Here is a 57,671-nt window from a genome sequence, read left to right on the forward strand (position 1 = left end):
GGTTCGCGGGGGTGTCGAGCGCCATGGATGGCGCGAAACAAGGCACGCAGGACGCAGTTTTTGCCGTCCCCCGCGAACCCACACCGGCCCGCCCCCCTCGACGAACCCACACAGCCTTCACACCTGCAGTTGCAGTTGCTGTCGCTGTTGCTGTCAGGAGCAGGGGCGCGGGGGCGCAGCCCCCGCAACACCCCACCCCAAGCTCAGCGCTGCGACCGCCCCCAGTACCCCAGATCCCTGCGGATCTGCAGATCCCGCACCCAGCTCCCCATCGGCTTGCGCCGCAGCCTGCCCAGCTCCCCCGCAACAAACACCTCGGTCGCCGCGATCACCCGCTCACTCGACCGGCCATCCCGCCACGGATGAATCTCATCGGCATACCGCGCAATCTCCGCCCGCAGCGCCGGCTCGGGCGCCAACGCCCGCGCCAGCATCGCCGGCAACTGCGCCGGGTCATCGAAATCGAGCATGTGCGGCTGCGGCACCCGGTTGCGAAAGGTCACCACCGGCTTGTGCTGCACGATGAACTCGGACACGATCGACGAGGTGTCCGACACCAGCACGTCCGCCGCCCGCTGCGCGGCCATCACCTGCTCCGGCTCCACGAACGCCGCATTCGGTCCGGCCAGCGCGCGGTACGCCTCGAACAGCGCCGGCGCGCATTTGGGGTGCAGGGTCAGCAGCCAGTAATGCCGGCCCCGGGCGATGTCCGCCGTGATCTCCTCCAGCAGGTGCGGAGCCGCACTCAGACGCTCGGTGAAGGTGGAACCAAACAGCAGCACCGGTCGTCCCTGTGCGGGTGCGCGCAGGGCCGCGCTTTCGCCACCGTCATCGCGGAACAGCGGGTCCAGCTTCGGCCAGCCGGTCTCGACCACGGCAAAATGCCCCTGCTCGGCCGCCAGGGCGGCAAACGGTGCGGTGGTGGCCGGTCCCTGCGTGCAGTACAGGTCGAACATGCCACGCACGCGGAAATGACCGCGGGCGCTGTCGCGCTTCTGCACGTTGAAACCATGGAACAGCTGCACCTTGGCGCCGGAGAGGAACGTCGGCACCCAGTTGGCAGCGCTGAACACCGCCTGCGGGCGCATCGCCAGCGCCTCGCGCAGGCCTGCCGATGGCACGCCCGGCAGCGCGCTGCCGACCGCGCCGTCGGTGAACCACGCCGCCACCTCGTGCCCGGAAGCGTGCAAGGCCTGCGCCAACGGGGCGAGAATAGGCAGCGCGTAGCGCTCCGTCGCAAACAACAGGTATCCAGCCATCATGTCCTCCACGACCGCTCCCATCGAACGGCCTCGCATTTCCGCCTGCATTATTGCGTTCAACGAGGCCGGCCGCATCGGCGAGTGTCTGGCCTCGTTGTCGTTCTGCGATGAGATCGTCGTGGTGGACTCGCACTCCACCGACGCCACCGTGGCCATGGCCGAGGCAGCCGGGGCGCGGGTGCTGCAGCGCGCGTTCGACGGCTTCCGCAGCCAGAAGGCCTTCTGCGTCGCCCAAGCGCGCCACGATTGGGTGCTGTGCCTGGATGCCGACGAGCGGGTCAGCCCGGAACTGCGCGCGGCGATCGAGCAAGCCCGCGACGCCGGTTTTGCCGGCCACGCCGGCTACCGCTTCGCCCGGCTCTCGGAGTATTTCGGCAGGTTCCTGCGCCATGGCAACGCCTACCCGGACCGCGTGCTGCGCCTGTTCGACCGTCGCTGCGGTGGCTGGCGCGGCAAGCGCGAGATTCACGAGGCCGCCAGCGTCGACGGCGCGGTCGGCCGTCTGCATGGCGACCTGGTCCATTACCCGTACCGTTCGCTGCAGCAACAGCTGGCCAAGACCGAGAAGTACGCTCGAATGATGGCCGAACACGAGTTCGCGCGCGGAAAGCGGGCCACTCTGGCCAAACTGATCCTGGCGCCGGCCTGGCGGTTCTGGCGGGGCCTGGTCCTGCGTGGCGGCTTCCGCGATGGCTGGCATGGGCTGGTCTACGCCTATGTCCGGGCCAACTACGTGCGGCAGAAGACCATCATGTTGTGGATGCTGGGCAACGGCCAGGCCGTGGCCGACCCGCCCCGCGACGCCTGACCGTGCGCCCGCCGGGATGACCGTACGGCACCGGCAGGTATTCATTGTCCAGTGCTGGAGGTCCGGGTAGGATGGCCGCGCTTGTCCTGCCGGCGCCTGGCGCCGCTCATTCAACGGTTTGTTGGCGGATGGCTGGCGGCCACTTGCTGGCTGCAACAGGTAACGCGCTTCGATGACCCCGTCCGTGATTCCTCCCGCCTCCGCATTGCATCGCCTGCGCTGCCGTCTTGTGCCGGTGGGCCAATGGTGCGTGACGCTGGCGCTGTTCAGCGTACCGATCAACAAGCCGCTGACCAGTAGTTTCGTCGTATTGGCCATGATCACCTCGCTGCTTGGTGCCGCACCGCTGCAGCGCTGGAAGCAGGCGTTCCACGACCCGGTGGCGCGCGGCATGCTGGTCTGGGCCGGCGTGCTGCTGCTCAGCGCGCTGCATGCACTGGCGCTGGGCGATGGCGGCCGCGGATTGATGCGCTCGGATATCTGGAACTTCATCATTCCCCTGATGGTGGCCTCGCTGCTGCAGACCCCACAGCTGCGCTGGCGGGCGCTGTACGCGTTCGCCGCCGGCATCGGCGTGGTCCTGCTGGTGTCCTGGCTGATGGCCATCGGGCTGGTGCCGCAGCGGGAGATCGCCGAGCTGGTGGTGTCGATGCGCAACACGGTCATCAAGGAGTACACACAGCAGGGCCTGGCCACGCTGATGCTGTTCTCGCTCATGCTGGCGATCTGGCCGACGCTGCGCCAGCGCCGCTGGCGCATCGCCGCACTGGTGGTGGCCGGTCTGGCGCTGGTCAATGTGGCCGTGCTGCTGGGCAGCCGCACCAGCTATCTCACCTTGGTGCCACTGGTGCTGTACTGGGTCTGGGTGGTGTTCAGCCGGCCCACCGCCAAGCTGCGCGTGCTGCTGGTGGCCGGGGTGTTTGCGCTCGGTCTGGGGGTGAGCCTGTGGAACTCGCCCAGCATGGAAACCCGTCTCAACGCGGTCACCGACGAGGTCTCCAGCTACGTCGAAGACGGCAGCGCGACCTCCACCGGCATCCGCCTGTGGCTGTGGCAGCACACCGGCGAGATGATCGCCGAAGCGCCGCTGACCGGTCATGGGCTGGGCCAGTGGCATCCGCAGTACCTGCAGCGCATGCAGCAGATTCCCGATTCGCGCCCCTACCTGACCAGCCACCCGCACCAGGAAATGCTGCTGGTGCTCGCCGAGGAAGGCGCGCTGGGCCTGGCGGTGATGCTGGTGCTGCTGTTCCTGCTGCTGCGCCTGCTGCTGCGCCTGCCGGCACCGGAAAAGCATTTCTTTGTCAGCGTGCTCATCATCTACCTCACCGCCGGGCTGGCCAACGGCCTGGTGTCCGACTACACGCACCGCAACACCTTCCTGCTGCTGCTGTCGTGCATTCCCACTGTTTCCCTGCTCGCTGCAGGACGCACCGTCGAGCCCTCCCGCCGTGAACTCCGTTGATCTGTCCGCGCTGACCGTCGTCTGCGTCACCTACAACAGCCGCGAGGTCCTGCCCGACCTGGCGCGCACCCTGGCGGATTACCCGGCGGTGGTCATCGTCGACAACGCCAGCGGCGATGACACGGTGGCCCGTGCCCGGGAACTGCTGCCCCAGGCGCAGGTGATCGCCCGTACCGACAACGCCGGTTTCGGCGCGGCCAACAACATCGGCGTGGCGCAGGTGCGCACGCCATTTGCACTGCTGCTCAACCCGGACTGTGCGATCACGCCTGCCAACGTGGCCACGCTGCTGGCCTGCATGCAGGCACACCCGCAGGCGGCCATCGTGGCGCCGCAGGGCTGGCGTACCGAAACGCTGCCGCAGAAATCCTGCCGCCCGGCCTTCAACCAGCCGCAGCCGCGCGGTCCCTACCAGGTGCCGACCTCGGTGGTGGAAGCCGGCTGGGTGCATGGCAGCTGCCTGCTGGTCCGGCGCAGTGCGTTCGAGCAGGTGGGCGGCTTCGACACCACCTTCTTCCTCTACTATGAGGACGATGACCTGTGCCTGCGCATGCAGCAGGCTGGTTTCAGCTGTCTGCTGGAGCCGGCGGCGCGCTCACGGCACTGGGGCGGCGGCTCGTCGACGCCCAGCGCGCGCACGACCTTCATCAAACAGTTCCACTACGCGCGCTCGCGACAGATCGCCATGCGCCGCTACGTTGGCCCGGGCCCGGCACGCGCGCATCGGCTCAAGCTGATGCTGGCCAGCGTGCCGGCCATGCTGGCCTACACGCTGCTGCTGCGCCGCTACGACGTGAGCAAGTGGGCCGGCTGGGGCCTGGCCGGCTTCTGCGCCACCCTGCACCTGGACAGCCTGGCCCAGCGCATCCGCTGAGCCAGGCGCGCCGCAACTGCTACTCGCCGGCCTGCTGCGCCTGTTCGGCGCGCTCGCGGATGCGCGCGGCCTCGTCCAGCTGACAGGGGCCGACCACCGCATCGGCCTGCACCAGCCACCAGCGCCGGCGATTGGCGATGCCGGCCAGTTCGGCGCGACTGCGATCCACGCAGGGCAGCAGGGCCACCTCCTGCACCAGCAGCCAGCGGCGCTGCGGCGCCTGTGCCTGCCATGCCACGCCCTGCAGCAACTGGTCTTCCCAGTCCTTGTTGAACCCGAAGGTGGTGGCGGGTCGGTCAGCCATCAGAAGGTTCTGTTCCTTCCACGCCACCAGCCCAAGCTCGGCATCGGCACCAATGCGCTGACCTACCGCCTGCATCAGCCCACGGGCCGAGCTTGAGTCGTTGAGCAGCGGGTAAGCCACCAGCCCATACAGGACCCAGACCATCGTCATCGCCGACAGCGTCGCCACGTGCGCGCGGCGCAGTCGCCACACCGCCAGGCTCAGTCCCGCCCAGCAGCCCATGGCGATGGCGGCCCACGCCAGCGCCGAGGTCACCGTGTTGTCCAGCCCGCGCGAAGCCATCAGGCGTTGCTCAAAACCGGGGTCACCCCACAGCATCGCCACGCCGGCGCCCAGCGTGCCCACCGCCAGCAGCGCGACGAAACCCGCCAGCAGCCACTGGAACGCGCGCTTGCGCAGCAGCCCCGGCAGCAGCGGCGCCAGCGCCAGGCAGAACATCGGCAGCGCCGGCAGGATGTAGACATCGCGCTTGCCGTGGGGGATGGAGAAGAACACGACGATCAGCAGCCACCAGCCCAGCAGCAGCAGGTAACGCGGGTCGCGCCGCGCCAGCCGCCGGCGCCAGGCGGGGATCGCCCAGGGCACGGCAAGGAAGGCCGGCAGCCACATCGAGGGCATGGTTGCCAGGAAGTACCACCACGGCTGGTGGTGGTCCCAGGACTGCGCGTAGCGCTTGGCAGTCTGCCGGAACAGGATGTCGTCCATGTAGGCGCGGTACTCGGCAGAGCCGCTGGACAGGGCGGTGGCCACCATCGGCACCAGCCACAGCGCGATGGCCAGCAGGAACAGCAGCGGCGCCACCCAGAACTGCCACGCCCGCGCATGCATCGCCACGCCGCGCCAGCGCAGCGCCACCGCCAGCCCGGCGGGCACCAGCATCAACAGCGCCACCACGCCCACGCCCTTGGTGATCACCCCCAGCCCGGCGGCAAACCAGCCCAGCCACCACCAGCGCCATGCAGGGCCGAGCAGCAGATGCCGGAGCAGACCGTAGTTGGCCAGGGTGATGAAGAACACGATCAGCGGGTCGATCTGCGCCTTCTTGGCCTGGAAGGTGAAATGCAGCGCGAACAGCAGCGCCCACGCGGCGTACAGGCCGACACGGCGGGTCCACAGCCGGCGGCCGAGGTCGTAGACGCAGGCCAGGGTGCCCAGCGCTGCCAGCAGCGAGGGCAGCAGGAACGCCACACGCCAGTTGCCGAGCAGGCTGTACAGGGTGGCCTGCCACCACATCAGCATGGGCGGCTTGTCCGAATAGAGTTCGATGCCGCGATGCGGGAACAGCCAGTCCCCACTCTCGACCATCTGCTTGGCCACCAGCGCGAAGCGCGGCTCGTCCGAGGGCCACGGATCGCGCAGCCCAAGGCCGATGCCAAGCACCAGCAGTGCCATCAGGATGAGCAGCCAGGTGTCGCGGGAAGCACGTGTCTGCAGCATTGGCAATGAGAAGAATTGGAAAGGGCTAGACGCTTTTTAGCAGACGCGCGTAGAAAAAACCGTCCCCCCCGTCCATTCCCGGCAAGCGTTGGCGTCCAACGCCGTCGCAATCGAGACCGAAAGCGTCATCCAGCGCATCGGCACGTGCGTCGGCATGCCATTTCAGGAAGCCACGTACCTGCTCGACGTTCTCGGCTTTGAGAATCGAGCAGGTGGCATACAGCAGCACACCGCCGGGACGCAGCATGCCCCAGCAGGCCTCCAGCAGGCGCGCCTGCGCACCGACCAGCGCATCAATGTCGTCGGCCCGACGGTGGAACATGATGTCCGGCTGGCGCCGGATCACCCCGGTCGCCGAGCACGGCGCGTCGAGCAGGATGGCGTCGAACGGCACCCCGTCCCACCACGCGCCGGGGTCGCTGGCATCGGCCGCCAGCGTCTGCGCCTGCGCGCCGACCCCGGTGCGCAGGAACGTGTCCTTGACCCGGGCCAGACGCCGCGCATCGATGTCCAGCGCCAGCAGCCGCAGGCTGGGGTCGCGCTCAAGCAGGTGCGCGGCCTTGCCGCCGGGAGCGGCGCAGGCATCGAGCACGCGTGCGCCCTGTGGCGGCGCGAACGCGTCGGCCGCCTGCTGCGCAGAGAGGTCCTGCACCGACAGCGCGCCATCGGCAAAGCCGGGCAGCTGATTGACCGCCACCGGGGTTTCCAGCGCGATGGCATCGCTGCATAGTGCAGATGGCACCACGTTGATACCCGCGTGCTGCAGCGCCGCCAGCGCCGCATCGCGGCCGCCCTGCTGGCGATTGGCGCGCAGCCACAGCGGCGCCGGTTGCAGGCTGGCTTCGAACACGGCGTCGGCCTGCTGCGGCCAGTCGCGTTCGATGCTATCGGCCAGCCAGGCCGGAAACGCTTCGCGTGGCGGCTGGGCCGGGAACCCCTCGCGTTGCGCACGGCGCAGCACGGCGTTGACCAGACCCGCCTGGCGATCGCGGCCGAGCGCACGGGCGGCATCCACGGTGGCCGAGAGCGCGGCGTGGGCCGGCAGCTCAAGCACTTCCAGCTGGGCAAAGCCCACCATCAGCAGGGTACGCAGGTCGGCATCACGCTCGGAAAGCGGCTTCTGCATCCAGCCGGCCAGCGCGGCGTCGTAGGTGCTGCGTCGGCGCAGAACGGCAAAGCACATGGCTTCGAGCAGGGCCCGGTCACGGGTGTCGTCAAGCTTGGGCAGGGCCCAGGCCAGCTCTGCCTTCAGCGAGCGGCCGCGGGTGAACACCTGCGCCAGCACGCGGGCGGCCAGCATGCGGGTGGTCGCGCCGGGTGCCGGCTTGCCTGCACCACGCAGAGAAACGGTTGCCATCGGTCAGGCCCCGGTCTGCAGGTCGCGGCGCGCATTGAGGTAGTCGGCGGCGGTGATCGCCTTGCCTCCCTCGCGCTGCAGCACGCGCAGGCGCAGCGCGCCCTGCCCGCAGGCCACATCGATGCCATCGCGGCTGGCTGCGATGACCGTACCCGGCGCGGCGCCACCGTTGTCGGCCAGCGCGACAGCGCCGTGGATGCGCACGCGCTCGCCCCCCAGCTGGGCCTCGGCCACCGGCCAGGGGTTGAAGGCACGCACGGTGCGGGCCAGCACCTCGGCCTCACCGCGCCAGTCCAGCCGTGCTTCGGCCTTGTCCAGCTTGTGCGCATAGGTCACGCCCTCGGCCGGCTGCGGTTGGGCGATCGGCTTCAGGCCGGCGCGCAGCAACCCAAGTCCATCAGACAGCACCTGTGCACCCAGCTCGGCCAGCTTGTCGTGCAGCTGGCCGCCGGTGTCGCTGCCCGCGATCGGCAGGCTCTGCTGCAACAGCACCGGGCCGGTATCCAGCCCCGCCTCCATCTGCATCAGGCACACGCCACTGGTGGCATCGCCGGCCTGGATCGCGCGCTGGATCGGCGCCGCTCCGCGCCAGCGCGGCAGCAGTGACGCATGCACGTTCCAGCAGCCATGGGTCGGAATCGCCAGCACGGCCTTGGGCAGGATCAGGCCATAGGCCACCACCACCATCAGGTCGGGCTGCAGTGCGCGCAACTGCTGCTGCGCTGCCTCATCCTTGAGCGACTCGGGCTGGTACACGGAAATGCCCCGTGCCACCGCCTCCAGCTTGACCGGCGAGGCGGCCAGGCCACGGCCACGGCCGGCCGGGCGGTCAGGCTGGGTGTAGACGGCCACCACTTCATGGTGACGCGCGGCAGCGCGCAACGACGACACCGCGAACTCCGGCGTACCGGCAAAAACAATCCTCATGCTTACCCCGCTTGCAGATGGAAACGGCGCCGTCCACCGGCGCCGCTGGGCCCGCGCAGGCTGCGCGGAAGCCGGCCCCGCGCATGGCGGGCCGCCGGCAGGATGACTCAGGCCGCGTCGTGGCGGCGCTGCTTGGCCAGCTTCTTGCGCACCATTTCGCGCTTGAGCGGCGAGAGGTAATCAATGAACAGCTTGCCGTCCAGATGGTCCATTTCGTGCTGCACGCACACCGCCAGCAGGCCGTCGGTGGTCAGCTCCTGCGGCTGGCCCTGGCGGTCCAGGAAGCGCACGGTGATCTGGTTGGCGCGGGTGACGTCGGCAAAGATGCCCGGCACCGACAGGCACCCTTCCTGGTACACCTGGCCACCGTCGTGGGCGACGATTTCCGGGTTGATGAACACCTGCGGCTGGTTCTTCTCTTCGCTCACGTCGATGACCATGAAGCGCTTGTGCACATCCACCTGGCTGGCGGCCAGACCGATGCCGGGCGCGTCGTACATGGTCTGGAACATGTCATCGAGCAGCGTCTGGAACGCGGGGGTGGTGACCTCGGCGGCATCCATCACCACCGCCTTGGTGCGCAGGCGCGGGTCGGGAAACTCGAGAATTGGGAGCAGGGCCATGGTTGTAACCGTATTCGGGGGGGCGCCGGACAGCTCCGGCCTACGCCGCAGATTCTATCGCCAACGCTTGCCTTGCGCCCCGGTTTCTGGACTATAGTGCGCCAACCTGTTGGGGAATCAGGGCTGGACTACTTCATGTTGCTACGAATCCGCACGGTCGTCGCTGCGGCGATGCTGACCGTTGCCGCCTATGCTACCGCCGTTGAAATGAATGGCGGGCACCCGGCCACCTATGTCGTGCAGAAGGGCGACACCCTGTGGGACATCTCGTCCCGCTTCCTGGGCAAGCCTTGGCTATGGCCGGAAATCTGGCAGGCCAACCCGCAGGTCAGCAATCCGCACCTGATCTACCCGGGCGACGTGTTGAGCCTGGCCTACACCGACCGTGTCGCCACCGCCGCCCGCGTGCAGCCCGGTCCGCGCCGCGAAGCGCCGATCAATGCGATTCCGCTGTCGGAAGTCGAGCCCTTTCTGAAGGACCTCAGCGTGGTCGATGCCATCGACCACCTGCCGCACGTGGCCGGCCTGGAAGACAACCGCCTGCGCGCCACCACCGGCCAGACCGCCTACGTGCGCGGGCTGGAACAGGCCGCGGTTGGCCAGCGCTATGCGGTGGTCCGCCCGACGGTGCGCTACGCCCTGCCCAAGCACACTGAAGATCTGGACACCCGCGGCCGCAGCACGCCTGGCAGTGGCAACCTGTGGAAGAACTACAGCGTGCCGACCAAACGCCAGCAGACGCTGGGCTACGAACTGGTACGGGTCAATGTGGGCACCATCACCGCCGTGCAGCGGCCCGGTGTGGACGTGGCCACGCTGGCCCTGCAGGACCCCGACGACAGCCGCGAGGTGCGCGTGGGTGACCGTCTGGTGCCGGTGCAGGTGACCCGCTATGACCTGCAGTTCATTCCGCACGTGCCGGCCTTCGCGCTGGAGACGGCTGATGTGCGCGTACTGGCGGTGACCGACATGCTGCTTTCCGGTGGCCCGCGCGACGTCGTCGCGCTGTCGGCCGGCAGCGCCCAGGGCATGGACAACGGCACGGTGGTGTCGCTGTGGAATCACGGCAGCCACGTGCGCAACCGCATGCAGTACCCGAACATCTCGCAGATGGACGATTCGCCCAAGGGCGGTGTCGGTCGCGTTGCGCTGCCGGATGAGTACGCCGCCCATGCCATGGTGTTCCGCACCTTCGAGAACGTCAGCTATGCGCTGGTGATGAAGGGCGTCAAGCCGGTGCAGGTCGACTACGCAGCCCGCCACCCCGACGCGCAGTAACCTCCGCCCCACCTAACGCTGCGTGTAACTCCGATGGTGGGCACGCAGCGCGGCGCCCACGCTGGCGGCATGGACGAAAACCTTGCCGCCCTGATAACCCTGGTGCTGGCGGGTGGGCCACCGGCTCCCCGTCATTCGCTGGTCCGCCACCCTCGCGGGGCAGCAGCAGCGTTGGCCGCCGGCCTTCCGCTGTGGACGCAGGCTGGCTGTACGCCCGCCCAGCTCACTGCACTGACGCAGCCTGAGCCCACTGCCTTCACCCGCGCCTGGCACTGGCTGCAGCAGCCCGGGCATGCGCTGCTGCACCTGGACGACCCCCGCCTTCCGCAGACCCTGCGCGAACTGCCCGACCCGCCGTTTGCCCTGTTCGTCGACGGTGACCCGGGCGCGCTGTGGAAGCCCTCCATCGCCGTGGTCGGCAGCCGCTCGCCCACGCCCAGCGGACGCGCGCTGGCATCGGAGTTCAGTCTTGCCTTCGCCCGCCACGGGCTGGCGGTGGTCAGCGGTCTGGCGGCAGGCATTGATGCAGCCGCGCACCGGGCGATGCTCGGCTGCGGCGGCGACACGCTGGCGGTGATCGGCACCGGCCCGGACCGCGCGTATCCGGATCACCACGTCGCTCTGCAGGCGGAGGTCGCCGCCTGCGGCGCGGTGGTCAGCGAGTATCCCCCCGGCACCCCTGCCCGCGCCGGGCAGTTTCCGGCGCGCAACCGGCTGGTAGCGGGTCTGGCACTGTTGACCCTGGTTGTCGAGGCCGCCTGGCGCTCCGGCGCGCTGATCACCGCCCGGCTGGCAGCCGAAGCCGGTCGTGAGGTGTGCGCCATCCCCGGCTCGGTGCGCAATCCACGGGCGCGCGGCTGCCATCGGCTGATCCGCGAGGGGGCCGCGCTGGTGGAAACGCCCGAGGAGGTGCTGTCGCTGGTGGCCCCCAGCCTGTCGCGCGCCCTGCCCGGCTTGAAATCCGCACTGGAGGTCCCCATTCAAGAACTCCCGGCCGCGACCCTGCCGCCGGCGATGGCGACCGATGCCGACTACCAGCGCTTGTGGAACGCGCTGGACCACGACCCAATCCCTATGGATTCATTGATCATGCGATGTGGATTGACGGCTTCGGGGCTGTCCTCCATGCTGCTGGCCATGGAACTGGCGGGTATCGTGGTGTGCGAACACGGCCGCTACTGTCGAAACCCTGGTTTCCCAACCTCCACAGCGTCCTGAACGCAGGCCGAGGGGCAATGAAAGAGAGCATTCTCGATGTGCTGTTGTACCTGTTCGAACATTATTTCAGCGAAGACGCCGACCTCGTCCGTGACCGCGACTCGCTGCAGAACGGCCTGATACAGGCAGGCTTCAGCCCCACCGAAATCAACAAGGCGTTTGATTGGCTGGATGCGCTCGCCGCCCAGCGTCCCACCGTGGCGCAGGCCCGTGTCGACGGTCCGGTGCGCATTTTCCATGGTCCCGAGCTGGACAAGCTCGACATTGAGTGCCGTGGTTTCCTGCTGTATCTGGAACAGCACGGCATTCTCGACGCCGGCCAGCGCGAGCTGGTGCTCGACCGCGCCATGGCGCTTGACCAGGACGAACTGGACCTGGACGACCTGAAGTGGGTCGTGCTGATGGTGCTGTTCAACCAGCCCGGTTCCGAAGCGGCCTATGCCTGGATGGAAACCCAGATGTTCATGGACGAGCCAGAACCGCTTCACTGAACGTACACTGGCTGTCTTGCGCAGCCAGGGGGGCATTACGTGAGTGAGTGGTTCCATGCCGACGGCGACCGTCAGGTCGGTCCGTTGACCGTCGAAGCGATGGGCGCGCGTTTCCGCGCCCAGCAGATTGATCTGGACACCCTGGTATGGCGCGATGGCCTGCCGGGGTGGCAGCCGTTGCGCACCGTGGCCGATGAGCTGGGTCTGGCCATCGCCGCGCCTGTCGCACCGCCACCGCCCATTCCCCCGTCGGCCGGGCCCGTTGAGCCGGTCGCAGCCGACCCGCCGGTCGTCTCCCTGCCTGAGCCGCCGCGCGAGCCCACGCCCGAACCGTTCCCCGGTGCAGCAGCACCGCCTGCGCCACCGGCTGGCGCGGTCTCACCGGGCCCGGCAATGCCGCCGCTGCCGGCGCCGCGCCAGGGCATGTCCAAAGGCATGATCGCGGCCATCGTCATCGGCGGTTCGCTCGCATTGTTGGTACCGGTGGGCGTGATGCTGGCAGCCATCGCCATTCCCGCCTATCAGGAATACACCGCACGTTCGCAACTGGCCCGCGCGGTGACCGCGCTGCAGCCGTTGCAGACGCAGGTGCTTGAGTTCGCCAACAGCCAGGGGCGCTGCCCGACCAACGCCGACCCGGGCTTCCCCGACAGCGGCGATTACCACGCAGATGGCTTTTCCAAGGTACAGCTGGGCCGTTTCAACACCGGCAACTGCGGCATCGAAGCCACGCTGTCGATCGGCCAGCCTGAGCTGGAGGGTGACTTGTTGTGGCTGGAATACGAAACTGACACGCGCACGTGGACCTGCAGTGGCCAGAGCGACGACACCAGACTGCCCGCGCATTGCCGCGGCTGACCAGAAATCCAAGGACGACCCAAAGGGGATTGAAGATGAGTGAGTGGTATTACGCCGAAGGCCAGCAACGTCAGGGCCCGGTTGCCGCGCAGGACCTGCGCCTGTTGTTCCAGCGCGGCCAGATCACCCTGGACACGCTGGTCTGGCGTGAGGGCATGGGCCAGTGGGCGCAGCTGCGCACGGTGACCCAGGAACTGCAGCTGGAGACGCTGGCGGCGGCCGCCGCGCCCAGTGAAGGCTTCGACCTGCGCGGGGACTACGCCGCCATCGACAACGGTACCGCGCCATTGCCGGGCACCGGGCCGGTCAGCAGCTCGCCCTACAGCGCACCGGCCGCCGCGGTTGGCGGCTATGCCAGTGCGAGCCCGGTGCAGGGCGCAGAGGTGGTCTATGCCGGCTTCTGGAAGCGCTTTGCCGCCTACCTGATCGATTATGTAATCCTGACCGTGGCCGGCGCCGTGATCGGCGGTGTGCTGGGGCTGGGCTTCGGTGCCGCTGCCGTATTCAGCGATGCCATGCAGACGGCTACCGTGCTCTCGCAGGTGTCCGGCGGCCTGGTCGGCATGGCGCTCAGTCTGGCCTATTACGGCTGGTTCCACGCCTCCACCGGTGGCGCCACGCCGGGCAAGATGGCCATTGGCATCAAGGTAGTGCGCAGCAACGGCGAGCGCCTCACCGGCGCACGCTCGGTGGGCCGTTACTTCGCCACCATCCTGAGCAGCATCACCCTGCTGATCGGCTACATCATGGCCGCCTTCACCGAGCGCAAGCAGGCCCTGCATGACCTGATCTGCGACACCGTGGTGGTGGACAAGTGGGCTTTCAGCGATGAGCCCCACCGCCAGCGCCATGAGCTGGGGGCGGTGACCATCGTGATCCTGGTGATCGGCGGCATTGCCATGCTGGGCCTGCTGGTGGCGATGATCGCTGCCATCGGCTACATCGCCAAAATGGCCGGCTGAGCGCTCTTCTGCCGTGGCCGGGTGCTTGACAGCACGGTCACGGCATGATTCCTCTAATAAGGTAAAAGCTGAACGCCCGGCCCATCCCCGGGCGTTCGGCTTATGTAATTTGCCCGCGCAGCTTCACTAATGCGGCCATTTGCTCCACCCTAGCGGCCCCGCGAACGGCCCACCAGACAAAAGCGCCCCCTCATGCCCAAGCACCTGCTCATCGTCGAATCGCCCGCCAAGGCCAAGACGATCAACAAATACCTCGGCAAGGACTTCACCGTCCTGGCCTCGTATGGGCATGTGCGCGACCTGATTCCGAAGGAAGGCGCGGTGGATCCGGACAACGGCTTCGCCATGTATTACGACGTGATCGACAAGAACGAAAAGCATGTCGATGCGATCGCCAAGGCCGCAAAGGGCGCCGATGACATCCTGCTGGCGACCGACCCGGACCGCGAGGGTGAGGCGATCAGCTGGCACATCGCCGAGATCCTGAAGGAGCGCGGCCTGGTCAAGGACAAGCCGATGCAGCGCGTGGTGTTCACCGAGATCACTCCGCGTGCCATCAAGGAAGCCATCAACCAGCCTCGTGCCATCGCCAGTGACCTGGTCGACGCCCAGCAGGCGCGCCGTGCGCTGGATTACCTGGTCGGTTTCAACCTTTCCCCGGTGCTGTGGCGCAAGGTGCAGCGTGGCCTGTCCGCTGGCCGCGTGCAGAGCCCGGCGCTGCGCATGATCGTCGAGCGCGAGGAAGAGATCGAAGCCTTCATCGCGCGCGAGTACTGGTCCATCGGCGCGGCCTGCGCGCACCCCTCGCAGCCTTTCAACGCCAAGCTGATCAAGCTGGACGGGCAGAAGTTCGAGCAGTTCACCGTCACCGACGGCGATACCGCCGAGGCCGCACGTCTGCGCATCCAGCAGGCCGCCCAGGGCGCGCTGCATGTCACCGACGTGGCCAGCAAGGAGCGCAAGCGTCGCCCCGCGCCGCCGTTCACCACCTCCACGCTGCAGCAGGAGGCCTCGCGCAAGCTCGGCTTCACCACGCGCAAGACCATGCAGGTCGCGCAGAAGCTGTATGAAGGCGTGAACATCGGCGAGGAAGGCACTGTCGGTCTGATCTCGTACATGCGTACCGACTCGGTCAACCTGTCGCAGGACGCGCTCGCCGAAATCCGCGATGTCATCGCCCGCGATTACGGCATCGCTTCGCTGCCGGACCAGCCCAACACGTACCAGACCAAGTCCAAGAACGCCCAGGAAGCGCACGAAGCGGTGCGCCCGACCTCGGCCCTGCGCACGCCTGCCCAGGTGGCCCGCTTCCTCAGCGATGACGAGCGCCGCCTGTACGAGCTGATCTGGAAGCGTGCGGTGGCCTGCCAGATGATTCCGGCCACGCTCAACACGGTCAGCGTCGATCTTTCCGCCGGCAGCGAGCACGTATTCCGTGCCAGCGGCACCACGGTGGTGGTGCCGGGCTTCCTGGCGGTCTACGAGGAAGGCAAGGACAACAAGAGCGCCGACGATGAAGACGAAGGCCGCAAGCTGCCGGCGATGAAGCCGGGCGACCGCGTACCGCTCGATCGCATCCTGGCCGAACAGCACTTCACCCAGCCGCCGCCGCGCTTCACCGAAGCGGCGCTGGTCAAGGCGCTGGAAGAGTACGGCATCGGCCGACCCTCGACCTACGCTTCGATCATCCAGACCCTGCTGTTCCGCAAGTACGTGGAAATGGAAGGCCGCAGCTTCCGTCCCTCTGACGTGGGCCGCGCGGTGTCCAAGTTCCTTTCCAGCCATTTCACCCAGTACGTGGATTACGACTTCACCGCCAAGCTCGAAGATGAGCTCGACGCGGTATCGCGTGGCGAGGAAGAGTGGATTCCGTTGATGGCCCGCTTCTGGGCGCCGTTCAAGGAACTGGTGGAAGACAAGAAGGAGTCGGTGGACCGCGCCGAGGCCAGCGGTGCCCGCGAGCTGGGCACCGACCCCAAGACCGGCAAGCCGGTAAGCGTGCGGCTGGGGCGGTTCGGGCCGTATGCCGCCATCGGCAGCACCGCCGAGGACGCCGAAGAGAAGCCGAAGTTCGCCTCGCTGCGCCCCGGCCAGTCGATGCACACCATCTCGCTGGAAGACGCGCTGGAACTGTTCCTGATGCCGCGCGCGCTTGGCGAGGACAAGGGCGAACCGGTCAGCGTGGGTATTGGCCGCTTCGGCCCGTTCGCCAAGCGCGGCAGCACCTACGCCTCGCTGAAGAAGGAAGATGATCCCTACACCATCGACCTGGCGCGCGCCGTCTTCCTGATCGAAGAGAAGGAAGAAATCGCACGCAACCGCATCATCAAGGAATTTGAAGGCAGCGAGATCCAGGTGCTCAACGGTCGTTTCGGCCCGTACCTGAGCGATGGCAAGTTCAACGGCAAGATCCCCAAGGACCGTGAGCCGGCCTCGCTGACCCTGGCCGAAGCGCAGCAGTTCATGGAAGAAACCGGCAAGCCGGTACGCAAGGGTTTTGGTGCCAAGAAGGCCGCTGCAAAGAAAGCACCGGCCAAGAAGGCGGCAGCGAAGAAGGAACCCGCACCGAAAAAACCTGCTGCCAAGAAGATCGCGAAGAAGGCCACCAAGAAGACCGCGAAGAAAGCGGTGAAGAAGGCGGTCAAGAAAGTGGCCAGCAAGGCCTGAGCATCGCGCCGTGCCGGGCAGCGCCCGGCACTACCCGGTGCCGCTGCGTCGGGGGGATAATGCGGGCACTTCCCGCCTGCGGCTGCCGCCATGAACGAACTCACCCTGGATACCGCCGTGGCCGCGCTGCGCGCCGGCGGTGTCATCGCCTACCCCACCGAGGCGGTATGGGGCCTGGGCTGCGACCCCGGCAACCAGGAGGCCGTCGAGGCGCTGCTGCGGTTGAAGCAGCGGCCCGTGGAGAAAGGCATGATCCTGGTCGCGGCCAACCTGCCGCAGCTGGAAGGCTGGGTCCACCTCGACCACCTGCCCAGCGCCCGCCAGCAGGAAGTGCTGGCCAGCTGGCCCGGCGCCAACACCTGGATCCTGCCCGCCGGTGCGCGGGCCCCCGGCTGGATCACCGGCGAGCACACCGGGCTTGCCGTGCGCATCAGCGCGCACCCGCTGGTCAAAGCGCTGTGCGAGGCATGGGGTGGCCCGGTGGTGTCCACCAGCGCCAACCTCGCCGGCGAGCCCCCGGCCCGCCAGCGCGGCGACCTCGACCCGCGCCTGCTGGCCCTGCTCGACGGTGTACTCGACGGCAGCACCGGCGGCCTGGCCCAGCCCACCCCGATCCGCGACGCGCTCAGCGGCAGCACGCTGCGCTCATGAACCGACTGCACCGGCCCCTGTTGGCCACGTCGCTCGCCTGCATGCTTGCAGGCTGCAGCGGCCCTGAGGCACCAGCAGAGCCCGCGCATACTGCGGCGGCATCGCCTGGCACCACGACGCGTCCGTCGGCCACCCCACGCTCCACATCCAGCGATGACGCCGTCCTCCATCGCGAGGCGGCGATGCTGACCTATGTGTGTGATGCCGGGGCCCCGGCATGCCCTGAGGCGCTGGTGGCGCGGAGCCCGCAGGAAGCGGCCTGGCTGCTCGACCACGGTTATCCGTCTTCCGTCCTTCTGGCGCGCTATGCGCAGCTGTCGCGTACCGAGCTCAACGCCATGGCAGATGCGGGTTCCCTCGCTGCGATGGTGGTGTACGGCGTGCGTGCCGCCGCCGACGGCGATACACGCGAAGGCATCGAGTATGTGGTGGCCGCAACCCAGCGCGGGAGCATCTACGGCTATTACGGTCTTTCCGCCATCTTTCAGAACTCGCCTGAGCTGATGAACATCGTGGAAGCGGGCGCCTATCTCCGCGTCGCCTACATTCTGGGCGACGCGAAAGCGGCGACCGAACTGCAACGCCGCCTCCCCGGCCTGACGCCGGGTGAGCAGGCCATGATCGATGAGCGAGCGGCGTCGCTGTACCAGACCATGGCCGGTGCCAGGGCGCCAGCACCGCGGCCGCTCCAGGAAGAGCATTGATACGACGTCGTGTTCACACGTATCCGCCCTATCCCGCACTACGCTGCACTCAGCTGTGTGAACCGCCAATTCTTCGAGGGAGCTCGTCAGTGGGGGCCAGGATCATCGCCATCGCGTTACCGATGCTGCTGGCACCCGTCGCGGCTGCAGCGCCGGACGACAGCGTGCGCATCTACCGGTGCGTGAGCAGCAATGGCGCGGTGACTCTGGCCGATACCCCGTGCGGACAGGGCCGTGAAGAGATCCGTGAGATGCAGCGGCCGCGCGATCCACCGACACGCGCGGTGAGCACGCAGGTACCCGTGCCCGCCGAGCCGCCCACGCCCGCCCCGGCACGTGAGGTGCGCTACGTGCACGTGCAGCCGCCCCAACCCATGTACGCGTGCACCGCCGCCGATGGCACGCGCTACGTGAGCGACAGCAACGAGGGCAACCCGCGCTGGGAACCGCTGTGGGTCAATGCCTGGCTCGCGCCGCCGGTGTGGCGCGGGGGCGGCACCGGCCCACGGCTCGGTCATGGCGGCGGGCCGCGCCCACCGCGACCGCCGGCCGGCAGCGGGCATGGCCCCCGTCCGCCGCTGGCGGGCATCGGCGTGCCGGGTGGCAGCGTGCTGGTGCGCGATACCTGCAGTCCGCTGCCGCAGCAGGAAGTGTGTTCGCGCCTGCAGGACCGCCGCTGGGAACTGGACCGCCGCTACAACAGTGCGCTGCAGAGCGAGCGCGAGGCGATCATCCGCGAGCAGCGCGGCATCGACGCGCGCCTGCAGCAGGACTGCGGTTCGCGCTGAACGCAGGCGTGCCTACAATATCGCCATGAAGATCCTGGCCTTGCTGCTGCTCGCCGCTGTCGCCGCTCCTGCCGTCGCGCAGAGCGATGTGGAGTTTCGTTGCACCGATGACCGGGGCCAGGTCAGCGTGCAGGACCGGCCCTGTCCTTCGGGAATGGCACAGGTCATCCAGCGCCGGGGCGCGGCCGCAGTGCCGACCGTGGTGACCTCGGTGGCCGACGAAGCTGTCCCGCAGGTGCTGGACAGTGCACGCCCGCCAGCGGCGGGTTTCAACGCTGATGACCCGCAGCTGCTGGACAGCAATGCGCTGCGCCAGCAACACGGCCCGGGCGATGCGCAGGCGGCGGACGCCCCGGCCATGCCGCCGGTGTTCCGCTGCGTGGCCGCCAACGGCAGCCAGTACCTGCATGCCTACGAGCCGGCGCCACCGACCTGCGCGCTGCTGACCGTCACCGGGCTCGGCGGTGCCACGCCGGTGAATGCGGCCAGCTGTGAGATCGTGCGCGACAGCTGTGAGGAGATCGCCGAGGCGCAGCGCTGTGGCGCCTGGCAGCAGCTGCTGCGCACCGCGCGCGGGCGTGAGCGCTTCGCCGGCGCGGAAACCCAGGCGGCTGCGCGCGCCGGGCGCGAGCAGCTGCAGGCCGTGCTGGAGGCTGGACGATGCCCGGTGCCGAATTGAGCGACGTCGGCCTGGGCGTGGCTCGCGGCCTGCCCGGCGAACATGGGACGCGGTGATACCTAGAAGCCGTTGCGCAGGAAACCGCCATCCACGGCGATGCATTCGCCGGTGACATAGCTGGACGCCGGCAGGCACAGGAAGGCGACGGCCGAGGCCACTTCCTGTGGTTCGCCGATGCGCCGCATCGGCGTGCGCTCGATGACCTGCTCGTAGTACTCCGGGTCGGACAACGGGCCGGAAGTCCGCCGGGTACGGATGTACCACGGTGCCACGGCGTTGACCCGGATGCCGTCCTCAGCCCATTCGGCGGCCAGGTTGCGGGTCATCTGGTGCATGCCTGCCTTGGTCATGCCGTAGACCACGCCGCTGCGCACATGGGTCAGGCCGGACACGCTGCCGACGTTGACGATGGCCGACGCGGCATGCTGCGACAACAGCGGATACGCGTAGCGGGAAAGCTCGAACGCCGAGAACAGGTTGGTCTCGAAAATACCCCGCCACTGGTCCTCGGTGTAATCCACCGCAGGGCGGCTGACGTTGCCGCCGGCGTTGTTGACCAGCAGGTGCAGCCCTTCGCCGTGGTCTTCGACCCAGTCGAGAATCTGTCGGCGGTCCTCGTCGTCGCTCACATCGGCAGCGAGCGCTTTCACCTGCTGCTGCGGGTAGGTATCGAGCAGCTCATCGCGCGCGCTTTCCAGCGCATTGATGTCGCGACCGACGATCATCAGGTCGGCGCCCAGTGATGCCAGCTCGTGGGCAATGGCCAGGCCGATGCCGGCGCTGGCACCGGTGATCAAGGCGGTCTGTCCGTCCAACCGCCAACGCTGCAGGCTCATGGGTCCTCCGGGCACGCGCGGCCCTGTCATTCCAATCACCAAGGATACGCGTTCACGCCGTGCGACAGGACGGTGGCAGACTGCAGGTCCGGTCCACTCCATGGAGATTGCCCATGCGTGCCCTGTTGCTCACTGCCTCGATCCTGCTGCTTGCCGCGTGCCAACGCCCGGCCGAACCGCCGACCGAGCATCCGCCCGCCCCACAGGCAGCGGAAACACCGTAGAGCGGGGCTCTGCCCCGCTGCACGCAGGCGCTGCCCCGCTCCCGATCAGACCGTCAAAGCCCGCAGAAGCAATACACCAGGCTCTTTACCGGGGCGCCGTTGCCCTGGTCGCGGGCAGCGTTTTCGACAAAGCGCAGCTGGGTATCCACTTCAGGCATGGTCCGCGCCAGCATCAGGCGCGCCATGCCCGATTCGCCCAGCATCCACGCACCGGCATGGCTGCCGGCAAAACCGCTGACGAACTGTGCGAACGGCGTGGTCGGCTTTTCGATGTAGCGGACGCGGTAGGCATCCTGCTTGCCGAGCTTGGCGCGGTCGGCGGCATCGGCCACGGCGTCCTTGAGGCCACCGAAGGCGTCAACCAGACCGCGCTCCTTGGCCTGGGCTCCGCTCCACACGCGGCCCTGCGCCACTTCGTCTACGGCTTCGATCGACTTGTTGCGTGCTTCGGCCACGCGGCCGGTGAAGTCAGCGTAGCCCTTGTTGATGACCGCCTGGATCACCTGACCCACGGCCGGGTCCATCGGCTTGGTGATGTCGAAGGCGCCGGCAAACCGCGTGGTGCCCACGCCGTCGGTATGCACGCCGATCTTGTCCAGGCTGCGGGCTACGTTGGGAACCATGCCGAAGATGCCGATCGAGCCAGTGATGGTCGAGGGATCGGCGTAGATGCGGTCGGCATTCATGCTGATCCAGTAACCACCGGAGGCCGCCAGGTCACCCATGGAGACCACGACCGGCTTGCCGGCGGCCTGCAGGGCCACCACTTCGCGGCGGATCTGCTCGGAGGCGAATACTTCACCGCCCGGCGAGTCCACGCGCAGCACCACGGCTTTGACCTTGTCGTCGTCGCGCGCTTCGCGCAGCAGGGCCGAGGTCGACTCGCCGCCGATGCGACCGGCCGGCAGGTCGCCGCCGCTGATCTCGCCCGATGCCACCACCACCGCCACCTGCGGACGGGCGTCCACCGGGTTGCGGCGCGCGTCGATGTGGGCCAGGTAGTCGCTCATGCCAATGTTGCGGAAGCCGCCATCGGCATCGTCATCGGCCACGCCACGCTCGGTCATGAGCGTGTCGAATTCCTCGCGCGTCTTCAGCGCGGTGACCAGCTTCTGCTGCAGCGCGAACTTGGCCATGTCGCCGCCCGCAGCAGCGATGCCTTCGGGCAGGGTGTCGATGCCGGCCGCGAGCTGCGCCGCGTCGAGGCTGCGCGCCTTGGCCACGTCGTCGAGGTAGCGCTGCCAGACATCGTTCATCCAGAACAGGTCCGCTTCCTTGGCCTGCGGCGAGGCAGCGTCCAGCACGTACGGCTCGGCGGCCGACTTGTACTGGCCCACCTTGAACAGGTGCACGTCCACGCCAAGCTTGTCCTGCAGACCGGTGCGGAAGTACTGGCGGTAGCGGCCCAGGCCCTCCAGCAGCACCGAGCCCATCGGGTCCAGATAGATCTCATCGGCCTGCGCCGCAAGCAGGTACTGTGACTGGCTCATGCTCTGGCTGAAGGCCACCACCTGCTTGCCCTGCGCGCGCAGGTCCTGCAGCGCGGCAGCCACTTCGCGCAGCGAGGCGAAGCCCGACGGCTGCAGCTTGTCCAGCTCCAGCACCACGCGCTCGACTTTCTTGTCATCGCGCGCTGCTTCGATCACGCGGATGAAATCACGCAGCTGCACTTCCGTGCTGCCGGTGTCGCCCATCGCCTTGGACAGCGCGCGGCTGACCGGGTCGGCGCTGAACTGTTCCACCAGCCGCCCTTCCGGCGCCAGCACCAGGGTGGTGCGGTCCTGCAGCGTCTTGCTGCCGCCCGCGCTCATGCCGGCCACGGCCACCAGACCGGCCAGCAACAGGAACAGCAGCCCGAAGAACAGCAGATTGAGAATCAGCCGCCGGGTGAAGTTCATCACGTCCCACAGGCCGATGAAGAAGGCAGCCACCGCATTGCGACGCGGTAGCGGCGGCGGCAAGGGGGGCACGGTTTGGTTCATGGACTGCTCCGGTTGGCGGCGTTGCTGTGGAGTTGCCTGGTCAGCATAGCCGCTGCGGTGTGCAGCGGCATCAGACACAAGTCAGGGGGTGTCGCGCGCCGCCAGCAGCTGCTGGGCGGCACTGTGCGAACTGCGGTGCAGGCGCCAGCCCATCAGGATGGCGGCAGCGGTGAGGCCGACGATCAGGCCGATCCACATGCCCTGCGGGCCCATGCCCATGCCCAGACCCAGCCCCGCGCCCAGCGGCATGCCCAGCCCCCAGTACGCGAACATGGCGATGAACATCGGTACGCGCGTGTCCTTCAGTCCACGCAGCGAGCCGGCCGACACCACCTGGATGCCATCGGGGAACTGGAATGCTGCGGCATACAGCAGCAGGATCGAGGCCAGCCCGGCGACCACCGCATCGTTGGTGTACACCCCGACGATGGCATCGTGGCCGAACAGCAGCACCAGCGCCGACATCGCCTGGGTGGCCAGGATGATCGCGTAGCCCGCCCAGACGGCGCGGCGGATGCCCAGGCTGTCACGTCGGCCTACGGCGTGGCCCACGCGCACCGTGGTGGCCTCGGCCACACCCATCGGAATCATGAAGCACAGCTGGGCGACGTTGATGGCGATCTGGTGCGCGGCCGCTTCATTGGCGCCGAGGCGGCCGATCAGCAGCGCGGTGACGATGAACAGCCCGCCCTCCATCAGCACGGTGATGCCGATCGGCAGACCGGTGCGCAGCAGGTCCCAGACCGCAGGCCAGCGCGGGCCATCGAAGCGCTCGAACAGATTCAGGTGGGCAAAGCGCCGGGTCTTCCACAGGTAGCCGGCAAAGCACAGCGTCTGCAACCACATCATGGTGGCCGAAGCGATGCCCAGCCCTTCGGCGCCCAGTTCGGGCATGCCGAAGCGCCCGTAAGCCAGCGCGTAGCCCAGCGGCGCCAGCACGAACAGGCCACCGAAGCCGATCAGCATCGTCGGCAGCGTCCAGTGCATGCCTTCGCTGAGGTAGCGCATGCAGAAGTACATCGTCAGCGCTGGCGCGCCCCAGCGTACGGCATGCAGGAAGCCGGTGGCGCCGGGCACGATTTCCGGCGCGATGCCGAACGCAGGCAGGCCGGCGGGCACCAGGCTGAGGAAGGTGAACATGATCAAGCCAAGGCCCAGTGCCAGCCAGAGTGCCTGGCGGAACAGGGGGCCGATCTCGCGCTCGCGGCCGGCGCCGTGCAGCTGCGAGACCGAGGCGGTAAGCGAGATCAGGGTGCCGATCGGGATCAGCAGCGGCATCCACAGCAGCGCGGTGCCGATGGTGACGGCAGCCAGCGTCTGGGTGCTGTGGTGGCCAGCGATGACGTTGTCGATGAAGGAGATCAGGCCGGTGGAGACATGCCCGAGCACGAGCGGCAGGGCAAGCAGACCGGTGGCGCCCACTTCCTTGCTGAAGGCGGGCGTGGAGGGTGCAGTAGACATGATGAAACGCAGAACGCGAACTTCGGTTGCGCGCGGAGGGCACAGGCACCGGGTTGCGGTGCGCCATCTTACCGGAGCACCGCGGCCATGGTCATGCTTCGCCGATACGGCGGCCAGCCCGGGTTTACTCGCCGACCTGCTGCTTCAGCCAGGCATCGCGCTGTGCCGCTGGCACGGCCAGAAACGCAGTGCGTACCGCGTCGCGCTGGGTGGGCGGTGTGCGCTGGGCGACCAGGGCCAACTGCGCCACCTGGGTCCGGCTGAGCTGCCGCAGCAGAGCCAAGGTGGGCTCACGCTGCTCGACAGGAAGGAATCCGAACAGCCCCTGCAGGCGGCTGTAGTACTCGCCCAGCAGTGGCCCAAGACGCCAGCCATCGCGGAACGACTGGTCCTGCGCAGCGAACTGCTCACGCAGGCTCTGCTGTTGTGCTGGCGGCAATGCAGCGAAACGGGCGGCAGCCTGGCGTACGCGGTCGCGCTCGGCTTCGCTCAGCGCGCGCCACGCGGCATGGTCGGCACGACGCTGGCGCCGCTGCGCCTCGCTGAGCTGGCTCCACGCCGGCGCGGCCGCCGGCGCTGGTGCACCCACCGTGGCCGGCTTGGCGGCCGGCAGCGGAATGACGTTGCGGTCGGGACTGGCCTGGGCGGTCACGGCCACGGACAGGCCGAGTATCAGCAGCAGAGGCTTATTCATCGGCGGCGGAGGTTTCCAGTGCGGCGGTGGCAGGTTCGGGACGGCTGGGCTTGGGCTGCGACTCGTCCACCGGCAGGGGCCCGCCGGCGGCAAACCATGCGTGCAGATCGGCGTCGGCCACCTGCGGGAAATCGGGGTCGGCCAGCATGGCTGCGTCGTCGGCGGCCATCGGATCGACCCCGGCCGGCGCAACGTCCGGCGCGTCCTGCGACAACGGTTCGACGGCGATCTCCATCGACTCGCTGCTGCCGCCAGCGGCGCCGGGGGCGCGTCCCTGCCAGTGGCGCCAACCGAGCGCGGCCACCAGCAGCACCGCCACCGTGGCCAGCAGGATCACCGGGCCGCGCCAGCGTCGCGGACCGGGCCGCCGACGCCTGCCCCTGCTGGCCGGGGCGGGCTCGCGTTCCGGCGTACGCCAGGAGCCGGGGGCACTTTCCTGGATCTGGGGCGCTACCGGCTGCTGCAGTTCCTTCAGGCGCTGGGCCGGCAGCTCGCGGATGCGTTGCTGGACCTGCTCGGCCAGGTGGCGCCAGCCCTGGGCGTCGGGCATCCCCGCCGCATCACGCGGACAGGCAACTGCCAACGCGTGCTGGTAGTCCTCGGCGCTGGCGTCGAGGATGCGTGCGGCGGCGTCCTCGTCCAGCCCGGCGCCGATGCGCAGCAGCAGGGCCAACCGTACTGGCGGGGTGAGCGTGCCCAGGTGCTGCAGCGCACCTGCCCACTGCCCGTCAGGGGTCTCGCGCAGCGCCTGGCGCGCGGCGAGCAGCGCCCAGAAGCGCGGCGGCCACTGTGCCATCGGCAGGTCGCTGGCAACGGCGGCGAAGGCGCGCATCACGGCCACCAGTGCCTGTTCGGCACGCGCCGGGTTGCCGGTCTGCAGCTCGGCCACGACCAGGGCGCGTCGCTCGACGCCTCGCAGGAACGCCGACAATGCACCGGCCGCGGTTGAAGAACTTGGGGCGGACGCAGCCGTCATCGGGTACTCCTGGAATTCACGCCAGATGATAACGGCTGTCACCAAGGCGCGCGGAAGACTTGCGCTTGAACGCACTTCGTGCTGCAGGTTGTGCACAGCACCACGCAGCACCGCCTGGCGCGCTCTGCCGGAACCAGCGCGCGCCGCTTTTCAGCGCGCCGTCATCCGTATCCTGTTGATTTACATACACTTTACTGGATGGTCATTTTTTAGCCATGAAAAGGTAGACCATGACGCAATCGGCCATCCGGCATTCCAGCACGCGCTAACACACAGACTTATCCACAAAAATTGTGGATAACCCTGAATATTCAAGCCCCACGGATATTTAGCTCGGGTTCAAGCGGATCACGACCCGTCATCGCATCGGTGAACAGGCGGACGAAGCTGTCATGGTGCCCGGTACACTGGCCCCATGGCTCCCCCTGTTCAGACGCTGCGCGTGGCCCTGCCGGTTCCCCTGCCGCAGGTATTCGACTATCTCCCCCCTGCCACCGGCCTGCGACCGGTCGAGGCCGTGGGCTCCCGGGTGCAGGTGCCGTTCGGCCCACGCGAGCTGGTTGGCGTGGTGGTCGACACCGGGCATGCGGACACTGCTGACGGCCTGCGCCAGGCACTGGCCTGGCTGGACAGCGCCCCCCTGCTGAAGGGCGAGCTCTGGAGCAACCTGCAGTGGCTGGCGCGCTACACCCATGCGCCGCTCGGCGAAGTGCTCTCCACCGCCCTGCCCGGCCCGTTGCGCAAGGGTGAGCCGCTGCCGGACACCCATCACTGGGGCTGGCAGCTGACAGAGGCCGGCCACAGCCAGCGCGACAGCCTGCGCGCCGGCAGCCGCCCGCGCCGGCTGGCCGAGCTGTTGGGGCAGGCGGTGGTGGACGAAACCGTGATTGCCGCGCGCATGGACGAATGGCGCAGCGCGGCGCGCAGCCTGGAAAAGCGCGGGCTGGTGGAACGGGTGGCGCTGAACGTGGCGCCGCAGCAGGCCCAGCCCCTGCCCGGCCCGATGCTCAACCCCGAGCAGGCGGCGGCCGTTGCGGCCATCACCGCGCGCAGCGGCTTCCAGCCCTTCCTGCTCGATGGCGTGACCGGCAGCGGCAAGACCGAGGTGTACCTGCAGGCGATCATCGCCTGCCTGGCCCAGGGCCGTCAGGCGCTGGTGCTGGTGCCGGAAATCGGGCTGACGCCGCAGACGCTTGCACGCTTCCGCGGTCGGCTGGGCATCCCGGTGCACGCGCTGCACTCGGGGCTTAACGACAACGAGCGCGCACGCGTGTGGGCCGCCGCCGCGCGCGGCGAAGCGCGGGTGATCGTCGGCACCCGCTCGGCGGTGTTCACGCCGCTGCCTGAAGCGGGGCTGCTGATCGTCGATGAGGAACACGACACCAGCTACAAACAGCAGGATGGCATCCGCTACCACGCACGCGACTTCGCCCTGGTGCGAGCCAAGGCACTGGGCATTGCGGTGCTGCTGGGCAGTGCCACCCCCTCGCTGGAGACGCTGCACAATGCCCACGCAGGCCGCTACACCCACCTGCGTCTGACGCAGCGCGCCGGCGAGGCGCGACCGCCACGCGTGCGCATTCTCGACGTGCGCAAGCGCCCGCTGCGCGACGGACTCTCGCCTGAAGTGCTCGACGGCATCGGCCAGCACATCGCCGCCGGCCAGCAGGTACTGGTGTTCAAGAACCGGCGCGGCTATGCGCCGGTGCTGCTGTGCCACGACTGTGGCTGGACCGCGCCCTGCCAGCGCTGTGATGCACCAATGACCGTGCACGGCGGCGGGCGTCGTCTGCAGTGCCATCACTGCGGCGCACGCCAGCCGGCGCCGCTGGCCTGTCCGGCCTGCGGCAGCCTGGCGCTGCAGCCGCAGGGCATCGGCACCGAACGGCTGGAAGAGCATCTGGTCCAGGCGTTCCCGCAGGTGCCGGTGGTGCGCATCGACCGCGGGACCACCGCGCGGCGCGATGCATTGGAACAGCAGCTGGCCCGGCTCGGCGAACAGCCTGGCATCCTGGTCGGCACGCAGATTCTCGCCAAGGGGCACGACCTGCCCAAACTGACCCTGGTGGTGGTGGTCGGCATCGACGAAGGCCTGTTCTCGGCCGACTTCCGCGCAGGCGAGAAACTGGCCCAGCAGCTGATCCAGGTTGCCGGTCGCGCCGGCCGCGCCCGTGACCCCGGCGAGGTCTGGCTGCAGACCCATCACCCCGGCCACCCACTGCTGGAAACGCTGGTCAGCGGTGGCTACCACCCCTTCGCGCAGGTCGAGCTCAACCAGCGGCAGGCTGCCGGCTTTCCGCCGTTCGCGCATCTGGCGCTGCTGCGGGCCGAGGCCCAGCAGGTCGAGCAGGCCAATGCCTTTCTGCTTGCGGCGCGCCGGCTGGTCGGTCAGCCGGAGCAGCTGGACGTGTTTGGCCCGATGCCGGCACCGATGCCGCGCCGTGCCGGCTACCAGCGCACCCAGCTGCTGCTGTCGAGCGCGCAGCGCCCTGCCCTGCATGGTGTGCTCGGCCAGCTGGTGCCGCAGCTGTACGCGCTGCCGGAGGCTCGTCGCGTACGCTGGTCGCTGGACGTGGACCCGGTCGATCTGTACTGAACCCGGGAGCGGGTGGAAGGTGCCGGGCAGAGCCCGGCACTACGGAGCCCGGTAGGTGACGACCGTTGGTCGTCACGCACCTGGTACGGCGCCCGCTTCAGCTCATCGGCGTCATCACACCGCGCTGGTAGGCCGGCCGCTCGCGCAGGCGTGCATACCAGGCCGCCAGGTGTGGCAGGTCCGGGCGCTGGATCGGCATTTCGAACCACGCGTAGACCAGCGAACCGAGCGGGATATCGCCCATCGCGAAGTGCTCGCCGGACAGCCACGGCTGCTGGGCCAACGCGGCATCGGCCATCTTCAGCAGATCACCGGCCTTGACCAGCGCCGCGTTGATCCGCACTTCGTCGCGGTCAGCCGGTGCCGTGCGCATCACACCCCAGATCAGCTCGCTGTACAGCGGCGCCATCCGCGAGGTGCTCCAGTCCATCCACTTCTCGCCCTGCACGCGCGCCACCGGATCTTCCAGATACAGTGTGCCCAGCGCATAGCGCGCCGAGAGGTAGCGCACGATCGCATTGGACTCCCACACCGTAAGCCCATGGTCCTCGATGACAGGGACCAACCCGTTGGGGTTCATCGCCTGGTATTCCGGCGACTGGGTGCCGCCAAAACTGCCACCGACTTCAATGGATTCATAAGGCAGGCCGATCTCCTCGGCGCACCACATGACCTTGCGCACGTTGCTCGAATTGCGCCGGCCCCAGATCTTCAACATGGCTCTTCCATCACCCGAAAAGCGCCGGCGACCGGCGCGGTGCCGCTACCATACGCCCATCGGCTCACGCCGGCTTGCCGCCCTTCTTCGGCAGCGGCCGCACATAGGTTGATTTGCCGTCCTTCTTCAGCTCGAACAGCCCGATGGCGGCCAACAGGTCGCTCAGCTTGCCGTAGCCATAGTTACGCGAATCAAACGAGGCCTGGTTGCCGATCTGGCTGCCCACCGGCCCCAGGTGCGACCAGCCATCGTCCGCTTCGGCCGAGGCCACCGCACGGCGCAGCATCTTCACCAGCCGGGTGTCGCTGCGCATTTCCGGCCCACTCTTGCGCGGACGCGCCTCGTCGCCGCCGTTGCCCTGCACGACAGGCTCCTGGTTCGCATCGGCCTCGGGCTCGGGCACGACCGCATGGTTCTGCCCAAGGGCTTCAAGGTAGGTGAACTTCGAACAGGCGTTCACAAACGCCTCCGGCGTTTTCTTTTCGCCAAATCCATACACCTTGACGCCATCGGTCAGCAGGCGCATCACCAGCGGGGTGAAATCAGCATCGCTGGAGACAATCGCAAAGCCATCGAGGTTGCGCGCGTAAAGCATGTCCATCGCATCGATGACCATCGCCATGTCCGAGGCGTTCTTGCCCCGGCTGTAGGCGAACTGCTGGATCGGACGGATCGCATATTCGTGCAGTACCGCTTCCCAGCCTTTGAGCCGTGGGCTTTTCCAGTTGCCGTAGGCGCGGCGGACGTTGGCCACGCCGTAACGAGCGACCTCGGCCAGCACTTCATCGATCTTCGAGGCCGGCGCGTTGTCAGCGTCGATCAACAAGGCAATACGTTTTTCCGGTTCGCTCATGACCACTCCACAGATGACGGAAAGCTGGCTGGCCCCATCGTCCCACACGTCATCGGTGCATGCGACATGCGATCATCGGCGGCGCCCCCACCACCCTGCAGGAGCGTGCCGATGAGCCGCGACAGCATCCCCCACCTGGTCATCGTCGGCGGCGGTTTTGCCGGTCTCTGGGCCACCCGCGCCCTGGCCGGCGAACGCATCCGCATCACCCTGGTCGACCGCCGCAACCACCACCTGTTCCAACCGCTGCTCTACCAGGTGGCTACGGCGGGCCTCTCGGCACCGGACATCGCCGCACCACTGCGGCACATCCTCGGCCACCAGCGCAATGTGGAAGTGCGCCTGGGCGAGGTGGTCTCCATCGACAAGCACGCCCGGCAGATTCAGCTGGCTGATGGCAGTGCGGTGCCCTATGACACGCTGATGCTGGCCAGCGGCGCCACCCATGCCTACTTCGGGCACGACGAATGGGCAGCGGACGCGCCGGGCCTGAAAACACTGGATGATGGCATCGCGCTGCGCCGCAAACTGCTGCTGGCCTTCGAGCGCGCCGAGGCCGAACCAGACCCGGAAAAGAAAGCGGCGTGGCTGAGTTTTGCCATTGTCGGCGGCGGCCCTACCGGTGTCGAGCTGGCCGGCACCCTGGCGGAGATTGCCAGGCACACGCTGCGCAACGAGTTCCGCCATATCGACCCGGCCTCGGCCAAGGTGCGTCTGGTGGAAGCCGGCCCGCGGGTGCTCTCCAGCTTCCCCGAGGTGCTGTCGCTGAAAGCCCGCCGTCAGCTGGAGAAGCTCGGCGTTGAAGTACTGACCGGCACGCCGGTCAGCCACATCGACGACAAGGGCTTCCAGCTGGGCGACACCTTCGTGCCGGCGCGCACGGTGGTGTGGGCCGCCGGCGTGGCCGCTTCGCCGCTGGGCCGTGCACTTGAGGTGCCGCTGGACCGCGCCGGGCGCGTGCTGGTGGAGCCTGACCTGACCATTCCCGGACACCCGGAGGTTTTCGTCGCCGGCGACCTGGCCGCACTTCAGCAGGCCGACGGACGCCCGGTACCGGGCGTTGCACCGGCGGCCAAGCAGATGGGCAGGCATGTGGCTGACACCGTCCGGGCGCGCCTGCATGTCAAAGCCGAGCCGGGCGCATTCACGTACGCCGACTACGGCAACCTGGCCACCATCGGCCGCATGGCCGCCATCGTGCACCTGGGCAAGCTGCAGCTGTCGGGTGTGCTGGCCTGGTGGTTCTGGCTGGCTGCCCACGTGTTTTTCCTGATCGGCTTCCGCAACCGCATCGTGGTGCTGCTGAACTGGGCCGTCGCGTACTGGAGCTACCAGCGCAGCGCGCGGATCATCTTCGGCAACGACCGCGACGACCGCCGACCGTATACCTCCGGACCCGGATGATGGTCATCCCCCCGTCGCGTGGAGCCGACCCCATGGTCGGCTGCTCTCCGGATAGATAGCGATAACCCGCCGCGCTGCGCGCGGTGAGCCGACCGTCGGGTCGGCTCTACCCGTGACAGATCACCGGCAACCCCGCCGCGCTGCGCGCTCGCCGGGCAGCGCCCGGCGTTACGGTACCGGCCTCTGCAGCCACGCCAGCTTTCGCGCACGGGGCTGGCGCTTGAGCTCCCATTCGGCGCGCGACGCGCTGGCACGGTCGGGATACTGCCGCCACGCCAGCACGCGCAACGGCGGCCGTGCCCGGGTGTAACGTGCCCCCTTGCCGGCCACGTGGGCGGCAAAGCGCGCCTGCACATCGGTGCTGATGCCCGCGTAATAGCTGCCGTCCTGGCATTCAAGCAGGTAAAGAAACCAGGGAGCGGGTGAACGGGCCATCGGCGCATTATCCCTTTGTTGCACTGCAGCGGTTACACTGCGGGCCGAATGCAGGAGAGAGGCGCCACGCGGGCGCCCGCCGAAGGCGCAGGCTCCCATGATCGCTCAGGCCGGTGGGGTGGAACCCCATCAACCATGCATTCGACACGCCGAGCTGGAGAGAGGTCACCGGGCACGCCCGCGATGATCCGCCGAAGGGGCACGCGGCCACGCCGCTGAACTCTCAGGCAAAAGGACAGCGGGAGCGGCACCGGTCCATCCCTGCTTCTCCGCTGCGCAGGCCGCGGGGTGCATGGCATGGCCGGCCTCACCGCATCCGGAGCCTGCCCATGTTGTTGTCCATCATCTACCTCATTGCCATTTCCGCCGAAGCCATGACCGGCGCGCTTGCTGCCGGCCGCCGCCGCATGGACCTGTTCGGCGTGGTGATGATTGCCTGTGTCACCGCGCTCGGCGGCGGCTCGCTGCGCGACATCCTGCTCGGCCACTATCCGCTGGGCTGGGTGCAGCATCCGGAGTATCTCGGCTTCACCGTATGCGCAGCGCTCATCGCCACCTGGGTCGCGCGCTGGATGCACCACTTCCGCCGCACGTTTCTTGTGCTTGATGGGCTGGGGCTGATCGCCTTCACCCTGATCGGCTGCAGCATCGCCCGTGACGCAGGCCACGCGATGCCCATCGTGCTCATCGCCGGCATGCTCACCGGGGCGTTCGGCGGCGTGCTGCGCGACATCCTCTGCAACGAGGTACCGCTGATTTTCCAGAAAGAACTCTACGCCATCATCTCGCTGCTCACCGGCGCGGCCTACCTGCTGCTGCTGCACTGGGGCGTGACCGATGCCACCGCCATCCTGTGCTGCCTGGGCGGCGGCTTCGCGCTGCGCCTGCTGGCCATCCATTACCGCTGGGAAATGCCCAAGTTCGTCTACCACGACGAAGTGCACTGAGGGCGACACGCGCTTCCGACGGGGGACTCTGTGCAGAGCGACCCATGGTGGTGGTGGCAGTGACGTTGTTTCGCAGTTCCGAAGAACTTCAGAGTGCCGGCGCGATCACCCGGTGGGACCGAACATCTCTTCGCACCAGAAATGCATCGCGTTTCGCGGAGCCAAGGGAAGCAGGCGGCATTTGTTCCGCTGAGCCTGTGCAGACCAACCCTCTATAGCACGGCTATCAACTCCATGACCTGCTCGTCGTCAAGTTCCTCCTCGCACACTGAAATGCAAATCACCCTCCCCGGGCCATGGATACGACTTCTGGAACAGCGGTGCCATCACGATGAGGAGCGCTGGTGATCGACCTCACTTCGAGCGTTTCGAACCACTCCGGCAGTGAGCGCTTAAGTATGTCTCCCAGACATGAGCGCAGCAGAGCACAATTGTTGACGCAGCAACGAGCCAAAATGCGAAGTCCACCACGATAGGAAGCTTGATCGAGAAAAGCATATCCAACCCAACCGGCACCCCCATCCCTGCCATTGCAGTCAAGAACACCAAGACGTACCTTCTCAGCTTCGCGTCTTCATACGGATTTTTCCTCACTGCGAGCACCAATACCTCGTTTCGCACATTTGTAGGCCGCCTGATACCTGGGCGCCGATGCCTGCCGATGCGCCTGCGCCAGGACCTGACGCGTCGATTTCCGGGCTGCCCTTCCTCCCACCCCCTACCATGGTCTCCATGAGATTTCTCGGCCAAAGTAATCTCGTTTGGCAGCCCTGCATATTCTTTGTCAACAGCCGCGCCGTCAGACGTTTGAGCCGAACATCTCTTCGTACCAGAACGCGTCACTTTCGAGAAGCCAAGGGAACTGTCTGGTATTCAAGACTCTGAGATTATGCAGACCGACGTTGTAACGCGAGAATACGGCTATCAACTCCATGACTTGCTCGTAGTCCAATTCCTCCTCACACACTGAGATGTAAATCACCCTCCCCTCACCCTGGATACCAGTAACTGCAGGCAACGACTGCAACCTCTCAAAAAATGATGCCTCGTCTCTCTGCGTATAAAACTTCACACGTGGTGCTGGAATTTCACAGGTCATCTTTTAGCGCGCTCGGTTCCGTTGTTGCGCGAGCCGTTGGCACGCCAACGTTCCCCCACCTGTTCGGCTGCAGCACTTCCGGCTGCCAGCAGCAGTGCGGCGAGAGCGCACTGCGTGCGCAGTGCGCTTGCATGCTTTCCTTTCCCCATCGCGGCGCGTCCAGAAGCCTGAAAGGCTCCATGTCACGCGCCGTTTGCCGCGGCGGCAACCGGCGGCGCACCGGAGTGTGCGCTGCATTCGGACTGCGGATAAAATGGGCTCGGCGGCGACACGCCCGAGCGCTGCGACAGGGGCTTGATGCGCCACGGCTGGAGTACGTCCAACCGGAACGCGGTGCGAACCGCAAAGTGGCTGAACTGCTCATTCTTCCACCCCGGCGATGTACCTGGCGCTGGCGTGTTCGCACAGCGCCAGGCGCATCGCCGGTGTAGATGCGGTGACCTCCAACTCCGGTCACCGCCGATCGCGGCTGCGCCCCCGCAGGCTGCAAGCCGCCATCCACACCTCTGCCGCGCTCAGGCGGCCTTGTCTGCTTCCACCACCACGCACTGGGCGGTGCGACGCGTGCGCACCGCGTCGGCCAGACGCTGCAGCACCTGCTCGGTGCTGGCCCAGTCGATGCAGCCGTCGGTGATGCTCTGGCCGTGCACCAGCGGCTGGCCCGCCACCAGTTCCTGGCGCCCACCGACCAGATTGCTTTCGATCATCACACCGACGATGCGCTGCTGCCCGTCTTCCAGCTGGCGGGCGATGTCATCGATCACCTTGGGCTGGTTGTCCGGGTTCTTCAGGCTGTTGGCGTGGCTGGCATCGACCATCAGGCGGGTTGGCAGGCCGGCCTTTGCCAGCACCTGGCAGGCGTCGGCCACGCTGTCGGCATCGTAGTTCGGCTGTTTGCCACCGCGCAGAATGACATGGCAGTCCGGGTTGCCGGCGGTGGAGACGATGGCCGTGCCGCCCTGCTTGGTGACCGACAGGAAGTGATGCGGGTTGGACGCCGCACCCACCGCATCGGCAGCGATCTTGATGTTGCCGTCGGTACCGTTCTTGAACCCGACCGGGCACGACAGGCCGGAGGCCAGCTCGCGGTGCACCTGGCTCTCGGTGGTGCGGGCACCAATTGCACCCCACGCCACCAGGTCGGCGATGTACTGCGGGGAAATGACGTCGAGGAACTCGACACCTGCCGGCAGCCCGAGCTTGTTGATGTCACGCAACAGGCCGCGCGCCACGCGCAGGCCCTTGTTGATGTTAAAGCTGCCGTCCAGGTCGGGGTCGTTGATCAGTCCCTTCCAGCCCACGGTGGTGCGCGGCTTTTCGAAGTAGACGCGCATGACGATCTCCAGCTCCCCGGCCAGCGCTTCGCGCAGCGGCCTGAGCTTCTGCGCGTACTCCATCGCCGCTACCGGGTCGTGGATCGAGCAGGGACCCACCACCACGGCCAGCCGATCGTCCTGACCATGCAGGATGGCATGCAGTGCAGCGCGCGAGGCAGCCACGGTATCCGATGCCTGCTCGTCACAGGGCAGCATGGCCAGCAACTGTGCAGGCGGGGTCAGGGGTTGGATGTTGCGGATGCGAAGGTCGTCGGTGTGCGGGGCCATGGGGGTTCTCCGTTTGTGGGGGTGCCCCAGCGTGGCGACATGAAAAAAGCCGCCAGGTTCGCTGGCGGCTTTCGGGAATGCGTCTGAAACTTTCTTCAGGGTGAGCGCAATCCTTCCTCCGCCAGTGGCTTCGGAAAGTAATACCAGAAGTAAAAGCTGGCGCGGTGTGCGTTCATGGGTTGTATTGATAGCACAGGGTTCTGCAAGCGCCAACAGTTTCATGCGCAACGGCAACAGCGGTCGTGAACGCATGCGTCAGAGCGCCGGCATCGGTTCCGGCTTGATCGGCACGATCAGGATGGCGCCGTAGGTCGGCACCACTTCGCGGTACAGGCTGTCGAAGTCGTAGGTGTCTCCCATCTCCAGGCTGTCCAGGCCCAGACGGTTGACGCGATAGGGGGTCAGGTAGGACACGATGGCACGGCCGCGTGCATCGGTGCGCGTGGCCAGCTGGCCATCCACCGCGCTGTGGCGGAAGCCGGGCGCTTCAATGATGCCGACCGTATCGCCCAATGGCTGGCCCAGCACCACCCCGCGCGACCACGCCACGATGCTGCCCTCCAGGCTGGCATCGGCGCGCTGGCGCTCGGCGGAATGGCTGTAGCCCAGGCTCCAGCGGGCGGCGTCGGCCTGGTAGCTCACCCGCGCACTGTCGGTGTGCTGGCCGGGTGCGGTGGAGTCACGCTGCTGGCTGAGCGTGTAGTTCAGGCGGTAGTCGGCCAGCGCCGAACCGGTGACGCGGTGATCCCAGGTGGTCTTTCCTTCCTCATCGCGCTCGGCGCTGAACGCATAGCGTTGTGTGGTGCCACTGCCGCCGCCAAAAGGCACCGAGAGCGTCAGCTGTGCCGAGGTCTGCTTCAGCACGCGGCTGCGGGTGTGGTTGGCCTGCACGTCGAGGTCGAACCGTTCGCCGTACCAGGTCAGGCCCACCTGCGCGCTGCTGCGCGTGGGCGTGTCGTCAGCATAGCGCTGGTGGCCGAGCGTGGCGTACAGGCTGCCGGTATCGCCGACGTTCTGTTTGAACTCCAGCCGCAGCTGGTCGCGCGGCTTGATTTCCTTGACCCAGTCATCCGCCTCGTCGGGACCGACGAGGTCGGCCCAGAAATCGAACTGTGCATCGCGCGCGAAGTTCGACTCCAGCGTGCGGTAGTGCCCGCGGTCGTAACGCCGGTAGTCGACGCTGATGCCGGTACCACTGCGTGCGAACGATTTGGCGTAGCGCATCCGCCATTGCCGCCCCCGGTTTTCGACGATGTCCTTCACCACCTGCGAAGTGGTGACATCCAGCGAGACGGCGCCGGCGATGTCCAGGTCCCAACCCACCCCTGCAGCGTGAGCACGGTAGTCGCGGCTGGCCAGCAGACCGCCGAACAAGCTCACTTTGCCGGGCAGACCGTAGCCGGCAGTCGCCTGGACAAAGCCCGCGTCTGGATAGTCCTTGCCCAGCAATGGCCGATAGCGCCCGGCGTTGACCGCGTACTTCATGGTCCGGCTGTGGGTAAGCAGCGGCATCGCCGTGTAGGGCACGGTCGAGACGTGTTCGCTGCCGTCGGCTTCCTGCACGGTGACACGGATATCGCCCGATGAGGCCGGCGGTCGCACGTCGTAGAGCACGAACAGACCGGGCGCCACGGTGGTGTGATAGAACAGCACACCGTTCTGCCGGATCAGCACCTGCGCATTGCCCTTGGCGTAACCACGCACGACCGGGGTGAATGCTTCCAGATAGTCCGGCAGCAGGCTGTCTTCGGAGGCCATCTTGGCGCCGGTGAACGGCAGGCTGTCAAACAGCAGCGCGTCGGTATAGGTCTGGCCGAGCGTCACCCGGCTGCGCAGCCGTCCGATATCGCGCGTCACGTAGCTGGTGTCGTGCCGCCAACGCGGCTCCGGACGCCCGTCCAGTCCCACGCTGCCGTCGCGGGTGTACTGCACGGTGGAGCGCGCGCGCCACGCGCCGATGTTCACGCCCGGGCTCAACGTGGCGTACACCGCGGTCTGGCGCCGGCGTGAAGCCTCCCAGTCGTCGGACAAGGTCGTCTGCAGCGCACTGACCTGGTAATCCAGGCGCACCGCATTGATGCCGTTGTCGTGGCGGGAGAATGGCACGTCACCGCGTGCGCGGCTCATCACTGCATCGTCTGCGGTGATCTTCAGCTGGTGATGCTGGGCATCGAAGCGGACCCGCACCACCGGTTCGTCATCATCATCGTCATCATCCTCATCATCGCGCTCTGCCTCCTCGCTGGCCCTGTGCGCGATATCGGCCCCGGTACCTGCCACGATGCGTGGCGCGGGTCGATCCGGCACGACGCAGCGTTCATGCCCGGCAACGTCGGAATCGGGGACGAAGGGAGCAGTGACCGCCACACCCCATTCCAGCCATTGGGACACCAGGGCACAGGGGCGGCCATCGTCGCGGATGCGCAGCCAGGAATTGCCCTTCCAATGGCCGTTGATGGTGACGCCAACACGGACCGGCGCGACGGTCATGCCCGGAAACACGCCGGTCTCGATGGCGTCCTCCGCATCCGCTGCCGCACCGTTCTGGTCAGGTACGGCCGCAGCTGCGGCAAACACCCAGAACGGAGCCAGCAGGGAGACACCATGGACAGCATGGGCAAACGAACGACGCACGACGGGACCTGCTTGATGACAGCGGGAACGACAACGCAGAAAAAGGGGCATGGCCCCTTTTTCTGCTTCTCTCGAGTTGAAGCGGCAATCAGCCCTTCAGTGCAGCCAGATCAGCCTGTGCCTGACGCAGCTTTTCCATCTTCTCGCGCAGCTTGAACTGCTTCTCGCTCAGCTTGTCCTGCGCCTTGGCGATCTTCTTGGCATCGTTGCGGCCCTGCGCCTCGCGCAGCTTGCCTTCGGCTTCACGGACGTCTTCCTGCACCTTGCGCACGTCTTCCTGGGCTTCGCGCACCTTCTGCTCAGCGCGGTTGGCCTGGCCGGCGTCGGTGCAGTGGGCCTTGGCCTGGGCCAGGGCGGTCTGCAGCCCAGCCAGCTGGCGCTGGTTGCCGTACTGCTTGGCAACTTCGATCTGCGCCTGGATCGAAGCAACCTTGGCATCGCAGCTCTGGGTGCCGGCGAAGGCGTTGCCGCCCATCAGCAGGGCAACCGGGACGATGGCGGTAAGCAGAATCTTCTTCATGGGAAATCTCTTGGTTAAGCGGGAAAGCGCGGCGGGTGTGCCGACGAGGTGTACTTTGCCGGGCCCGGCTTTCCTGCGGCATAGAACGGATTCGAGAGTGCCGTTGCAGGCTTCAGCCAGCCTGCAGCCAGCGCTGCACGCGGTCGGCCAGACGGCTGTAGTGAGCAAGCACGGCCTCGCCTTGTATCGGGGAGCCGCGCTGCGCCTGCAGCTCAAGCACCAGGCACGCCTGCTCCAGGTCGGCATCCGGCCGCGTGCACGCCACCACGCCGCGCAGGCGATGGGTCAGCTCGGCTACGTCCTGCCAGCGCTGCGCCTCGAAGGCCTCGTGCAGCCGTTGCATGTCCTGCTGCACACTCTGCTCAAGGCCGTCCGCATTCAACGGGGGTGCACCCGGCGTGGTCAGCGTGCCCGGCGTTGCGGTGGGTTCGCGCAGCCAGCGTGCCAGCACCGCACCCAGCTGCGTGATGTCCAGCGGCTTGATCAGCACATCATCCATGCCCGCCTCCACGCAGGCCTGGCGTGCTTCAGGAAGTGCATTGGCGGTGTAGCCGATCATCGGCCGGCGCGGCGTCGCACCCGCCGCCTCCCACGTGCGGGCGGCAGTGACCAGCTCCATGCCCGACATCCCGGGCATGCCACAGTCGGTCAACAGCAGCGCGATCTCAGGATCGTGGTGCAGGCAGTCCAGCGCGCGCGACGCGCTGTTGGCCTGGACCACGTCGTAACCCAGCCACTGCAGCTGATCGGTAAGCACGCGGAGGTTGATCGGATGGTCATCGACCACCAGCACGCGCCGCCGCGTGGCGGCCACCGGCAGCGTGACCTCGGCATGACCCGGGTCGGCCGAAGCAATGCACGGCAGTGTGACCTCGGCGGTGGTGCCCTGTCCTGGTGTGCTGTCCAGGCGGATGCTTCCGCCCATCAAGCCCAGCAACCGGCGCACGATGCTCAACCCCAGTCCGGTGCCGCCCCCTGCATGGACCGCTGCATCAGTCTGGCGGAAAGGCTCGAAGACATCTGCCAGCGCCCGGCTGGCAATACCCACGCCGGTGTCACGCACGCTCACGTGCAGGTGATCGCCCTTGCGCGTGGCGGTCAGCGCAATCGTGCCCTCGTGGGTGAACTTGACCGCGTTGGACAGCAGGTTGGAAATCACCTGGCGCAGCCGCAGCGGATCACACAGCACCCAGTCGGGAACATCAGCGGCGACGTGGTGCTGCAGCTGCACGCCCTTGCTGCGCGCTGCATGCTCGAACAGCCTGGCGGTGTCACCGATCAGTGCGCGCAACGCCACCGGCCGAACCGCGAGCTGCAGCTCACCCGCTTCAATCTTGCCGAGGTCGAGCAGATTGCCCACCAGGTCGAGCAGGCCCTTGGCCGACAGCTCAGCCAGCAGCAGCGAGTCGAGGTCCAGGTGGCCGGCCTGGCCGCGCCGGGTGGCCATCTCCAGCAGGCCGATCACCGCACTCATCGGGGTACGGATCTCGTGGCTCATCTCGGCGAGGAACTGCGATTTCTCCACGCTCGCGCGTTCGGCCAGGTCTTTGGCCGCACGCAGCTGCGCCTCGGCCTGGCGACGCCTGCGGATCTGGTACTGCAGCAGGCTGTTCCACAGCAGCGCCAGCGCGAGCCCGCCCACCGCCCACGGCAGCCAGCGGAACACCACACGGCGCAGCGACTCCCATGTACTGGTTGGGTAGTTGACGTTGGCCAACCAACGCGCGGCGATGCCCGCGCGCTCGGCCGGCGACATGCCTTCCAGCGCGCGATCAAGAATGCCCAGCAGTTCCGGCGACTGGCGTCCCACACCAAAGCGCGCCATCTGCGGGCGATCAAAGGCGGTGCCCGCGATGCGCAGCTGATCGAAGTAGCGTTCGATGACGTAGCTGGCCGTGGCCATGCTCTGCAGCGCCGCATCGGCTTCTCCGCGGGCAACCCGGTCCATGGCCTCGATGGCGGTGTTGACCTTGACCAGCCGCACCTGGGGGTAGTGCTCCTGGATCCAGTCGGCCATGCCATGCCCGCGCGTCAGCGCCAGCCGCTTGCCCCGCAGGCTGTCCATGTTCTCGATGACGCCACTGCGGCGCGGCGCCACCAGCACCCAGACCACCGGCGCCACATCGCTGCTGAAGTCCAGGAAGCGCTCGCGCTCGGCGGTGGGCATGAGCATGGCTTCCATGTGCGCGCGCCCACTGCGCACGTCCGCTTCCAGCCCGGCGATGGTGCTGTTGGGCACCACCTCGAAGCGCAGGCCGGTGCGCCGCCCGACCATGCGTAACAGATCCGCATAGACGCCGGCGAACTCACCTGTCGAATCAATGAAGGTGTAAGGGGCGTTGGCCGGGTCCACGGCAACCCGTACCACGGGATTGGCCTGTATCCAACGCCGCTCGGCGTCGGTCAGGGCCAGGCTGCCTGTCGCCTCCATGTCCTGCGCCGCATCGGTGGTCCAGCTGCGCAGGATGCTGGTGCGCATCCATGGCCGGATCGCCTCCAGGCCGGCGTCAAGCACGCGCTTGACCTGGGGCCGGTCCGTGGCGGTCATGAACTGGAAGCGCGTGCTGGCCTGCTGCACCCCAGCCACGCGCAGGTTGAGGAACCACCCCTGCTCAACCGCGTAGGTAGCCGAGATCAGATCACCGATGTAGTAGTCGGCCCGCCCCAAGGAAACGTCTTCCAATCCTCGGAACGACGATCCCACGGCCACCGCGGGGCCGGCGTCGGGGTGGCGCTCCAGCAGCTTCCACGCGTCCACCTGGCTGGACTCAGCCACGCCGCGCCCGGTCAACAGGCCCTCGTCCGCCATCGCCGGGCCGGCGCGTCGCACCACGGCCAGCGGCGGCTGCAGGTACGGCGCGGTCGGCTGCAGGCCGGGCAGGTCATCGGGCTCGGAGAATTCGCTGACCGCCGCGACCTCGTGCGAGCGCAGCGCGGCAAGCGCCTGCGCATGCGTGGGAAACCAGCGTGCACGCACCGGCACGTCCAGCGTGTTGCCGACCAGGGTCAGGTAGTCGGCGGCCAGCCCTTCCAGGCAGCCGGCATCAGAACGGTACTGGATCGGCGCGACGTCGTCGCCCCAGATGCCCACCACCAGTTCGCCATGGGCGCGCAGCCACGCGCGGTCTTCGGAGCTCAGCTCCGCCTGGAAGCGGGTCGGGGCGACCTGGCTCTGCAGCTGCAGCAGCTCGACCGCCTGTGCCGCCTGCGGCAGCCACAGTGCAAACAGGGCAACCAGCACGCCGCGCAGCGCACTAGACGATGCTGGCTTCGTAGGCATAGCGGATCAGCTCGGCGTTGCTGAGCACACCCAGCTTGTCCATGGCGTTCTTCTTGTGCGTGGCCACGGTGGTCTTGGCACGGCCGAGGTTGCCGGCAATCTCATCCAGGCTGTGGCCCTGCGCAAACAGACGCACGACCTCCAGCTCGCGCTGGCTCAATGCCTGCATCGCCTGCCCTGGCCGCACCACCTGATGGCTGAGCGCCGAGCGCACGCTGGGCGAGCAGTACGGCAGCCCGATGCCACTGCGCAGCGCACGCAGCGCGCGCACTACCTCCTGCATCTCATCGTTCTTGCTCACCAGGCCGCTGATACCCAGTGCCAGCAGCTGGGCAAATACCGCCGGATTGTGCAGCATGGTGAAGACGATCAGCTGCGTCTCGGGAAACTGCCGCAGCAGCCGCTCCACCATCGCCAGTCCATCGCCCCCCTGGCTGCCAGCGTTCATTGCATAGTCGGTGACCAGCACGTCGCAGGACTGCGCACGCATTGCTTCCAGCACCTGCTCGCCGGCACGCACCGCAAAATCGACGCGCAATGCATCGCTCTGCAGGCAGCGCTGCAGGGCGTCAAGGATGACAGGATGGTCATCGGCTAGTCCGATGCGAAACATGGCGCACTCCTGTGGCAGCAGTCCAGGTACCGCCCGGAAGGCAGGTACGGTTGCGCCGCACGCCCTCTCGATCGAAGGCATGCGTGACCCGTACAGGAGACGCAAAAACGCAGAGCGGAACCATCGGACCGGTCCGCATCTGCGCGGTACCGGCCAAGCGCCGCAAAAGAAAAACCCCGCCTTGCGGCGGGGTTTTTCATGCAGCTGTGCTTCGTAGCAGGCCGGCCGCAGCCGGCGGCCGCATCAGAAGTCCATGCCGCCCATGCCACCCATGCCGCCCATGCCGCCGGCAGCGGCGCCAGCGCCGTCGTCCTTCTTCGGGGCTTCGGCCACCATGGCTTCGGTGGTGATCATCAGGCCGGCGATCGAAGCGGCGTTCTGCAGCGCCGAACGGGTCACCTTGGTCGGGTCCAGGATGCCCAGCTCGACCATGTCACCGAACTCGCCGGTGGCAGCGTTGTAGCCGTAGTTGCCTGCGCCTTCCTTGACCTTGTTGACGATCACGGAGGGCTCTTCGCCGGCGTTGGAGACGATCTCGCGCAGCGGGGCTTCCATCGCGCGCAGGGCGATCTGGATGCCATGGTTCTGGTCTTCGTTGGAACCCTTCAGGCCGGTCAGTGCAGCAACCGCACGTACCAGGGCCACGCCGCCGCCCGGCACCACGCCTTCTTCCACCGCCGCACGGGTAGCGTGCAGGGCGTCGTCGACGCGGTCCTTCTTTTCCTTCATTTCGATTTCGGTCGAAGCGCCGACCTTGATCACGGCAACACCGCCGGCCAGCTTGGCCACACGTTCCTGCAGCTTCTCACGGTCGTAGTCCGACGAGGTGTCTTCGATCTGGGTCTTGATCTGGGTGACACGCGCGTCGATGTTGGCCTTCTCGCCGGCACCGTCGATGATGGTGGTGTTTTCCTTGGAGACCTGCACCTTCTTGGCGCGGCCCAGGTCCTTGATGGTGGCCTTTTCCAGCGACAGGCCGATTTCCTCGGAAATCACGGTACCACCGGTCAGCACGGCCATGTCTTCCAGCATCGCCTTGCGACGGTCGCCGAAGCCCGGTGCCTTGACGGCCACGACCTTGACGATGCCACGGATGGTGTTGACCACCAGGGTGGCCAGCGCTTCGCCTTCGATGTCTTCAGCGATGATCAGCAGCGGCTTGCCAGCCTTGGCAACGCCTTCCAGCACCGGCAGCAGGTCACGCACGTTGGAGATCTTCTTGTCGTGCAGCAGCACGAACGGATCGTCCAGGTCAGCGGTCTGCGACTGCTGGTTGTTGATGAAGTACGGCGACAGGTAGCCACGGTCGAACTGCATGCCTTCGACGACGTCCAGCTCGTTTTCCAGGCCCGAGCCTTCCTCGACGGTGATGACGCCTTCCTTGGTCACGCGGCGCATTGCTTCGGCGATGATGTTGCCGATCGACTCGTCGGAGTTGGCCGAGATGGTGCCGACCTGGGCAATCGCCTTGTCGTCAGCGGTCGGCTTGGAGATGTTCTTCAGCTCGGCCACAGCGGCCACGACGGCCTTGTCGATGCCGCGCTTGAGGTCCATCGGGTTCATGCCGGCGGCAACGGCCTTGACGCCTTCGCGGATCAGGGCCTGGGCCAGCACGGTGGCGGTGGTGGTGCCGTCGCCGGCGTCGTCATTGGTGCGCGAAGCCACTTCCTTGACCATCTGCGCGCCCATGTTCTCGAACTTGTCAGCCAGTTCGATTTCCTTGGCGACGGAGACGCCGTCCTTGGTGATGGTCGGAGCACCGAAGCTCTTTTCCAGCACGACGTTGCGGCCCTTCGGACCCAGGGTGGCCTTCACGGCATTGGCGAGCACGTTGACGCCGCGCACCATGCGCGAACGGGCGTCTTCACCGAAACGAATATCCTTGGCAGACATTGCGATTACCTCTTTATGGAGCCGGGCCAGGCCCAGCTGCGTTGAACGGGAATGGAGTTACAGCAGCAGGTTGCGCGGTGGCTCAGCCGATGATGGCGAGCACGTCGTCTTCGCGCAGAACCTTGTACTCGGTGCCTTCGCTCTTGTACGAGCTGCCGGCGTACTGGCCGTAGATGACCTTGTCGCCGACCTTCAGCGACGGCGCGCGCACGCTGCCGTTGTCCAGCGGCTTGCCCGGGCCGACGGCCACGACTTCGCCCTTGGTGGACTTTTCCTTGGCGGAATCCGGAATCACGATGCCGCCCGCGGAGATTTCGTCAGCTTCGATCGGCTTGACCACGATGCGGTCGTGCAGCGGCTTGATGCTCATGTGAGACCTCTTAAGTGATTGATAGATCTAAAAAAGTCCGGCGATGTTAGCACTCACCCCAGGTGACTGCCAGAATCGCTCGTGAAAAAACCCGATTGCTCGGGACAGGGCAGAGATGGAGCCCCCCGGTGACCTTTCAAGGCCTGCGGATGAAATTTTTTTTGCCCCGGCGGGACGGCACACCGCCCCCGCCCTCCCGTCGACCGCAGCACGGGCAGACGAGCCAAACCCGCCAACCTGTAACGCAATGGGCTTAAAGTCCCGGTGGGGGATCCATCAACATGGAGAAGTCGATGCGATTGCTGACACCGCTTGCCGCCGCTTGCCTGCTGGCGCTGGCCACTGCCCCGGCGCAGGCCGGGGTTTTCATCAACGAACTGCACTACGACGACAGCACGCCCGCTGGCGACACCGGCGAGGCCATCGAAGTGGTGGCCACTGCCGGTGAGGACCTCTCCGGCTACCGCCTGTACCTGTACAACGGCAGCACGCCCTCGGCCGCCGTGGTGTATGCCGAGAACGCGGTCCCCAGTGGCGGTCCCGCCGGTTGCGGCAGTGCCAGCATCGCGGTGGTCCGCTACCCCACCAACGGCATCCAGAACGGTCCCAACGACGGCATCGCGCTGGTCGGCCCCGATGGCCAGGTGGTCCAGTTCCTCAGCTACGAGGGCACCATCACCGCCGCCTCGGGCCCTGCTGCGGGCATGACCAGCCAGAACATCCCGGTGGCCGAAAGCAACAGCACGCCCCCCGGCACCTCGCTGCAGCTCACCGGCAGTGGCAGCCAGTACGCGCACTTCACCTGGGCCGGGTCGGCCGCGCAGACCTTCGGCAGCTGCAACCACGGTCAGCAGTTCAGCGGCAGCCCCGGTACGCCGGGCCCGAACACCCCGCCCTCGGTGTCCACCACGGTCCCGGCGCAGGGCAGCAGCAGCTTCCCCGCCGCCGGCGACCTGGAAGTGGTCTTCAGCGAGACCGTCAACGTGGCTGAGGGTGCCTTCGCACTGAGCTGCGGTCAGTCCGGCAGCATACCGCTGCGCCACCCGGCCAGCGGGCGCAGCCTGAACATAACGACCGATACCGCGCTGGTGGCCGGTGAAGCCTGCCGCTTCGACATCCGTGCCAACCGCATCAGCGACAGCCAGGGCGCCCGCCCCGCCGCCGATTCGCGTATCGCCTTCCGTGTGGCCAGCAGCACCGGCACCCCGGACCCGGGCAACCCGGGTGACTACTACCGCCGCGTCAACACCTCCAGCCCCAGTCAGCTGCGCTGTTCACTGCACGAGACCATCAGGGGCCACACGGTCTATCCGTACAGCGGTTCGGGCACCTCCACCTGGACGATCCTGGAAATCGCCGAGGAGGACCCGAACAACCCCAACCGGATCCTCGACGCTTACCGCAACCGCAGCTACGCCAAGGTCAGCGACCGCGCCGGCAGCGGCAGTGGCCTGCGCTACAACCGCGAGCACACCTGGCCCAACTCGCTCGGCTTCCCCAGCACCACCGGCGACAAGGGCCTGCCCTATGCGCCCTACACCGACACGCACATGCTGTACCTGACCGACGCACAGTGGAACGCCGACCGCGGCAACAAGCCGTTTGCCAGGTGCGACAGCAACTGCGGCGAGCGTGCCACCGGGGCCAACAATGGCCAGGGCGGCAGCAGCGGCAGCTACCCCGGCAGCTCCAACTGGGTGCGCAGTCCTGACGGCAACCAGGGCACGTTCGAGGTGTGGGGCGCGCGCAAGGGCGACATCGCCCGTGCGGTGATGTACATGGCGATCCGTTACGAGGGCGGCGTGGACGCGGCCACCGGCCAGTCCGAGCCGGACCTGGAGCTCACCGACGACCGCAGCCGCATCGTCGCCACCCGCAGCTCACCGGCCTACATGGGCCTGCTGTCCACCCTGCTCGACTGGCACCTGGCCGACCCGCCGGATGCGGCCGAACGCGAACGCAACGAAGTGATCTTCAGTTTCCAGGGCAACCGCAACCCGTTCATCGATCACCCCGAGTGGGCCAGCAACGCCTTGTTCACCTCGGCCAAGCCAAGTACCTGTCAGCTGGCCAACTGAGGTGAGGTCTCAGGGCGGGTTTCAGACCCGTCCCATGCCCCGGTCCGGCACCCGCCTGGACCGGGGCCCTATACTCGGCGGTCATGAGCACCGCCGATCCCGTCCTGCTGCTGTTGACCACCTGCCCGGACCAGGCAAGCGCCGAGCGCATCGCCACCACCCTGGTGGGTGAAAGGCTGGCCGCGTGCGTGACACGGCTCGACGGCGCCCACTCCACTTACCGTTGGCAGGGGCAGGTCACCACCGATGCCGAGCTCCAGCTGCTGGTGAAAACCACGGCCAGCCGGATCGACGCCGCAATGGCGCGGTTGCTGGAACTGCACCCGTATGAACTCCCCGAGTGCATCGCGGTCGAAACCCGGGCCGGTTTGCCGGCCTATCTTGATTGGATCCGGGCGCAGACCCGGGAGGACATTGTTTGATGGCGCTTTTCCGTCGTTGCATGACGCTGTGCGTTCTGCTGTTGGCCAGCCTGCCCGCCTGGGCCGTGAGCGAGAAAGATCTGCTGCCGGTGGACGAAGCGTTCGCGCTGACCGCTACCGCCGACCAGCGCGACAGCATCGCGCTGCAGTGGAAGATCGCACCGGGCTATTACCTCTATCGCCACCGCACGGCGGTCAAGGCTGACGCCGGTTTCAACGGTGGTGAACTGCGCATGCCGGCTGGCGAGCGCCACCACGATGATTTCTTCGGCGAGGTGGAAACCTACCGCGACCAGCTGCGGGCCACCCTGCCCGGCCGCCCGAGGGCCGATGCCAGCGTGGTCACGCTCGAAGTGCGCTTCCAGGGGTGCGCCGATGCCGGCGTGTGTTACCCGCCGCAGAAGCGCATCGTGCAGGTGCAGCTGCCGCACGGCAGCACTGCGGCGGTGGCAAGCGCGGCCGGCGCCGGCAACCCGTTGCCGGTCAATCCGCTCGCCGCGGCGGCTGCCAGCGGTGGCCTGCGCCTGCCGGGCATCGGCCAGGGCAACAGCCAGTCGCTGCCGCTGCCGCCGGAACAGGCGTTCGGCTTCGACGCGATCGTCAGCGACGGCAACACCCTGCTGCTGCGTTTCACCCCTGCCCCGGGCTACTACCTCTACCGCGACCGCACCTCGCTCAAGCTCGAGGGCAACCCCGGCGTGCTGGCGGCTGCGCCGCGCTGGCCGACCCCGCGATCGCACCGCGACGAACACTTCGGCGATGTCGCGGTGTATTTCGACCAGGTGGAAGTGCCGTTGCCGGTGCGCCGTCGTACGGCCGAGGCAACCACTGCAACGCTGGTGGCCACGTTCCAGGGCTGCCAGACCGACGGCATCTGCTATCCGCCGATGACCCGGCGGCTGAAGCTGCAGATTCCCGCCGGGCGCATCAGTGCCGACGCCGATGCGGCCGCCCCGCGTCCTGGGCTCATTGCGCCGCTGAGCAACGAAGCCGCCGCCGCGCAGCGTCAGGCAGCGGCCCTGCCGCCCGCCGAACCCGCTGCTGACGATGGCAACGGCGAGAGCGCTGCAGCGACGGTCGACACCAGCACCGACGTGCAGGCCGTTGCCGGCGACGCGCGCGATGACAATGCCCTGCGCACGCGTCCGCCCAGCCGCACCCCCGACCCGGACAGCTCCTTCCTGTGGATGCTGGTGCTGGCGCTGGCCGGTGGCCTGGTGCTGAACCTGATGCCCTGCGTGCTGCCGATCCTGTCGCTGAAAGTGCTGGGCGTGGCCCAGAGCGGCGAAAGCGCCGAGCGTGCCCGCTCGCATGCCATGTGGTACACCCTTGGCGTGCTCATCGCCTTCGCGGTGATAGGTGCGCTGATGGTGGGCCTGCGCATGCTCGGCACCGCCGCCGGCATCGGCTTCCAGCTGCAGCACCCGGCGGTGGTTGCCGCCCTGACCTATGTGATGTTCGCGGTGGGTCTGAGCATGTCCGGCGTCTTCACCCTCGGTGGTGGCGGCACGCTGGGCGCTTCGCTGGCCAACCGCAGCGGCCCGATGGGTGACTTCTTCACCGGCGCGCTGGCCTGCGTGGTCGGCAGCGCCTGCGTCGGCCCCTTCATGGGCGGCGCGGTGGCCTATGCCTTCATTGCCCCGCCGATCCAGGCGATGGCGGTGTTCCTGTTCCTCGGCCTGGGCCTGGCCCTGCCGTTCCTGCTGATCGGTTTTGTGCCGGCGCTGGCCAAGCGGCTGCCGCGGCCGGGCCCATGGATGGAGACGCTCAAGCACGTGCTCGCCTTCCCGATGTATGCCACCGCGCTGTGGCTGCTGTGGGTGCTGGGCAAGCAGCGTGGCGTGGACGGCATGGCCCTGGCCCTGCTGGGGCTGCTGGTGCTGGCGCTGGGCCTGTGGTTGTTCGAGCGCAGTCGCTGGCGCAGCCAGCATGCCGCCGGGCTGCTGGGCGTCGTGCTCGTTCTGGCCGCGTTGGTGCCGATCTGGGGCGTGACCCGGTTGCAGCCGCCGGCCAAGGCCGCGGCGGCAGCCTCGGAGAACACAGTGGTGTACTCGCCGGAAATGCTTGACCGCCTGCGCGCCAACAAGCGCGTGGTGTTCGTCAACATGACCGCCGACTGGTGCGTGACCTGCAAGGCCAACGAACGTGCCGTGCTCTCGCGGCCGGCGTTCCAGGACATCCTGCGCCGGACCAACGCAGTCTACATGCGCGGTGACTACACCAATGTGGACCCGCAGATCACCGCGTTCCTGGAGGAACACAAGGCGGTGGGCGTACCGCTCTATGTGGTCTACGGCCCCGGCGCCCCGCCGGTGGTGCTGCCCACAGTTTTGAGCCAGGCCCTCATCGACGAAGCGCTGCTGCGCACCGCCCGGTGAGGCACTGGCGGCCAGCCCTGCTGTGGACAGCGGTGCTGGCCGGCGGGCTCGGTCTGTGGGCCGGCTCCTCGCTGGGCCCACGACCGTCGCCGCCCGCCGCGCCGCCTGCGCAGCCCGCCATCGCATTGGTCACGCCGGGCCAGCCCCTGCCGCCGTTGCGGCTGACCGGGCTGGACGGCTACCAGATCGACCTGCAGCAGCTGCAGGGCCGCCCGCTGTTGATCAACGTATGGGCCAGCTGGTGCGCGCCGTGCGTGGAAGAAATGCCTGAGCTGCAGCGCTATGCCGACAGCCAGGGCCAGCAGGGTGTCCAGGTCCTCGGCCTGGCGTTGGATACCCCCGAACAGGTAGCTGCCTTCCTGCAGCGGGTGCCCGTGCGCTACCCGATTGCCATCGACACCCCCGGCCCGGGCGACGCCAGCGTACGGCTGGGCAACCGTCAGGGCCTGCTGCCCTATACGGTGCTGATCGATGCCGACGGCGTGGTCCGCGCACAGAAGCTCGGGCCCTTTGCCACAGGCGAAATCGACGCCTGGGTCACCAGCGCACTGCCCTGAGCCTCGCTTGACCCACGGACTCGGGACACGAACAATGGCGCAAGTGATTCTCATTTGACCGCCCCGGCCCGTGCCGGCGCCCCCTTCCTTCTCCTGCGTCGGCCCGCCGGGCGCTGGACCGTTGCGCGGCTGCCATGTTCAAGTCCGTCCTGTTCCAACTGCACTGGTTCCTTGGCATCACCGCAGGCACGGTGCTGGCCCTGATGGGCCTTACCGGCGCCTCGCTGTCGTTCGAGGATGAGCTGCTGCGCGCGCTCAACCCGCCGCTGGCCAATGTCGCCGCCCAGCATGCCCAGGGTCGCACCCCACTGGCGCTGGATGAACTGCTGCCGCGTGTCAGTGGCAACAGCAGCTCCCCCCTGCAACGACTACGTGTGGATGCCACCGGCAAGCGCACTTCGGTGGCGCGCTTTGAAGGGGGCCGCGACCACTGGATCTACTTCGACCCCTATACCGGTCAGACGCTGGGGACGCTGCGCGGGCAGGCGTTCTTCGACCTGGTGGAAGACATCCACCGTCATCTGGCCGCAGGCCGCACCGGCCAGCTGGTCACCGGCACCTGCGCCATCTTCCTGGTGTTCTTCGCTCTTTCCGGGCTGTACCTGCGCTGGCCACGGCGCTGGTGGCACTGGCGCACCTGGCTGGTGGTGGACTGGAACCTGCGCGGGCGCAGCTTTCTGTGGAGCCTGCATTCCATCGTCGGCACGTGGATGCTGCCGGTCTATCTGTTGATCGCCCTGACCGGTCTGTCGTGGTCGTTCGAGTGGTACAGCAATGGCCTGCAGCGGCTGATCGGTGGCGCGCGCCTGGCCCCCGCCGCAGTGGCCAGCGGCAGCCTGGACCTGTCCCGGGTACAGGCCCAGCTGTATCAGCTGCCCGGCGTGCGCCACGGCTTCATCGACCTGCGTCTGCCCCGGGGTGAAGGCCAGGCCGTGGACGCCCGGGTGCGCAGCATCGACAGCCCGCACCACGACCGTGCCATCGACGTGCTGCGGCTGGACCCGGGCACCGGCGCGGTGCTCGCCGCGCAGCCCTACGCCGATGCCACTGCCGGGCAGAAGCTGTACTCGAGCATGTTCGCCCTGCACTCGGGAAGTTTCTTCGGCCTCGCCGGACGCATGGTGGTGATGCTTTCCAGCCTGGCGATGGTGCTGTTCTTCGTCACCGGCTGGATGCTCTACCTTGACCGCCGCCGCAAGAAGCGTGCGATCGTCGCAACCCGCCAGCACCTGGTGCCGGCGCCGGCCGACGAGCCCGCCTGGCTGGTGTCATTCGCCAGCCAGAGCGGTCAGGCCGAGCGCCTGGCCTGGCATACCGCCGCGCAGCTGCAGTCCGCAGGCCTGCCGGTGCAGGTACAGCCGCTCGCGCAGGTTGATGGCCGCACCCTTCAGGGCACAGCGCGTGCGCTGTTCGTGCTGAGCACCTTTGGCGACGGCGACGCGCCGGACAGCGCGCGCGTGTTCGAGCGCAAGGTGCTCGCCCAGGCCTGCGCGCTGCCGAGGCTGGACTACGCGATGCTCGCGCTGGGCGATCGCCAGTACGCGCGTTTCTGCGGCTTCGCGCGCCGGGTGGAAGCATGGCTGGGGGGCCAGGGCGCTACTGCCTTGTTCCCCAGCGTGGACGTGGATGGCGATGATGGCGCCGCCCTGCAGCTCTGGCACCAGCAGCTGGCCCAGCTCACCGGTAGGGCCGCCGAACCTCTGACCTTGCACGACACGCCCCTGCAGACCTGGACGCTCAGCAAGCGGACACTGCTCAACGCGGGCAGCCAGGGTGGTGCGATCTGGCAGATCACCCTGACGCCGGGCAGCGATGCCACCTGGCAGGCGGGCGACATCCTGCATGTGGCGCCGCGCCACGGCCTGGCCCACGTCGATGCGGTGCTGCGCACGCTTGGCCTGGACGGCCACAGCCACGTGCAGCTGGACGGCCACACCAGCACCCTGCGCGAGGCCGCCGCCGGACGCGTGCTGATGCAGGCACCGCAGGGGACAGGCTTTGCCAGCCCCGAGGCCTGGCTGCAGCAGTTGCCGAGGTTGCCGCTGCGTGAGTACTCCATCGCCAGCTGCAGGGCTGACGGCGCGGTTGAACTCGTGGTCAGGCTCACCCACGACGCGCACGGCCAGGCCGGCCTGGGCTCGGGCTGGCTGTGCCTGCATACCGCGCTGCACAGCAAAGTATCCGCGCGGGTGCGGCGCAACCGCGGCTTCCACCGCCGCGATGACGGAGCAGCGATGATCCTGATCGGCAACGGCACCGGCATCGCCGGCCTGCGCGGCCTGCTGCGCGAAGCCGAGCACGCCGGGCACAGAGGCCACTGGCTGCTGTTCGGCGAACGCCAGCAGGCCCACGACGCGCTGTTCGACGACGAACTCCGGCGCTGGGAGGCGCAGGGTCATCTGCTGCGGCTGGACCGGGCCTATTCGCGTGATGGCGGCAACCGGGTGTACGTGCAGGACCTGCTGCGCACGGCCAGCGCCGAACTGCGGCGTTGGATCGCCGAAGGTGCCTGTGTGTACGTGTGTGGCTCGCTGCAGGGCATGGCGCAGGGGGTGGACGAGGTGCTGCGCGAATGCCTCGGCGAGGATGCCGTGGAGCAGCTGCAGGCGGACGGGCGCTACCGCCGCGACGTTTACTGATCAAGGTGCGGGCCGCTGCCTGCTCCCGGCAGGTGACGACCGTTGGTCGTCACGCCTCTGCCTCGCGGGTTGCCGGGCAGAGCCCGCTTCCGGTGGGTGACGACCGTTGGTCGTCACGCCTCTGCATCGCGGGGTTGCCGGGCAGAGCCCGGCACTACGCGTCGACGAGCGCCTGGCTTGTCACCGCCGCCAACCACTCCATGAACACCGCTACGCGGCGCGGCAGGTGCCGACGCTGCGCGTAAAGCAGGTGCACCGGCATCGGTTCGGCGCGTAGCTGGGGCAGCACCTCTACCAGCTGACCGTTGGCCAGCGCCTGCACTACCCCCACCCGCGGCACCTGGATGATGCCCAGCCCCGCCAGGGCGGCGGCGCTGTAGGCATCTCCACTGTTGACCGTCAGCGCACCCGGCATTGACTGCAGACGGTACGTCTGCCCGTCGTGATACTCGAACCCTGCACCGCGTTGGCCCAGCGTTCCCACATATCGCACCAGCTTGTGGCGCTGCAGGTCGGCCAGCGTCTGCGGCTCGCCATGGGCCTGCAGATAGGCTGGGCTGGCGCAGTTGACGACCGCCATGGCCCCCACCGGTCGCGCCACCAGCGTGTTGTCGTCAAGCGGGCCGACCCGCACAACGCAATCGAATCCCTCGCGCACCAGATCGACCCGACGATCCGTAGCGCTCAATTCGATCTCCACGCCGGGATGCTGGTCCATGAAATCGCTTAGATGGGGCAGCACCACATGCCGCGCCAGCCCGGCAGACATGTCCACGCGCAGGCGCCCCTGCAACGCGGTGTCAGGCTGACGAAACAGGCCCTGCAGTGCTTCGGCGTCATCCAGCAGGTCGCTGCCGCCTGACTGGAAGCGCGCACCGTCGGCAGTCAAGCGCACCCTGCGCGTGGTCCGGTGCAGCAGTTGCGTGCCCAGCCCTGCCTCCAGCCTGCGCACCGCCTGCGAAACGCTGGCCTTGGGCAGGCCAAGACTGCTGGCCGCGCCAGTGAACGAGCCCAGCTCCGCAACGCGCAGAAAGATCCGGATATCGTGCAGCATGTCCACCGATTGTTCGCCATGAATGAACAGTCAAATCATGTTCTGCTCATTTATCCCTCGCTGCAATGTCCAATAGTCTGCTGGCTCCCGATCCGCTTGATGGAGTTTCCGCATGTCCAGCACGACCCGCACCCCGCGTACCGTTCTGATCACCGGTGGCAGCCGCGGCCTGGGCCGCAATGCCGCGCTGGCACTGGCCGCTGATGGCGCCGATATCGTGCTGACATATCGCAGCCAGTCCAGCACCGCCGCAGAGGTCGTCGCGCAGATCGAGGCACTGGGCCGTCGCGCGGCGGCGCTGCCGTTGGACGTCGCCGACAGCAGCAGCTTCAGCACGTTCAGCGCGGCACTGCAGGCGCAGTTGCGGCAATGGAACGTCGCGCATCTCGACGGCCTGGTCAACAACGCCGGCGAAGGGCACTACGCGGCTTTCGCCGACACTACCCCGGAGGCGTTCGACCAGCTGGTGGCCGTGCATCTGAAAGGCCCCTATTTCCTCACCCAGGCGCTGCTGCCCCTGTTGGCCGATGGCAGCCGCATTCTCAATGTCTCCAGCGGCCTGGCCCGTTTTGCACTGCCCGGCAGCTCGGCCTACGCAATGATGAAGGGGGGCATCGAGGTCTTCAGCCGCTATCTGGCCAGGGAGCTCGGCGCGCGCGGCATCACCGCCAATACGCTGGCGCCGGGCGCGATCGAAACCGACTTCGGCGGTGGCCGCGTACGCGACGATGCCGGCACCAATGCCATGGTGGCCTCGGCCACTGCGCTGGGCCGCGCCGGCAAGCCGGATGACATCGGCCCGGCGGTTGTGGCCCTGCTCAACCCTGCCACGCGCTGGATCAATGCCCAGCGCGTGGAGGCCTCTGGCGGCATGTTCATCTGAGCCGCACCACACGGGTATGCGTTGGCTTACCAGCGAATGCCCGCACCACCGGAGATGCTCTGCTCGCTGCCGCTGAATGCACCGCCCAGCGAGATGGAGATGTTGCGGCGCTCGCCCATGTAGCGCTGGTAGCCAATCGCCAGCGCCGTACGGCCGTTCTGTGCGCCCACGCCGGCGGCAAGACCGCTGTCGCCACCCGGGCCGGTCATGTTGCCGGCCATGCCGGCGTACGCCGCGCTGATCGCACCCATCCGGTCGATGCGCTTGTCCACCGCCTGGAAGCGGCTGTTGGACCAGTCGCGTTCGGCGGCAAACCGATCTTCCATCTGCTCCAGGTTCACCGCATCGGTCGGGCGGGTACCACGGCCGACATTGCTGACCACGCGCTCATTCCCCTCCGAACCCACCGAGAACTCGTTGTCGCGGTCAGCAGTGGAGCCCTTGCCGATGGCGACCGCGTCGGTGCCGGTCGCCGAAGCGCCGTCGCCGATGGCCACGGCGCCGTCGCCGGTCGCTGTCGCCTCCTTGCCCATGCCGATCGAGCCGGCACCGGCAGCCTGGCTGCCCTCACCAATGGCAACCGACCCGGCGCCGGTGCCCGGCGATACGCCCGGGCCTTCGTTCGGCGGGGGCACCAGCGGGCCGCCGATGCTGCCGTCGGCGATGCCCTTCTCGATGGTACCGACACGGCCATCCATCTGGTTCCACTTGGCTTCCCAATCAGCGTTCATCTGCCAAATCTGGCCACCGTTGACCGCTTCACGGCTGCCAGCAGCGATCAGTCCGTTGCCCAGATTGGCGATGACGGTGCCGTTGGTGCCGCCCAGCGTGGCGCGGTCCAGCGACATGTCGTCGTACACCAGTGCGCCGAGCGCACGTCCATCGTTGGGGTCGACCAGTCCCGATGCCTTGAGCTGGGCGATGGTGGCCACGTCGGTGTCATCGGTGCCGTTGGCCACGCCACTCAGACGACGTGCACCGTCGGTGCCGGTCATGTCCACCGCCGTGCCGCCTTTGCCGGCGCCCACCGAGATCACGCCGCTGGTGGCATCCTGCTGCACCAGTCCGATGCTGCCGCTTGCCAGTTCGGAGACCTGCTGGTTCAGGCTGCTGATGTCGCCCTCATTCACGGCCACGCGTCCATCAAGCGTGACCACATCGCCCTGCAGCGTCGTCACGTCGCCCTGCACGGTGGCAATGTCGGAACGCGCGGACGCCACATCGTCATTGGTGGCCTGAAGCTGCGCACCGTTCACGGCTTCATCGCTGTCGGCAGCAACCCGCCCCGCTGCCACACCCGACAAGGTGCGGGCCCCGGCGGTGCCAGCGAAGCTGACCAATGTCCCAGCCTTGTCGCTGGCCACACCGATCGCACCGGTGGTCGCGTCCTGCTTCACCAGGCCCACCGAACCACTGCCGATATCGGCCTGCAGCTGGGTGATGTTGGTCTCAGCCGTTCCCATGCGCGTATCGAGCGAGGTAACCGACGTGTTGAGGGTGGTGACATCCCCCTGCAGCGCAGTGATGTCGGTCCTTGCCGAGGCCACGTCCTCGTTGGTGGCGTGCAGCTGCGCACCGTTGACCGCCTCGGTGCTGCCGGCGGCCAGACGGCCATCGGCCACGCCGCTCAGCGTGCGGTTGATCGCCGCACCGGCTGCATCGACGCCAGCGAAGCTGACCGAGGTGCCGGCCTTGTCCCCACCCACGGTGATTGCACCGCTGGTGGCGTCCTGCTGCACCAGGCCCACGCTGCCGCTGCCGATCTGGCTGGCCAGGTCGCTGATGTTGCTTTCGGCAGTATCCATGCGACCGCCCAGCCGGGTCACCGAGGTGTCCAGCGTGGTCACATCGCCCTGCAGGGTGGTGATGTTGGTGTTGGCGGTAGTGATCGCGGTGGTGTTGGCGGCCACATCGGCAACCGTGGCAGTGATCGCCGCCGTGTTGGCGGCCACGTCGAGGCGGTCACCGGCGTGGTGCCGGGCACGATGGCCGAGCCGTTGAACAGATCATTGAGCAGCACGCTCGGGGTGCTGCCACCGGCGATCGGGCTGACCGGTGTGGCGGTGAAGTCATCGGCCACCGCCGTGATGCCATTGGCGGCAATGGTGATGGCGACCTGGGCGGTATCGCAGACCAGACCATCGGGTGCGGGCAGGCAGACCTGGTAGGTCAGCGTATCGGCGCCGGTCTCACCCGGCGTGGCGGTGTACTCCAGAACACCGGCCGCGCTGAGCGTCACCGTGCCCTTGCTCGGCGGGACGGTGACGGTGAACACCGAGCCGACCGGCGCATTATCGTTGGCCGCCACGTCCAGGGTACCAGCAGCGGCGCCGGTCACGCTCAGGCTGTCATCCTGCGCCGACGGACTCACCAGCAGCGCGACCGTCGCGGTATCGCACACTGCAGCATCGAGCACGTCGCAGATCTGGTAGGTCAGCGTAACCGCGCCTGCGGCGGCCGTCGGCTGCACGGTGATGAGGCCTGCGGCATCGATGCTGTAACCGGCCGGCGGATTTACCAGGCTTACGGTAACGTCGCCAGCGGCAACCGTCACGCCGTTGTAGGTGTCGTTGGCCAGCACCGAGGCTGTCGTCCCGCCAGCGCCGGGCGCGAACACCGTAGCGCGGAAATCATCGTCCACCGCAACCAGCGCGTTCGCACCGATGGTGACGGTGACGGTTGCGCTATCGCAGACCGTGGTATCCGGTGCAGGCAGACATACCTGGTAGACGAAGCTGGCGGTGCCGGCGGGTACGCCGGCCGAGGTATAGGTGAAGCTGCCGTCCGCATTGACCTCGGCGGTACCCGCCGTAGCCGGGCTCAGCAGGCTGAAGACCGCGCCGGCAGGTACATTGTCATTGGTCGCTACGCTGCCGCTGACCGGCTGGCCCAGCGTGGTGCTTACCGCATCGTCCACCGCATCCGGGCTGACCACGACCGCCACGTTGGCCGTATCGCAGTTGGTCGTCGAGCCCAGTTCGCACAGCGAATACACCAGGGTCTGTGCGCCTGCTGCCGCAAACGGTGCAACGGTGATGATGCCGTTGCCATCGATGCTGTAGCCCAGCGGCGGCGACACCAGATTGGCGGTGACCTGCAGGGCGGTGACCGCAGCGCCGTTGAACAGGTCATTGCCCAGCACGCTGGGCGTGGTGCCGCCCGCACCCG

Annotated in this window: 45 protein-coding genes and 1 riboswitch (1 of these 46 cut by a window edge); of the genes, 22 read left to right on the forward strand and 23 right to left on the reverse strand. The window is 67.6% G+C overall.

Annotation, left to right across the window (positions count from 1 at the left end):
• Positions 1–203: 203 nt before the first annotated feature.
• Positions 204–1,262 (reverse strand): CDP-glycerol glycerophosphotransferase family protein, encoded by a 1,059-nt coding sequence (locus RZA67_RS14155; RefSeq protein ID WP_317213365.1) that lies wholly within the window; start codon positions 1,260–1,262, stop codon positions 204–206.
• On the opposite strand from RZA67_RS14155, the gene RZA67_RS14160 reads away from it, so the two are divergent.
• The 3 genes from RZA67_RS14160 to RZA67_RS14170 all read left to right on the forward strand — a co-directional run bounded on the left by RZA67_RS14160 (position 1,261) and on the right by RZA67_RS14170 (position 4,409).
• A complete protein-coding gene (locus tag RZA67_RS14160) occupies positions 1,261–2,070 on the forward strand; it encodes a glycosyltransferase family 2 protein (protein WP_317213366.1) in 810 nt (269 codons plus the stop codon). The two genes, RZA67_RS14155 and RZA67_RS14160, sit on opposite strands and share 2 nt — an antisense overlap.
• Before the next feature lie 172 nt (positions 2,071–2,242).
• Entirely contained in the window at positions 2,243–3,535 is a 1,293-nt protein-coding gene (locus tag RZA67_RS14165) for an O-antigen ligase family protein (protein ID WP_317213367.1), read from the forward strand.
• Positions 3,522–4,409 (forward strand): glycosyltransferase family 2 protein, encoded by an 888-nt coding sequence (locus RZA67_RS14170; RefSeq protein ID WP_317213368.1) that lies wholly within the window; start codon positions 3,522–3,524, stop codon positions 4,407–4,409. Before RZA67_RS14165 ends, RZA67_RS14170 begins: the two co-directional genes overlap by 14 nt.
• A gap of 19 nt (positions 4,410–4,428) precedes the next feature.
• Here RZA67_RS14170 and RZA67_RS14175 read toward each other — a convergent pair whose 3' ends face one another.
• The 4 genes from RZA67_RS14175 to def all read right to left on the reverse strand — a co-directional run bounded on the left by RZA67_RS14175 (position 4,429) and on the right by def (position 9,057).
• The gene (locus RZA67_RS14175; protein ID WP_317213369.1) at positions 4,429–6,150 is read right to left on the reverse strand and encodes a glycosyltransferase family 39 protein; all 1,722 of its coding nucleotides are present in this window, start codon (positions 6,148–6,150) and stop codon (positions 4,429–4,431) included.
• 25 nt (positions 6,151–6,175) lie between these two features.
• Positions 6,176–7,507: a 16S rRNA (cytosine(967)-C(5))-methyltransferase RsmB gene (rsmB, locus tag RZA67_RS14180; RefSeq protein ID WP_317213370.1), complete on the reverse strand. Its 1,332-nt coding sequence runs from the start codon at positions 7,505–7,507 to the stop codon at positions 6,176–6,178.
• A gap of 3 nt (positions 7,508–7,510) precedes the next feature.
• Entirely contained in the window at positions 7,511–8,434 is a 924-nt protein-coding gene (fmt, locus tag RZA67_RS14185) for a methionyl-tRNA formyltransferase (RefSeq protein ID WP_317213371.1), read from the reverse strand.
• 107 nt (positions 8,435–8,541) lie between these two features.
• A complete protein-coding gene (def, locus tag RZA67_RS14190; protein WP_317213372.1) occupies positions 8,542–9,057 on the reverse strand; it encodes a peptide deformylase in 516 nt (171 codons plus the stop codon).
• A 135-nt stretch (positions 9,058–9,192) separates the two neighbouring features.
• Between def and RZA67_RS14195 the strand changes: the two genes are divergently transcribed.
• From RZA67_RS14195 to RZA67_RS14240, 10 genes are all read left to right on the forward strand, one after another.
• The gene (locus RZA67_RS14195) at positions 9,193–10,335 is read left to right on the forward strand and encodes a LysM peptidoglycan-binding domain-containing protein (RefSeq protein WP_317213373.1); all 1,143 of its coding nucleotides are present in this window, start codon (positions 9,193–9,195) and stop codon (positions 10,333–10,335) included.
• 69 nt (positions 10,336–10,404) lie between these two features.
• Positions 10,405–11,553 (forward strand): DNA-processing protein DprA, encoded by a 1,149-nt coding sequence (dprA, locus tag RZA67_RS14200; RefSeq protein ID WP_317213374.1) that lies wholly within the window; start codon positions 10,405–10,407, stop codon positions 11,551–11,553.
• A gap of 17 nt (positions 11,554–11,570) precedes the next feature.
• Entirely contained in the window at positions 11,571–12,044 is a 474-nt protein-coding gene (locus tag RZA67_RS14205) for a DUF494 family protein (protein WP_317213375.1), read from the forward strand.
• Between the two features lie 39 nt (positions 12,045–12,083).
• The gene (locus RZA67_RS14210; RefSeq protein WP_317213376.1) at positions 12,084–12,902 is read left to right on the forward strand and encodes a pilin; all 819 of its coding nucleotides are present in this window, start codon (positions 12,084–12,086) and stop codon (positions 12,900–12,902) included.
• A 35-nt stretch (positions 12,903–12,937) separates the two neighbouring features.
• Positions 12,938–13,864 carry an RDD family protein gene (locus RZA67_RS14215; protein WP_317213377.1) on the forward strand — a complete coding sequence of 309 codons (927 nt, stop codon included), beginning with the start codon at positions 12,938–12,940 and terminating at the stop codon, positions 13,862–13,864.
• A gap of 192 nt (positions 13,865–14,056) precedes the next feature.
• Entirely contained in the window at positions 14,057–16,531 is a 2,475-nt protein-coding gene (locus RZA67_RS14220) for a DNA topoisomerase I (protein WP_317213378.1), read from the forward strand.
• Positions 16,532–16,621: 90 nt separating this feature from the next.
• Positions 16,622–17,182, forward strand: coding sequence for a Sua5/YciO/YrdC/YwlC family protein (locus RZA67_RS14225; protein WP_317213379.1), 561 nt, complete (start codon positions 16,622–16,624; stop codon positions 17,180–17,182).
• Entirely contained in the window at positions 17,179–17,886 is a 708-nt protein-coding gene (locus tag RZA67_RS14230; RefSeq protein ID WP_317213380.1) for a hypothetical protein, read from the forward strand. The genes RZA67_RS14225 and RZA67_RS14230 overlap by 4 nt, the downstream gene beginning before the upstream one ends.
• Before the next feature lie 122 nt (positions 17,887–18,008).
• Positions 18,009–18,674: a DUF4124 domain-containing protein gene (locus tag RZA67_RS14235; RefSeq protein ID WP_317214026.1), complete on the forward strand. Its 666-nt coding sequence runs from the start codon at positions 18,009–18,011 to the stop codon at positions 18,672–18,674.
• 25 nt (positions 18,675–18,699) lie between these two features.
• Complete coding sequence (locus RZA67_RS14240; RefSeq protein ID WP_317213381.1) at positions 18,700–19,353, forward strand: DUF4124 domain-containing protein; 654 nt, start codon at positions 18,700–18,702, stop codon at positions 19,351–19,353.
• A gap of 59 nt (positions 19,354–19,412) precedes the next feature.
• On the opposite strand, the gene RZA67_RS14245 is transcribed toward RZA67_RS14240, so the two are convergent.
• The 5 genes from RZA67_RS14245 to RZA67_RS14265 all read right to left on the reverse strand — a co-directional run bounded on the left by RZA67_RS14245 (position 19,413) and on the right by RZA67_RS14265 (position 25,526).
• The gene (locus RZA67_RS14245) at positions 19,413–20,189 is read right to left on the reverse strand and encodes an SDR family oxidoreductase (protein ID WP_317213382.1); all 777 of its coding nucleotides are present in this window, start codon (positions 20,187–20,189) and stop codon (positions 19,413–19,415) included.
• A 277-nt stretch (positions 20,190–20,466) separates the two neighbouring features.
• Positions 20,467–22,395: a signal peptide peptidase SppA gene (gene sppA, locus RZA67_RS14250; protein WP_317213383.1), complete on the reverse strand. Its 1,929-nt coding sequence runs from the start codon at positions 22,393–22,395 to the stop codon at positions 20,467–20,469.
• An 81-nt stretch (positions 22,396–22,476) separates the two neighbouring features.
• Positions 22,477–23,856 carry an MATE family efflux transporter gene (locus RZA67_RS14255; protein WP_317213384.1) on the reverse strand — a complete coding sequence of 460 codons (1,380 nt, stop codon included), beginning with the start codon at positions 23,854–23,856 and terminating at the stop codon, positions 22,477–22,479.
• Positions 23,857–23,980: 124 nt separating this feature from the next.
• A complete protein-coding gene (locus RZA67_RS14260; RefSeq protein ID WP_317213385.1) occupies positions 23,981–24,550 on the reverse strand; it encodes a DUF3106 domain-containing protein in 570 nt (189 codons plus the stop codon).
• Positions 24,543–25,526 carry a hypothetical protein gene (locus RZA67_RS14265; protein WP_317213386.1) on the reverse strand — a complete coding sequence of 328 codons (984 nt, stop codon included), beginning with the start codon at positions 25,524–25,526 and terminating at the stop codon, positions 24,543–24,545. Before RZA67_RS14265 ends, RZA67_RS14260 begins: the two co-directional genes overlap by 8 nt.
• 415 nt (positions 25,527–25,941) lie before the next feature.
• Here RZA67_RS14265 and RZA67_RS14270 point away from each other — a divergent pair, with 415 nt between their 5' ends.
• Positions 25,942–28,122: a primosomal protein N' gene (locus RZA67_RS14270; RefSeq protein WP_317213387.1), complete on the forward strand. Its 2,181-nt coding sequence runs from the start codon at positions 25,942–25,944 to the stop codon at positions 28,120–28,122.
• 97 nt (positions 28,123–28,219) lie between these two features.
• On the opposite strand, the gene RZA67_RS14275 is transcribed toward RZA67_RS14270, so the two are convergent.
• Both RZA67_RS14275 and RZA67_RS14280 read right to left on the reverse strand, forming a co-directional pair.
• Entirely contained in the window at positions 28,220–28,840 is a 621-nt protein-coding gene (locus tag RZA67_RS14275) for a glutathione S-transferase family protein (protein WP_317213388.1), read from the reverse strand.
• A gap of 64 nt (positions 28,841–28,904) precedes the next feature.
• A complete protein-coding gene (locus tag RZA67_RS14280) occupies positions 28,905–29,693 on the reverse strand; it encodes an NYN domain-containing protein (protein WP_317213389.1) in 789 nt (262 codons plus the stop codon).
• 111 nt (positions 29,694–29,804) lie between these two features.
• On the opposite strand from RZA67_RS14280, the gene RZA67_RS14285 reads away from it, so the two are divergent.
• Positions 29,805–31,097 carry an NAD(P)/FAD-dependent oxidoreductase gene (locus RZA67_RS14285; protein ID WP_317213390.1) on the forward strand — a complete coding sequence of 431 codons (1,293 nt, stop codon included), beginning with the start codon at positions 29,805–29,807 and terminating at the stop codon, positions 31,095–31,097.
• Between the two features lie 168 nt (positions 31,098–31,265).
• Here RZA67_RS14285 and RZA67_RS14290 read toward each other — a convergent pair whose 3' ends face one another.
• Positions 31,266–31,532 (reverse strand): GIY-YIG nuclease family protein, encoded by a 267-nt coding sequence (locus RZA67_RS14290; protein WP_317213391.1) that lies wholly within the window; start codon positions 31,530–31,532, stop codon positions 31,266–31,268.
• Between the two features lie 144 nt (positions 31,533–31,676).
• Positions 31,677–31,779: riboswitch (glycine riboswitch) on the forward strand.
• An 82-nt stretch (positions 31,780–31,861) separates the two neighbouring features.
• On the opposite strand from RZA67_RS14290, the gene RZA67_RS14295 reads away from it, so the two are divergent.
• Positions 31,862–32,479 (forward strand): trimeric intracellular cation channel family protein, encoded by a 618-nt coding sequence (locus RZA67_RS14295; protein ID WP_317213392.1) that lies wholly within the window; start codon positions 31,862–31,864, stop codon positions 32,477–32,479.
• A 1,614-nt stretch (positions 32,480–34,093) separates the two neighbouring features.
• Here RZA67_RS14295 and RZA67_RS14300 read toward each other — a convergent pair.
• From RZA67_RS14300 to RZA67_RS14330, 7 genes are all read right to left on the reverse strand, one after another.
• A complete protein-coding gene (locus RZA67_RS14300; RefSeq protein ID WP_317213393.1) occupies positions 34,094–35,182 on the reverse strand; it encodes a 3-deoxy-7-phosphoheptulonate synthase in 1,089 nt (362 codons plus the stop codon).
• A gap of 255 nt (positions 35,183–35,437) precedes the next feature.
• The gene (locus RZA67_RS14305; RefSeq protein ID WP_317213394.1) at positions 35,438–37,816 is read right to left on the reverse strand and encodes a fimbria/pilus outer membrane usher protein; all 2,379 of its coding nucleotides are present in this window, start codon (positions 37,814–37,816) and stop codon (positions 35,438–35,440) included.
• 88 nt (positions 37,817–37,904) lie between these two features.
• On the reverse strand, positions 37,905–38,336 hold the full coding sequence (locus tag RZA67_RS14310) for a DUF1090 domain-containing protein (protein ID WP_317213395.1): 432 nt from the start codon (positions 38,334–38,336) through the stop codon (positions 37,905–37,907).
• A 112-nt stretch (positions 38,337–38,448) separates the two neighbouring features.
• Positions 38,449–41,616 (reverse strand): transporter substrate-binding domain-containing protein, encoded by a 3,168-nt coding sequence (locus RZA67_RS14315; RefSeq protein ID WP_317213396.1) that lies wholly within the window; start codon positions 41,614–41,616, stop codon positions 38,449–38,451.
• A complete protein-coding gene (locus RZA67_RS14320) occupies positions 41,591–42,229 on the reverse strand; it encodes a response regulator transcription factor (RefSeq protein ID WP_317213397.1) in 639 nt (212 codons plus the stop codon). Before RZA67_RS14320 ends, RZA67_RS14315 begins: the two co-directional genes overlap by 26 nt.
• 243 nt (positions 42,230–42,472) lie before the next feature.
• Positions 42,473–44,122, reverse strand: a complete 1,650-nt coding sequence (gene groL, locus RZA67_RS14325; RefSeq protein ID WP_317213398.1) for a chaperonin GroEL — start codon at positions 44,120–44,122, stop codon at positions 42,473–42,475.
• A gap of 82 nt (positions 44,123–44,204) precedes the next feature.
• Positions 44,205–44,492: a co-chaperone GroES gene (locus RZA67_RS14330; protein WP_317213399.1), complete on the reverse strand. Its 288-nt coding sequence runs from the start codon at positions 44,490–44,492 to the stop codon at positions 44,205–44,207.
• Between the two features lie 293 nt (positions 44,493–44,785).
• On the opposite strand from RZA67_RS14330, the gene RZA67_RS14335 reads away from it, so the two are divergent.
• The 5 genes from RZA67_RS14335 (at position 44,786) to RZA67_RS14355 (ending at position 52,566) form a co-directional block, all read left to right on the forward strand.
• Positions 44,786–46,570: an endonuclease gene (locus RZA67_RS14335; protein ID WP_317213400.1), complete on the forward strand. Its 1,785-nt coding sequence runs from the start codon at positions 44,786–44,788 to the stop codon at positions 46,568–46,570.
• An 83-nt stretch (positions 46,571–46,653) separates the two neighbouring features.
• A complete protein-coding gene (gene cutA, locus RZA67_RS14340; RefSeq protein WP_317213401.1) occupies positions 46,654–46,992 on the forward strand; it encodes a divalent-cation tolerance protein CutA in 339 nt (112 codons plus the stop codon).
• Between the two features lie 20 nt (positions 46,993–47,012).
• Positions 47,013–49,370 carry a protein-disulfide reductase DsbD gene (locus RZA67_RS14345; protein ID WP_317213402.1) on the forward strand — a complete coding sequence of 786 codons (2,358 nt, stop codon included), beginning with the start codon at positions 47,013–47,015 and terminating at the stop codon, positions 49,368–49,370.
• A complete protein-coding gene (locus RZA67_RS14350; RefSeq protein WP_317213403.1) occupies positions 49,367–49,927 on the forward strand; it encodes a TlpA disulfide reductase family protein in 561 nt (186 codons plus the stop codon). Before RZA67_RS14345 ends, RZA67_RS14350 begins: the two co-directional genes overlap by 4 nt.
• Before the next feature lie 134 nt (positions 49,928–50,061).
• Complete coding sequence (locus RZA67_RS14355; RefSeq protein ID WP_317213404.1) at positions 50,062–52,566, forward strand: sulfite reductase flavoprotein subunit alpha; 2,505 nt, start codon at positions 50,062–50,064, stop codon at positions 52,564–52,566.
• A 154-nt stretch (positions 52,567–52,720) separates the two neighbouring features.
• Here RZA67_RS14355 and RZA67_RS14360 read toward each other — a convergent pair whose 3' ends face one another.
• Positions 52,721–53,620, reverse strand: coding sequence for a LysR family transcriptional regulator (locus RZA67_RS14360; protein ID WP_317213405.1), 900 nt, complete (start codon positions 53,618–53,620; stop codon positions 52,721–52,723).
• Between the two features lie 112 nt (positions 53,621–53,732).
• On the opposite strand from RZA67_RS14360, the gene RZA67_RS14365 reads away from it, so the two are divergent.
• Entirely contained in the window at positions 53,733–54,503 is a 771-nt protein-coding gene (locus RZA67_RS14365; RefSeq protein WP_317213406.1) for an SDR family oxidoreductase, read from the forward strand.
• Between the two features lie 26 nt (positions 54,504–54,529).
• Here RZA67_RS14365 and RZA67_RS14370 read toward each other — a convergent pair whose 3' ends face one another.
• Positions 54,530–56,455 (reverse strand): YadA-like family protein, encoded by a 1,926-nt coding sequence (locus RZA67_RS14370; protein ID WP_317213407.1) that lies wholly within the window; start codon positions 56,453–56,455, stop codon positions 54,530–54,532.
• Positions 56,347–57,671: the 3' end of an Ig-like domain-containing protein gene (locus RZA67_RS14375; RefSeq protein ID WP_317213408.1), read on the reverse strand. Its footprint extends 2,908 nt past the window's final position; 1,325 of the gene's 4,233 nt are visible here — the last part of the coding sequence; its start codon lies off the right edge, out of view; it ends in the stop codon at positions 56,347–56,349. The genes RZA67_RS14370 and RZA67_RS14375 overlap by 109 nt, the downstream gene beginning before the upstream one ends.

The sequence above is a fragment of the Stenotrophomonas sp. C3(2023) genome (genome assembly GCF_032911385.1).
Classification (GTDB): Bacteria; Pseudomonadota; Gammaproteobacteria; order Xanthomonadales; family Xanthomonadaceae; genus Stenotrophomonas.

Bases quoted from the DNA above. Each gene is read 5' to 3' on its own strand.
- RZA67_RS14365 (WP_317213406.1), top strand. From the start codon at position 53,733: ATGTCCAGCACGACCCGCACCCCGCGTACCGTTCTGATCACCGGTGGC.
- RZA67_RS14295 (WP_317213392.1), top strand. From the start codon at position 31,862: ATGTTGTTGTCCATCATCTACCTCATTGCCATTTCCGCCGAAGCCATG.
- RZA67_RS14215 (WP_317213377.1), top strand. From the start codon at position 12,938: ATGAGTGAGTGGTATTACGCCGAAGGCCAGCAACGTCAGGGCCCGGTT.
- RZA67_RS14240 (WP_317213381.1), top strand. From the start codon at position 18,700: ATGAAGATCCTGGCCTTGCTGCTGCTCGCCGCTGTCGCCGCTCCTGCC.
- RZA67_RS14265 (WP_317213386.1), bottom strand. From the start codon at position 25,526: ATGACGGCTGCGTCCGCCCCAAGTTCTTCAACCGCGGCCGGTGCATTG.
- RZA67_RS14155 (WP_317213365.1), bottom strand. From the start codon at position 1,262: ATGATGGCTGGATACCTGTTGTTTGCGACGGAGCGCTACGCGCTGCCT.
- def (WP_317213372.1), bottom strand. From the start codon at position 9,057: ATGGCCCTGCTCCCAATTCTCGAGTTTCCCGACCCGCGCCTGCGCACC.
- RZA67_RS14160 (WP_317213366.1), top strand. From the start codon at position 1,261: ATGTCCTCCACGACCGCTCCCATCGAACGGCCTCGCATTTCCGCCTGC.
- RZA67_RS14220 (WP_317213378.1), top strand. From the start codon at position 14,057: ATGCCCAAGCACCTGCTCATCGTCGAATCGCCCGCCAAGGCCAAGACG.
- RZA67_RS14360 (WP_317213405.1), bottom strand. From the start codon at position 53,620: ATGCTGCACGATATCCGGATCTTTCTGCGCGTTGCGGAGCTGGGCTCG.
- rsmB (WP_317213370.1), bottom strand. From the start codon at position 7,507: ATGGCAACCGTTTCTCTGCGTGGTGCAGGCAAGCCGGCACCCGGCGCG.
- RZA67_RS14225 (WP_317213379.1), top strand. From the start codon at position 16,622: ATGAACGAACTCACCCTGGATACCGCCGTGGCCGCGCTGCGCGCCGGC.
- RZA67_RS14330 (WP_317213399.1), bottom strand. From the start codon at position 44,492: ATGAGCATCAAGCCGCTGCACGACCGCATCGTGGTCAAGCCGATCGAA.
- cutA (WP_317213401.1), top strand. From the start codon at position 46,654: ATGAGCACCGCCGATCCCGTCCTGCTGCTGTTGACCACCTGCCCGGAC.
- RZA67_RS14205 (WP_317213375.1), top strand. From the start codon at position 11,571: ATGAAAGAGAGCATTCTCGATGTGCTGTTGTACCTGTTCGAACATTAT.
- RZA67_RS14345 (WP_317213402.1), top strand. From the start codon at position 47,013: ATGACGCTGTGCGTTCTGCTGTTGGCCAGCCTGCCCGCCTGGGCCGTG.
- RZA67_RS14275 (WP_317213388.1), bottom strand. From the start codon at position 28,840: ATGTTGAAGATCTGGGGCCGGCGCAATTCGAGCAACGTGCGCAAGGTC.
- RZA67_RS14255 (WP_317213384.1), bottom strand. From the start codon at position 23,856: ATGTCTACTGCACCCTCCACGCCCGCCTTCAGCAAGGAAGTGGGCGCC.
- RZA67_RS14165 (WP_317213367.1), top strand. From the start codon at position 2,243: ATGACCCCGTCCGTGATTCCTCCCGCCTCCGCATTGCATCGCCTGCGC.
- fmt (WP_317213371.1), bottom strand. From the start codon at position 8,434: ATGAGGATTGTTTTTGCCGGTACGCCGGAGTTCGCGGTGTCGTCGTTG.
- RZA67_RS14245 (WP_317213382.1), bottom strand. From the start codon at position 20,189: ATGAGCCTGCAGCGTTGGCGGTTGGACGGACAGACCGCCTTGATCACC.
- sppA (WP_317213383.1), bottom strand. From the start codon at position 22,395: ATGAACCAAACCGTGCCCCCCTTGCCGCCGCCGCTACCGCGTCGCAAT.
- RZA67_RS14300 (WP_317213393.1), bottom strand. From the start codon at position 35,182: ATGGCCCCGCACACCGACGACCTTCGCATCCGCAACATCCAACCCCTG.
- RZA67_RS14270 (WP_317213387.1), top strand. From the start codon at position 25,942: ATGGCTCCCCCTGTTCAGACGCTGCGCGTGGCCCTGCCGGTTCCCCTG.
- RZA67_RS14290 (WP_317213391.1), bottom strand. From the start codon at position 31,532: ATGGCCCGTTCACCCGCTCCCTGGTTTCTTTACCTGCTTGAATGCCAG.
- RZA67_RS14260 (WP_317213385.1), bottom strand. From the start codon at position 24,550: ATGAATAAGCCTCTGCTGCTGATACTCGGCCTGTCCGTGGCCGTGACC.
- RZA67_RS14315 (WP_317213396.1), bottom strand. From the start codon at position 41,616: ATGCCTACGAAGCCAGCATCGTCTAGTGCGCTGCGCGGCGTGCTGGTT.
- RZA67_RS14310 (WP_317213395.1), bottom strand. From the start codon at position 38,336: ATGAAGAAGATTCTGCTTACCGCCATCGTCCCGGTTGCCCTGCTGATG.
- RZA67_RS14335 (WP_317213400.1), top strand. From the start codon at position 44,786: ATGCGATTGCTGACACCGCTTGCCGCCGCTTGCCTGCTGGCGCTGGCC.
- RZA67_RS14320 (WP_317213397.1), bottom strand. From the start codon at position 42,229: ATGTTTCGCATCGGACTAGCCGATGACCATCCTGTCATCCTTGACGCC.
- RZA67_RS14230 (WP_317213380.1), top strand. From the start codon at position 17,179: ATGAACCGACTGCACCGGCCCCTGTTGGCCACGTCGCTCGCCTGCATG.
- RZA67_RS14355 (WP_317213404.1), top strand. From the start codon at position 50,062: ATGTTCAAGTCCGTCCTGTTCCAACTGCACTGGTTCCTTGGCATCACC.
- RZA67_RS14195 (WP_317213373.1), top strand. From the start codon at position 9,193: ATGTTGCTACGAATCCGCACGGTCGTCGCTGCGGCGATGCTGACCGTT.
- RZA67_RS14285 (WP_317213390.1), top strand. From the start codon at position 29,805: ATGAGCCGCGACAGCATCCCCCACCTGGTCATCGTCGGCGGCGGTTTT.
- dprA (WP_317213374.1), top strand. From the start codon at position 10,405: ATGGACGAAAACCTTGCCGCCCTGATAACCCTGGTGCTGGCGGGTGGG.
- RZA67_RS14280 (WP_317213389.1), bottom strand. From the start codon at position 29,693: ATGAGCGAACCGGAAAAACGTATTGCCTTGTTGATCGACGCTGACAAC.
- RZA67_RS14235 (WP_317214026.1), top strand. From the start codon at position 18,009: ATGCTGCTGGCACCCGTCGCGGCTGCAGCGCCGGACGACAGCGTGCGC.
- groL (WP_317213398.1), bottom strand. From the start codon at position 44,122: ATGTCTGCCAAGGATATTCGTTTCGGTGAAGACGCCCGTTCGCGCATG.
- RZA67_RS14175 (WP_317213369.1), bottom strand. From the start codon at position 6,150: ATGCTGCAGACACGTGCTTCCCGCGACACCTGGCTGCTCATCCTGATG.